The 41,932-nt window shown below is 60.1% G+C and carries 38 protein-coding genes; 32 read left to right on the top strand and 6 right to left on the bottom strand.

Annotation, left to right across the window (positions count from 1 at the left end; all coding sequences use genetic code 11):
• Positions 1-177 precede the first annotated feature (177 nt).
• Positions 178-1,635: a transposase gene (locus tag Q0I65_RS07490; protein ID WP_296061877.1), complete on the bottom strand. Its 1,458-nt coding sequence runs from the start codon at positions 1,633-1,635 to the stop codon at positions 178-180.
• Positions 1,636-2,065: 430 nt separating this feature from the next.
• Here Q0I65_RS07490 and Q0I65_RS07485 point away from each other — a divergent pair, with 430 nt between their 5' ends.
• A complete protein-coding gene (locus Q0I65_RS07485) occupies positions 2,066-3,103 on the top strand; it encodes an ATP-binding protein (protein WP_296061874.1) in 1,038 nt (345 codons plus the stop codon).
• A 101-nt stretch (positions 3,104-3,204) separates the two neighbouring features.
• Positions 3,205-5,295, top strand: a complete 2,091-nt coding sequence (locus Q0I65_RS07480; RefSeq protein ID WP_296061871.1) for a DUF6541 family protein — start codon at positions 3,205-3,207, stop codon at positions 5,293-5,295.
• Between the two features lie 121 nt (positions 5,296-5,416).
• On the opposite strand, the gene Q0I65_RS07475 is transcribed toward Q0I65_RS07480, so the two are convergent.
• Positions 5,417-6,610 (bottom strand): glycosyltransferase family 4 protein, encoded by a 1,194-nt coding sequence (locus tag Q0I65_RS07475; protein ID WP_296061868.1) that lies wholly within the window; start codon positions 6,608-6,610, stop codon positions 5,417-5,419.
• A 154-nt stretch (positions 6,611-6,764) separates the two neighbouring features.
• Here Q0I65_RS07475 and Q0I65_RS07470 point away from each other — a divergent pair, with 154 nt between their 5' ends.
• The 10 genes from Q0I65_RS07470 (at position 6,765) to Q0I65_RS07425 (ending at position 17,220) form a co-directional block, all read left to right on the top strand.
• Positions 6,765-7,460, top strand: coding sequence for a glycosyltransferase family 2 protein (locus Q0I65_RS07470; RefSeq protein ID WP_296061865.1), 696 nt, complete (start codon positions 6,765-6,767; stop codon positions 7,458-7,460).
• Entirely contained in the window at positions 7,461-7,868 is a 408-nt protein-coding gene (locus Q0I65_RS07465) for a DUF2304 domain-containing protein (protein WP_296061863.1), read from the top strand.
• A gap of 1 nt (position 7,869) precedes the next feature.
• Positions 7,870-8,661: a LicD family protein gene (locus tag Q0I65_RS07460; protein ID WP_296061861.1), complete on the top strand. Its 792-nt coding sequence runs from the start codon at positions 7,870-7,872 to the stop codon at positions 8,659-8,661.
• Entirely contained in the window at positions 8,658-10,031 is a 1,374-nt protein-coding gene (locus Q0I65_RS07455; protein WP_296061859.1) for a polysaccharide biosynthesis protein, read from the top strand. Before Q0I65_RS07460 ends, Q0I65_RS07455 begins: the two co-directional genes overlap by 4 nt.
• Positions 10,031-11,158, top strand: a complete 1,128-nt coding sequence (locus Q0I65_RS07450; RefSeq protein ID WP_296061856.1) for a glycosyltransferase — start codon at positions 10,031-10,033, stop codon at positions 11,156-11,158. The genes Q0I65_RS07455 and Q0I65_RS07450 overlap by 1 nt, the downstream gene beginning before the upstream one ends.
• Positions 11,159-11,197: 39 nt before the next feature.
• A complete protein-coding gene (locus tag Q0I65_RS07445) occupies positions 11,198-12,040 on the top strand; it encodes a LicD family protein (RefSeq protein WP_296061854.1) in 843 nt (280 codons plus the stop codon).
• Between the two features lie 98 nt (positions 12,041-12,138).
• Positions 12,139-13,920 carry a phosphotransferase gene (locus Q0I65_RS07440; RefSeq protein ID WP_296061851.1) on the top strand — a complete coding sequence of 594 codons (1,782 nt, stop codon included), beginning with the start codon at positions 12,139-12,141 and terminating at the stop codon, positions 13,918-13,920.
• A 66-nt stretch (positions 13,921-13,986) separates the two neighbouring features.
• Entirely contained in the window at positions 13,987-15,228 is a 1,242-nt protein-coding gene (eutH, locus tag Q0I65_RS07435) for an ethanolamine utilization protein EutH (RefSeq protein ID WP_296061849.1), read from the top strand.
• A 103-nt stretch (positions 15,229-15,331) separates the two neighbouring features.
• On the top strand, positions 15,332-16,264 hold the full coding sequence (locus Q0I65_RS07430) for a phosphotransferase (protein WP_296061846.1): 933 nt from the start codon (positions 15,332-15,334) through the stop codon (positions 16,262-16,264).
• Entirely contained in the window at positions 16,261-17,220 is a 960-nt protein-coding gene (locus Q0I65_RS07425; protein WP_296061843.1) for a DMT family transporter, read from the top strand. The genes Q0I65_RS07430 and Q0I65_RS07425 overlap by 4 nt, the downstream gene beginning before the upstream one ends.
• Positions 17,221-17,364: 144 nt before the next feature.
• On the opposite strand, the gene Q0I65_RS07420 is transcribed toward Q0I65_RS07425, so the two are convergent.
• Positions 17,365-18,318, bottom strand: a complete 954-nt coding sequence (locus Q0I65_RS07420; protein WP_296061840.1) for a LysR family transcriptional regulator — start codon at positions 18,316-18,318, stop codon at positions 17,365-17,367.
• Between the two features lie 197 nt (positions 18,319-18,515).
• Here Q0I65_RS07420 and Q0I65_RS07415 point away from each other — a divergent pair, with 197 nt between their 5' ends.
• The 6 genes from Q0I65_RS07415 (at position 18,516) to Q0I65_RS07390 (ending at position 25,311) form a co-directional block, all read left to right on the top strand.
• Positions 18,516-20,912, top strand: a complete 2,397-nt coding sequence (locus tag Q0I65_RS07415; protein ID WP_296061838.1) for a molybdopterin-dependent oxidoreductase — start codon at positions 18,516-18,518, stop codon at positions 20,910-20,912.
• A gap of 9 nt (positions 20,913-20,921) precedes the next feature.
• Positions 20,922-21,320: a 4Fe-4S dicluster domain-containing protein gene (locus Q0I65_RS07410; RefSeq protein ID WP_158049938.1), complete on the top strand. Its 399-nt coding sequence runs from the start codon at positions 20,922-20,924 to the stop codon at positions 21,318-21,320.
• 170 nt (positions 21,321-21,490) lie between these two features.
• Positions 21,491-22,756: a glycosyltransferase family 4 protein gene (locus Q0I65_RS07405; RefSeq protein WP_296061833.1), complete on the top strand. Its 1,266-nt coding sequence runs from the start codon at positions 21,491-21,493 to the stop codon at positions 22,754-22,756.
• Positions 22,757-22,891: 135 nt separating this feature from the next.
• Positions 22,892-24,127 (top strand): DegT/DnrJ/EryC1/StrS family aminotransferase, encoded by a 1,236-nt coding sequence (locus Q0I65_RS07400; RefSeq protein WP_296061830.1) that lies wholly within the window; start codon positions 22,892-22,894, stop codon positions 24,125-24,127.
• The gene (locus Q0I65_RS07395; RefSeq protein WP_296061827.1) at positions 24,128-24,745 is read left to right on the top strand and encodes a sugar transferase; all 618 of its coding nucleotides are present in this window, start codon (positions 24,128-24,130) and stop codon (positions 24,743-24,745) included.
• Between the two features lie 155 nt (positions 24,746-24,900).
• A complete protein-coding gene (locus Q0I65_RS07390) occupies positions 24,901-25,311 on the top strand; it encodes a peptide deformylase (protein ID WP_296061825.1) in 411 nt (136 codons plus the stop codon).
• A gap of 23 nt (positions 25,312-25,334) precedes the next feature.
• Here Q0I65_RS07390 and Q0I65_RS07385 read toward each other — a convergent pair whose 3' ends face one another.
• From Q0I65_RS07385 to Q0I65_RS07375, 3 genes are read right to left on the bottom strand one after another with little or no spacing between them, the layout of a single operon-like run.
• Positions 25,335-26,012 carry a methionine ABC transporter permease gene (locus Q0I65_RS07385; RefSeq protein WP_296061823.1) on the bottom strand — a complete coding sequence of 226 codons (678 nt, stop codon included), beginning with the start codon at positions 26,010-26,012 and terminating at the stop codon, positions 25,335-25,337.
• A 3-nt stretch (positions 26,013-26,015) separates the two neighbouring features.
• Positions 26,016-26,765: an ATP-binding cassette domain-containing protein gene (locus tag Q0I65_RS07380; RefSeq protein ID WP_296061821.1), complete on the bottom strand. Its 750-nt coding sequence runs from the start codon at positions 26,763-26,765 to the stop codon at positions 26,016-26,018.
• Positions 26,766-26,794: 29 nt separating this feature from the next.
• Entirely contained in the window at positions 26,795-27,655 is an 861-nt protein-coding gene (locus tag Q0I65_RS07375; protein WP_296061818.1) for a MetQ/NlpA family ABC transporter substrate-binding protein, read from the bottom strand.
• Positions 27,656-27,988: 333 nt separating this feature from the next.
• Here Q0I65_RS07375 and Q0I65_RS07370 point away from each other — a divergent pair, with 333 nt between their 5' ends.
• The 14 genes from Q0I65_RS07370 to Q0I65_RS07305 all read left to right on the top strand — a co-directional run bounded on the left by Q0I65_RS07370 (position 27,989) and on the right by Q0I65_RS07305 (position 41,858).
• Complete coding sequence (locus tag Q0I65_RS07370; RefSeq protein ID WP_296061816.1) at positions 27,989-29,332, top strand: glutamine synthetase family protein; 1,344 nt, start codon at positions 27,989-27,991, stop codon at positions 29,330-29,332.
• A 32-nt stretch (positions 29,333-29,364) separates the two neighbouring features.
• Positions 29,365-30,042 (top strand): winged helix family transcriptional regulator, encoded by a 678-nt coding sequence (locus Q0I65_RS07365; RefSeq protein ID WP_296061813.1) that lies wholly within the window; start codon positions 29,365-29,367, stop codon positions 30,040-30,042.
• Positions 30,043-30,603: 561 nt separating this feature from the next.
• Positions 30,604-30,819: a hypothetical protein gene (locus Q0I65_RS07360; protein WP_296061810.1), complete on the top strand. Its 216-nt coding sequence runs from the start codon at positions 30,604-30,606 to the stop codon at positions 30,817-30,819.
• A 4-nt stretch (positions 30,820-30,823) separates the two neighbouring features.
• The gene (locus tag Q0I65_RS07355; RefSeq protein ID WP_366513237.1) at positions 30,824-31,252 is read left to right on the top strand and encodes a class B sortase; all 429 of its coding nucleotides are present in this window, start codon (positions 30,824-30,826) and stop codon (positions 31,250-31,252) included.
• Between the two features lie 277 nt (positions 31,253-31,529).
• Complete coding sequence (locus Q0I65_RS07350; protein ID WP_296061808.1) at positions 31,530-32,192, top strand: recombinase family protein; 663 nt, start codon at positions 31,530-31,532, stop codon at positions 32,190-32,192.
• Positions 32,193-32,897: 705 nt separating this feature from the next.
• Complete coding sequence (locus Q0I65_RS07345) at positions 32,898-33,362, top strand: hypothetical protein (protein WP_296061804.1); 465 nt, start codon at positions 32,898-32,900, stop codon at positions 33,360-33,362.
• Positions 33,337-34,320, top strand: a complete 984-nt coding sequence (locus tag Q0I65_RS07340; protein ID WP_296061802.1) for a Mov34/MPN/PAD-1 family protein — start codon at positions 33,337-33,339, stop codon at positions 34,318-34,320. The genes Q0I65_RS07345 and Q0I65_RS07340 overlap by 26 nt, the downstream gene beginning before the upstream one ends.
• A 341-nt stretch (positions 34,321-34,661) precedes the next feature.
• Positions 34,662-35,474: a ThiF family adenylyltransferase gene (locus Q0I65_RS07335; RefSeq protein WP_296061798.1), complete on the top strand. Its 813-nt coding sequence runs from the start codon at positions 34,662-34,664 to the stop codon at positions 35,472-35,474.
• Positions 35,467-35,709, top strand: a complete 243-nt coding sequence (locus tag Q0I65_RS07330; RefSeq protein WP_296061795.1) for a hypothetical protein — start codon at positions 35,467-35,469, stop codon at positions 35,707-35,709. The genes Q0I65_RS07335 and Q0I65_RS07330 overlap by 8 nt, the downstream gene beginning before the upstream one ends.
• A 1-nt stretch (position 35,710) precedes the next feature.
• Positions 35,711-39,139, top strand: a complete 3,429-nt coding sequence (locus Q0I65_RS07325) for an FtsK/SpoIIIE domain-containing protein (RefSeq protein WP_296061792.1) — start codon at positions 35,711-35,713, stop codon at positions 39,137-39,139.
• A gap of 21 nt (positions 39,140-39,160) precedes the next feature.
• Positions 39,161-39,433 (top strand): hypothetical protein, encoded by a 273-nt coding sequence (locus Q0I65_RS07320; RefSeq protein WP_296061790.1) that lies wholly within the window; start codon positions 39,161-39,163, stop codon positions 39,431-39,433.
• Between the two features lie 9 nt (positions 39,434-39,442).
• Positions 39,443-39,892 carry a hypothetical protein gene (locus tag Q0I65_RS07315; RefSeq protein WP_296061787.1) on the top strand — a complete coding sequence of 150 codons (450 nt, stop codon included), beginning with the start codon at positions 39,443-39,445 and terminating at the stop codon, positions 39,890-39,892.
• A gap of 17 nt (positions 39,893-39,909) precedes the next feature.
• A complete protein-coding gene (locus tag Q0I65_RS07310; RefSeq protein ID WP_296061785.1) occupies positions 39,910-40,431 on the top strand; it encodes a hypothetical protein in 522 nt (173 codons plus the stop codon).
• Entirely contained in the window at positions 40,428-41,858 is a 1,431-nt protein-coding gene (locus Q0I65_RS07305; protein WP_296061781.1) for a hypothetical protein, read from the top strand. Before Q0I65_RS07310 ends, Q0I65_RS07305 begins: the two co-directional genes overlap by 4 nt.
• Positions 41,859-41,932: the final 74 nt, after the last annotated feature.

Genomic DNA, 41,932 nt, shown 5'->3' with positions numbered 1-41,932 from the left:
GAACGCCCAGGACGCTTCGGCGGTACTTGAGCTTGAAGTCCTTCGACACAAGCGATGTGATGGTGAACCAATTCCGCTTGAGCGTGGCCTTGGTCGATGCGGTTTGAGCCATAGGGTCCTCAACGGTCGGGTGCATTGCGGGCGCCGAGGGTCGGGCCCTTGGCGCAACTCATCATTTTATAGCGCTTTGGACGGGGTCTTCCGCATGCGCATGAAAAGCCCAGATTGCCTGCGCGAGCGGTCGCGCGACTGCTCGCGAGCGGCGGGGCGGGGCTGCAGGCGAGATGCCGCGCGCGGGGGCGAGGGGACGCGGGAGCGTGGGCGGCGCGCATGCGCGCTCGCAAGTAGCTGCAGGTCGCAAGATGCCGCGGGCGTCGCACACTTGCGCGCAGCTCGCGTTGTGCCGATGCCGTGTGCGATGTGTCCGCAGCGCGCGTGCTCGCGTATACTCAAGGAGAAGGCGAGCGGAATGCCGCCTTCCCTTACGATACGCACAAGATTCGGAGTATAAACATTGACCTGTGCTACCGCTGCTGCAGGAGGTGGCGCTGCGAGTACTCGGCGGCCAGGGCGCAGGCGCTCGCCGACGCCGAGCTGCGCGAGTCCAGGATCGGCGTCGACCGGGACGAGGCCGGGTTCGAGTACGCGATGGGGCTGATCAGGTGCGACGTGGCCCGGGGGCTGTCGTCCCAGCAGATAGCGCTGGCCAGGGCCGGGCAGGTCGGCGCCTCGCCGTCGACCATATACCGGTGGATATCGCGCGGCTACGCCGGGATGTGCGACCTCGACCTGCGCAGGAAGTGCGGCTACAGCCCAGGTCGCGCTCGGCGCCGCCGAGGCCGACGGCGCACGGCGAGGCGCGCTCCTTCGCCGCCCTCGCGGGGCTTCCCGAGGAGGAGCGCGCCCGCGCCTGCGAGATGGACTGATGGCGCCGGCGGCGCGGCGCAGCTCCCCGGCCTCGGCGTCCCCGCCCTCGCCGGCCTCGCGCTTCGCCCTCAGCCTCGCGTTGATTCTGTCCGCCGCCTCGCGGATGGCGTCGGCGTCGACCGCGGAGGGGTCCTCGGGCGCGAGCGCCTCCTCCTCGTCGTTCATCTCGTCGATGGCCTCCAGGCGGGCGCGCACCTTGCGGCGCAGCGCGTCCTGGTACCTGTCGGTGGACTTCTTCCAGACGAACGTGAACTTGTTGGCGTCGGCCTCGATCTTGGTGCCGTCGAGGAAATAGGTGTCGAGCGTGATGTGGCCGGCGTCGGCCAGGACGGCGACGACCTCGGAGAACACGTCCTCGAACACGGGGCGGATGCGCTCAGAGCGGAAGCGGTTGACCGTGTTGTGGTCGAGGGGGCGCATGCCGGTGAGCCACATGAGGTTCACGTTCTCGCGGGTGGCCGCCGCGATCTTGCGGCTGGAGTAGATGCCGCTGGCGTAGCAGAACAGGACGACCTTGAGCATCATCGACGGGTCGTGGGCCGAGGCGCCGCCGCCGGGGTAGGCGGACTCCAGGACCGAGCGGTCCATGCCGTCCACGATCGAGTCCACCACGCGCACGAGCGCGCCCTCGGGGATGAGCTCCTCGACTGAGGGCGGGAAGAGCATGGGCTGGTGTTGCATGCAGGGCTTGAACTTCGGGGTCGCCATCTGTCCTCCTGACCCGGGAAACTGATGGCTATACTTTACCATATCACCATGTCAGAGGCCATTTTACGCTATCACGGCACAAGTGGTGAGGCTGTCTGGGGAACCTGAAAAAGGAAGGCCCGCCAAGACCTTTCCGATCTTGGCGGGCCATGCTGTAGCACTAGTTTTGATACAGCCCCTTTTGTTGCCAAATCATAGAAACGTGCAAATCGTAGTACCTTGAAAACTTAGAAACGTGCATAAAGAAGTCAACGAAAGTCAAAAAAGTCAACAGCGCTCAAAGAGTTCAAAGACACTCAAAGAAATCAAAGGATAGTGCGTTATGATGATCGAAGAGCCAATCTTCACATAGGGGGAATGCATGTCGGCGATAACTGCATACAATCAGGCAAATCCGTTCACTCCGATGTTCGGGAAGGTCCCTGCATATATGGCTGGTCGGGAACTCCTCATCGACGAAATGGTCAAAGCGTTTGAGCTCCCTGATTCCAATCCGAATCTTTGCTCGATTTTCGTTGGCGCCCGCGGCACCGGCAAAACGGCGCTCCTTACTTATCTCGGCTATCGCGCCCAACAAGAGGGGTGGATAGTCGCGGATACGACAGCGTCTCGTGGAATGCTCGATGACATTCTTCAGAGAATCGGTGATACGGCGTCTCATTTGCTTTCCACTGATTACTCGAGGAAGCTTACGGGTATTGGCGTGGCTTCGATCGCAAGCGTGTCGTGGGAGAACAATGTTGCTTCTGGGAACTGGCGAACGAAAATGAACGCGATATTCAGCCAGCTTGAGGAAACGGAGACGGGCGTCGTGATCACTGTCGATGAAATCGACGGCGACCTTCCAGAAGTGGTCGAGCTCGTGACTACCTACCAGCACTTCGTCCGCGAAGGGAAGAAAGTTGCGTTGCTGATGGCTGGCCTGCCCTACAAGGTTTCCGCCTTGCTTTCTGGAAAGTCCACCTCGTTTTTAAGACGTGCTGCAAGGCATGACCTGGGAGCAATTCCCGATTACGAGGTGTATGAGGCGTTTCGCTTGACCATAGAAGATGCTGGCAAAGCTATCGACAATGATGCGCTGGATTTAGCGTGTGAAGCAATAGGGGGTTTCCCGTTCATGTTCCAGCTGGTCGGCTACCGCTCTTGGAATGCTTCTCGTCGAGATGAGACGATAACGGTGGACCACGTTCAAAATGGCATACAGGTCGCGCGGATGGAGTTCGAGGACAGAGTCTTGAGCGCCACCTGCTCCGAGTTGTCCAAGGGAGACATGGCTTTTCTAAAGGCAATGAATCGAGAGGGACAAACTCTTCGGGATGAGATAGTGAAACGTACGGGAAAGAAATCAAGTTGGGTGTCGACCTACAAAAAGCGTTTGCTCGAAGCAGGTGTTATCGACGAGCCTGTGGCGGGCAAATTCGTGTTCGCATTGCCTGGGGCGGCGGAGTATCTGCAAGAGAAACGATAGTATAATAACCTAGTTTGGCATGCGGGCGTCCGATGCGGCGCCCTCGTTGGCTTGAATTCGTGATTTCTCATCGCGTTGTGCGATGCTTAGGAAGGTAAGGTATGTGGGGTTTGTTCTTCGCCGCTGCGTTTGCGGGGGCTGTGTTCTTGTTCGTTCCGGGAGCGCTCGTGCTTGCGGGCCTTCGCATGCACGTGGCGTCGGCTGTTGCCTTCGCGCCGCTTCTGGGCATTCCGGCGACGATCGCCCTTTGTCTGGCGTACGCCGCCCTGGGCATCAACACCAACTGGGCGACGATCTTCTTCCCCCAGCTCGCGGTGGGTCTTATCATCTGCATCGTCGGTCGTGTGCGCGCACGCGATCTGCCTCGCCGTCGCTTCGGTGAGTGCAGCCGCGAGGCATGCCGCTTCGACCTGTGCGCGCTTGCGCTCTACCTTTTGGCGGGCGTCGTCGTGTCGGTGGGCATGTTCACCACGTTTCTGGGCGACCCCTCGAACTACATGCAGGAATACGACAATGTGAGCCATCTGGGCTCGATTCGCTGCTTCGTCGAGACGGGGAACTGGTCTCCTTTCAGCACGTCGCTCTATGCGGGCGCGGCCGACGCGGCGATCAACCCGCTTCCCGGCGGCGGCTTCTACCCGACGGCCTGGTACAACGTCGCGGCCTTCCCGGTGAGCCTTCTCGGCATTCCCATTCCGCTTTCGGAAAATGCCGCGAACTTCGTGTTCGTGGCGTTGGCTCTGCCTGCAAGCATGTTCGCGTTCATGCGCATCGTCTTCCAGGAGCGTCGCGACATCGTGTGCTGGGGCGCCGCCTGCGCGCCTATGTTCTCGGCCTTCCCCTGGATGCTGCTCGCCTGGGGCCCGCTGTTCCCGAACACGTCTGCCTACTGCCTGCTGCCGCTCGTAGCGGCGTTGTTCGTGGCGATTCTGCGCACGGGCATCTCGCGCCGTGAGCGCATCTGCGCGGGGGTGCTGTTTGTCATCGGCGTCATCGCCTTGGCGCTCGCGCAGCCGAACGCCGTGTTCGTTGTGGCCGTGTGGCTCATTCCCTTCTGCATCTACCGAGCGGCGATTGCGGCCGACCTTCTCCGTCGCGAAGGTGCGGCGAAATGGCGGCTGCGCATCCTGTTCGCGGCGGTCGCGGCCGTCCTTATCTGCGTCATCTGGTGGGTGGTATACCATCTGCCCTTCCTGAGCGCGGTGGTGGAACACTCGTGGGGTGCCGCGCAGTACCCGCTTGAGGCGGTGCTCCATACGCTCATGCTCGGGTTCATGGACGACGGCGTGCAGCTCGTGCTCATGATGTTCGTGCTCGTGGGCATGTTCTGGACGTTTAAAGAGCGTCGCTGGCTGTGGCTTTCCGCCTCGTACGTGCTCGCCTGCGGGATGTTCATCGTCGGCGTGTCGACCTCGGGCCGTTTGCAGCACCTGCTGACCGGCTTTTGGTACACCGACTACTACCGCGTGGCGGCGATGGCGGCCATCTTCGGTATCCCCCTTGCGGCGATGGGCGTTGCCCTCGTTGCGCGCACGATTGCGCGGCTTGTTTCCCGCTCGCGCGACAAGGCGCCTGCGTGGGCAACGCCCATCTCGTGCGCTCTCTGCGCGTTTGTGCTGGTATGGGGGACGTTTTTCCTTGATGACCCGACCACCGACATCAACCCGTCGAGTGAGGTTCCCAACATGGGCCGCGGGGCGATGACACTGGTCTGGCAGCGGCTTTCGTGGCAGAACAACGTGGACTACATCTACACGACCGCGGAAAAGGAGTTCGTCGCCGAGGTCGAGCAGGTGCTTCCCGAAGGCGCCGTCGTCATAAACAACCCCAACGACGGCAGCTGCTTCTGCTACGTGGTCGACGGCATGCGCACGTACTACCGCTACCTGCGCACCTATGGCGGGAGCGGAGAGACCGCGGACAGCGCGCTTATCCGCAGCCGCCTTGACAGCATCTCCTACGACGATCGGGTGAAAGAAGCCGTCGAAAACGTCGGGGCTGAGTACCTGCTTTTGCTTGACCAGGGAAGATGGTACAACCCCTCCGATCCCGACAGCAACTTCTTCTTCACCTACGACGACAACAGCCTGTGGTGCGGCATCGATTACGTGCGCGACTCCACGCCCGGGTTCGAGGTGGTGCTCGCGCGCGACGACATGCGCCTGTACCGCATCACCGCGATCGACGACTAGGGGAAAGCGAGCGCTTGAAGGCGCTCGGGCGCGAGGCTCCGTGCCTGCGGGGAAGCAGGATCGCAGGGCTGCCGAGTTCGAGGGGCCTTGTCGCGCGTGGGCGCGAATCCTTCTAGGAACCTTACTTCTCGTTCGCTTTGCGGCACGCGGCGAGCGCTCGCTCGGCGGTGCGCCTCCAGCTGTATTCTGCCCGCACGCGCCTCGCGACGTTTGCTCCCTGATCGGCGAGCCGTTGTGGGCTGCGCGCCGCCTCGCGCAGTGCTGCCTCGACCGTTTCTGCGCTCGCATCGGGAATGATGGTGCCGAAGCGCTCGTCGCTTACGAGCTCGTCGGTGCCGCCGACGGGGGTGACGATTGCGGGGGTGGCGCACGCCGCAGCCTCGAGCAGGGTTGTGGCGAAGCCTTCCGATCGGGAGGGCAGCGCCATCACGTCGGCCTGCGACAGGAGCGCAGCCAAATCTTGCCTTCCCAGCCGCCCAACCAGATGGATGCTCCCGCACCCGATTCGCTCGATGTCGCCCTGCTTGGGACCTGCGCCTGCGATGATAAGATGCACGGCTCGCCCGATCGCGTCCGGGTGCTCGGCGATCGCCGTTGTGGCCTGGGCAAGCTCAACCACGCCCTTTTCGGGAACGAGGCGCCCTGCGAAGGCGACCATGAGGGCATCTGCGGGAATGTCCAGCTCGGCACAGAAGTCCCGCGCGCTCGCTTGCGCAACATACGCATCGGCATCAATCGAGTTGGGCAGCTCGCCCGCCGACTTGATCCCGAAATGCCCGAGCCATGCGCTTGCCTTCCTCGACACGGCGTATGCGACGAACGGGTAGCGCAGATCTCGCTTCGTGAGCGCATGCTCGACCGCCTGCACCACCGGGTCGATAAGGGCGCTACCCATCGTAAGATGCGCCGACCCGTGCTCGATGAGCAGCGGCACCGCGCCTGCGCGCGTCGCGAAGTCGAGCGCGCGCTCGGTCAGCGTGTAGAAGCGCGTGTTCGCGATCACGTAATCGAAGTGCTCGTCTTCAAGATGCTTCCACAACCGCTTCGCTTCCTCGTCATTCTTCACGAGGGGAAACCGACCTCCCAAAAGCGGCTTGCACGGGAAGCGGACGACGTTCACGCCGTCCTCGCGCTCGCGCGCGGCGAGGCCGTGGGTATTGCAAGTTGCAACCGTTACCTCGGCTCCCATCTCGTATAATGCGCGCGCAAGGCTTTCGGTGTAGGTTTCCACGCCTCCCATGCTCGGCCGGTAAAGCGCCGAGAACAGACAGATGCGCAAGCTTTGCGCCGTGCGATTTTCAGCGGTGGTCGCCACAATTTCCTCCTGAAGGCTCTCTCTTCGTTCGCCCTTATTATAGGTTGAGTCCGTGAACGATATCGAAAAGAGGTAAAATAAAGAATCGTGTGTCAAATTTCACGCAGCTCACCGCGCTCGCTCGAGGGGCTGCACGGTATCAGGTTGGAAGGTTATGAACAAACGAGTGCTCGCCGTTATACCTGCGTATAACGAAGAGGAGAACATCGTATCGACGATCGAGGATCTGCGGAAGAACGCGCCCGACGTCGATTACGTCATCGTGAACGACGGCTCGAAGGACGGCACCGCTGCCATCTGCCGCGAGCGGGGCTATCATCTGATCTCGCTGCCGGTGAACCTCGGTCTTGCCGGGGCGTTCCAGACCGGCATGAAGTACGCGTACGCGCACGGCTACGATTACGCCATTCAGTTCGACGCCGACGGTCAGCATTCCGCAGCCTACATCGACGACATGGTCGAGGTTGCGGAGGAAACCGGCGCAAACGTGGTCGTGGGGTCGCGCTTCGCCGACTGCAAGAAGCCCTTTTCCGCGCGCATGGCGGGCTCGGCGCTCATCACGGCGATGATTTTCGTGACCACGCGCAAGCGCATCCAGGACCCCACCTCGGGCATGCGCCTGTTCGACTCGAAGATGATTCCGCTGTTCGCCAACGAGCTCGACTTCGGCCCCGAGCCCGACACCATCTCGCTTCTCATGCGCCATGGCTACAAGGTGGAGGAGATGCAGGTGGAGATGCGCGAGCGCACCGCCGGCGAGAGCTACCTCAACTTCACGAAATCGGTGTCCTACATGCTGCGCATCAGCCTGTCCATTCTCATCGTGCAATGGTTCAGGAGGAGAAAGTAAATGACCCTCTTATTCAGAATCACGCTCATCGTCTGTGCGCTGCTCGTCTTCATCTACGTTCTGCGCAAGATCCGCCACTCCGAGCTGAAGATCGCCGACAGCACGTTCTGGTTCATCTTCGCGCTCGTCATCCTGCTTTTGGCGGTGTTCCCGCACATCGCGTTCTTCTTCTCGAACATCTTCGGCATCGAATCGCCGTCGAACTGCGTGTTCCTCGCCATCATCGCCATCCTGCTCGTGCGCGAGTTCTTCACCACCGTCGAGCTCTCGCAGTTGCGCAACAAGGTTGCGGCGCTCGCGCAGGCCGAGGCGCTCGCCGAGCTGGACGCTGTCGAGAACGCGGATGCGGAAGCGGGCGAGGCCGCGAGCAAGCCTGCGGACGCGAACGTAGGCGCAGGTGAGGACTAACATGGAGCGCCTCTCCGTCGACGACATGAAGGCGATCGAGCTCGACATCATGGACGAGATCGACCGCGTGTGCGCCGCGCATGGCGTGGAGTACTTCTTAGGCTACGGCACGCTTCTCGGTGCCGTGCGCCACGGGGGCTTCATCCCGTGGGACGACGACATGGACATCATCATGATGCGCGACCAGTACGAACTGCTCATGGACCACTTTAACGAGTGGCGCACCTCCGAGCGCTTCAAGCTCGTGTCCTATCGCGACAAATCGTCGATCTACCAGTTTGCGAAGATCGTCGACACGACCACGGTTATCTACGAGAACTTCGTGGGGAAGAAGGCCGCCACGGGCGTGTGGGTGGACATCTTCCCCCTGGAAAACTACGATTCAACGCGCGCGGGCCTTGTGAAGAAGCACTCGCGTGTGGGGCTCTGGCGCAGCTTCGCCGTGGCCGACCCGACGGTGGGCTCGAGCGCCGCCGTTCGCCTGGCGAAGAAGATTGTGTGCCCGTTTGCGAAGCATGCCGACCTCTATAAGCTCGCGGCGAAGCTCGACGGCATCGCGCGCGAGGTGAACGAGGGCGCTTCCGACCGCGTCATCGATATCCTCGGCGAGGGAAATCTGAGCAAGACGTACCCAAAGAGCCTGTTCAAGCCCGTGCGCATGAAGTTCGAGGACCGCGAGTTCACAGCTCCCGCCGGGGCTGAGGAGCTCCTTACCATCGAGTACGGCGACTGGCGCACGCCGCCCGCCGAGTCCGATCGCGCCGTGCACGTGATGGAAGCCTATCGCCTATGAGCGATGCGAAAACGCCTCGGGAAGCCGCTTCGCAGGCCGAGGATGCGCTTGAAGCTGGCGCGGCGGTAGAAACTGAGGTGCCTGAGAAGCTTTCCGTGAAGGCGAACATGATCTGGAACTCCATCGGTTCTATGACTTACCTCGCCTGCCAGTGGTTCACCACCATCTTCGTGGTGCGCCTGTCGTCGGGCTACGACGATGCGGGCCTGCTCTCGCTCGCCATGTCGGTCGTGGGCATCTTCGGCACCTTCGCCAACTACAAGATGGGGACCTACCAAATCTCCGACATCCGCCGTGAGAACACGGTGGGCGAGTACATGGGATTCCGCTGCTTCACGCTTGCGGGCGCGTTCGTCGCCTGCATGATATATGCGGCCCTCACCTGCGCTCCCGAGGCGCTCATCACGGTGGCGCTCTTCTATGCCTTCAAGGGCGTGGGGCTTGTGATCGACATCCTCCACGGCGTCGACCAGATCAACCGCCGCATGGACTACATCGGCAAGTCGTTCATCCTGCAGGGCACCTCGACCCTCGTGGCGTTTGTGGTGGTCTACTGGGCAACGCGCAACCTCGATGCGGCGATCATCGCCATGCTCGCCGCCGCGGCGGTCGTGCTCTTCGCCTTCGATCTGCCGCATTGCCAGCGATTCGAGCCCGTGCGCATCTCGCTTTCCTGCAAGAAGGCGCTTTTCTTCCTGAAGACCTCGCTTCCCGCCGTGGTTGCCTCGGTGGCGGCGAGCGCCATCTTCGCGATCCCCAAGCAGTACCTGGCGCTCACCGTGGGTTCGGCGGCGCTCGGCATCTACTCGTCGGTCGCCGCGCCCGCGCTCGTCATTCAGATGGGCGCGCAGTATCTCTACGGGCCGCTGCTCGACATCTTCCCGAAGCTGTTCTTCGAGGGGAACGCGCGCGGTTTCGTGGCGCTTTTGGGGAAGACGGTCGCGGGCATCGTGGGCGTGACCGTGGCCTGCGCAATCGTGCTCGAGTTCATCGGCGCCTGGGCGCTCGCGCTTTTGTTCGGCGAGAGCATCGTGCCCTACGTTTACCTGTTGCAGCCGATCATCATCTCGACCGCCGCCACCGCGTTTCTATGGTTCTTCGGCGATCTGCTCATTACGCTGCGCCATTTCTGGGCGAACTTCGCGGGCAACGTCGTCGCGTTTCTCGCCGTCATCCCGCTCACGTTTTTCTGCGTGGATAGGTGGGACATGAACGGCGTGAGCTTCGCGGGCGCGGGCGCGTGCCTTGCCGGTGTGGCGATCTTGCTGTTCTTCCTGGTGAAAGTCGTGAAGAAGGGGCCCGATCACATCATCGGGGCCGAGGGCGAAGCTGCACGGGACGGCGCGGTCGATGCTAAGGAGGCTTGCTGATGCGTGTGCTGCAGGTGATCGGCGTGATGGATCGCGGCGGGGCCGAGACCATGGTGATGAACCTCTATCGCGCGATGGATCGCGATCGCATCCAGTTCGACTTTCTCGTGCACGAGCAGCGTGAAGGCGACTACGATGCCGAAATCGAGCGGCTTGGCGGGCGTTTCTTCCGCGTTCCGCGCTTCACGGGGTTGAACGCGGGTGCCTATCGGCGCAGCGTTCGCGCGCTTTTTGCCGAGCATCCGGAATGGCGCGTGGTGCATGGGCATATCGGCTCGTGCGCGCCCGTTTATCTTTCGGAGGCGAAGCGGGTGGGAGCTTTCACGATCGCGCACAGCCATGCGCAGAACTACGTGGGTGGCCTGGCGGGACTTGCCTTCAACGTTGCCGCACATCCCGTGCGCCGCGTGGCCGACTACTTCATGGCATGCTCGCGCGAGGCGGGGCTCGATCGCTTCGGGGGCGCGATTGTGGAAGGCGAGCGCTTCGCTATCGTGCCGAACGGCATCGATATGACGCGCTATGCGTGTGACGAAGCTGCGCATGAGCAGGCGAAGGCGGAGCTGGGACTTTCCGGCCGCCCTGTCGTGTGCCATACGGGCCGTCTGATTCCCGTGAAGAACCACGAGTTTCTGCTGCAGGTGTTTTCCCAGGTGGTGCGCGAGTTCCCCGATGCAGCGCTTTTGTGCGCCGGGCGCGGCGAGCTCGAGGAAACCTTGAAGGAGCGTGCGCGTGAACTGGGGCTCGAAGATGCGGTGCGCTTCCTCGGCGTAGTGGACGACGTGCCGCGGCTTCTGCGCGCGGCGGACGCGTTCGTGTTTCCCTCGGTGAACGAGGGGCTTGCCCTCTCGGCGGTCGAGGCGCAGGCGTCGGGGCTGCCGGCCATCGTCTCGACGGGCGTGCCCGAGCTCGCAGTGGTGAGCGACCGCACGAGCCGCATGCCGCTTTCCGCAGGTGCCGAGGCATGGGCTGGCGAATGCGTGCGGATGCTTCATGCTGCGGTGGACTCTGCGCGCAGCGACGCGTGCGAGCAGGTTCGCGCGCACGGGTTCGACATCGCCGACACCTCGGCACGCCTTGCGGCGTTTTATGAGGCAGCGGCGGCGGGTCAGCGTGCGCAATGGTAGGTTGCAAGGATTATTCGGGCAGATAGGCTAGGAAACGCAATGCAATACGACGATAGGGACCTAAGGAAACTCCAGCTGCTCGAGCTGCGCATCTTGAAGGAAATCGACCGCGTCTGCCGCGAGCTGGGCATCACGTACTTCCTCGATTCGGGCTCGGTGCTCGGGGCGCTGCGCCATGGGGGCTTCATTCCGTGGGACGACGACATCGATTTGGGAATGCCGCGCGCGGACTACGACCGCTTCGTCGCCGAGGCGCCGGCGCTTTTGGGCGAGGAATACGTCGTGTCGACTCCCGAGACGAACCCGTATCAGGCGGCGCTGTTCGGCAAGGTATGGCTGCGTGGCACGCGCTTCGCGACGGAGGAAACCATTGAAGCAGGCTTTGACCAGGGAATCTTTGTCGACCTTCTGCCCTATGACGCCCTCTCGTCCGACCCGGCGACGGCGGCAAAGCAGCGTCGCGACTGCCGCTTCTGGCAAAGCGTGTCGTATCTTTCCCATGCGAAGAGCATCGTCGTGCCCCACAAGGGAGCACTCGGCGCAATCGAGCGTGCGGCTTGCGGCGCAGCGCACCTCGCAGCTCGCGGCCTTTATTCCCCCGAAAAGATTGTCTCGCGCTTCAATAAAGCTGCCACCTGCGGAAACGACCCTTCAATTGCCTCCGACGACCTCGTTGTCATGGCGTATGCGACCTATGAGCCCTATGTGCGCTCGATGATGCTGCCGACTTCGACTGTCACCTTCGAAGGATGCGAGTTCCCTGCGCCCGCCGATCCCGAGGCCTTCCTGCGCCAGCTCTACGGCGAGTGGCGAAAGCTTCCCCCGGTGGAGGCGCGACGCAACCATGCGCCCGTCGAGCTCGATTTCGGGCCATACGCCTAAGCTTTTGACCTGCATTTGTTCAATTATTGATTAAAACTTTACAAAACTGAACACCTTCCGCTAGAATACTTCTCGTTTCATTTACTGGGGAGTATGCAATGACATTGACGAAAAGCACATTCAAGGTGCTCAACGCGCTGCGCGACGAAGCCGTCCATACGCAGCGCCACATCGCGACGGCAACAGGCTTGTCGCTTGGGACGGTGAACACGGCATATCGCGCGCTCGTCGACGCGGGTCTGGTGGACAGCTTCTCCGTGACGCCTGCCGGCTTCGAGGCGCTTTCGCCCTACAAGGTCGACAACGCCATCATCATGGCGGCGGGCCTCTCCTCTCGCTTCGCCCCGCTTTCCTACGAGAAGCCCAAAGGCGTGCTCACCGTGCGCGGCGAGGTGCTCATCGAGCGGCAGATTCGCCAGCTTCAAGAGGCGGGCATCACTGACATCACCGTCGTCGTGGGGTATATGAAGGAAGCCTTCTTCTACCTTGAGGACAAGTTCGGCGTGACCATTCGCGTTAACACGGAATATTCCGTGCGCAACAACAATTCCACCCTCATGCTCGTGCGCGAGAAGCTGGGGAACACCTACGTCTGCTCGTCGGACGACTATTTCACCGAAAACGTCTTCGAGCCGTACGTGTTCGAGGCCTATTACCCGGGCGTGTTCTTCGCGGGCGAGACGAACGAGTATCTGCTCGACACCGCGCGCGACGGGCGTATCACGGGCGTGACCATCGGCGGCCGCGACAAGTACGGCATGCTCGGGCACGTGTACTTCGACCGTGCGTTCTCCGAGACCTTCGTGAGGATTCTCGTCGACGAGTACGATCGGCCCGAAACCGCGGGGAAGCTCTGGGAGGACATCTATCGCGCGCACCTCGACGAACTGCGCATGGTCATGCGGCCCTACGAGTCGGGCGTGATCTACGAGTTCGACTCCATTGCCGACCTGAAGGAGTTCGACCACGACTTCATCGAGAATGTCGACTCCGCGATTCTCGACAACATCTGCCGCGTGCTCGACTGCTCGCGAGGCGATGTCGAGGGCATCGTGCCCATCAAGGAGGGGCTCACGAACCTGTCGTTTCGCTTCGCGGTGCGCGGCGAGTCGTATGTCTATCGCCACCCAGGTGTGGGCACCGATGAGATCATCAATCGTGCAAGCGAGGCGTTTTCGCAGGCCATCGCGAAGAAGCTTGGCATCGACGACACCTTCATCTACGAGGATCCCGTCGAAGGTTGGAAGATCTCGCGCTTCATCGACGGCTGCGTTCCCTTCGACTACCACAACGAGGACCATGTGCGCCATGCGATGGAGCTGGGCCGCCGCCTGCATAACAGCGGCGCGAAAAGCGAGTGGTCCTTCGACGCGTATCGCGACGCGGTTGCAATCGTGGAGCTTCTCGGCAGGAAGAGCTACCCGTCGTTTCCCGATCGCGAGGAGCTCGGGCGCAACGCCGGGGTGCTCGATGCGTTCGTGCGTGCGGACCGCGTCGAGCCGTGCTTGTGCCACAACGACTTCTACAGCCCGAACTTCCTCGTGTGCGGCGATGAGATGTATCTCATCGATTGGGAGTATTCAGCGATGTCGGATTACGCTTCCGACCTGGGAACGTTCATCTGTTGTTCCGATTATTCGGTCGACGAGGCGCGCCATGTGATCGAGCTTTACTTCGGGCGGACCCCGACCGATGCCGAGATGCGCCACTGCCTAGCGTATGTCGCGCTCGCCGCGTACTACTGGTTCGTTTGGGCGCTCTACAAGGAGTCGACGGGCGACCCGGTGGGCGAGTGGCTCTACCTGTGGTATCGCACGGCGAAGGCATATTCGGCGTTGGCGCTTAAGCTGTACGGCGCGACGCCGGGGCAGGTCGCCTAAGGAGCGCCTGCATCGCTTAGTTTTACCCGCTCGAAGGGCGGGTTTTGATCGGTTGAAAGGAAGCCTGTGGAACTCATCGGGACTATCGTGGTTTATATCATCATGGCGTGTGCGATCGCCGGGTGCCTGGCGAGCGTCATCAAGCCCGAAAGCGAGCTTGGGCAGCAGTTCGTTGCTGGCATCGACTCGATCGGCCCGATCTTCTTGCCGACCGCGGGCATTATGGCGTCGGCACCGTATCTTACCGCGTTCGTAAGCGCGGTCTTCGGGTCGGCGTATTCCGCTGTTGGGGCCGACCCCGCTATGGCTGCGACCACGTTCATCGCCGTCGACATGGGCGGCTATCAGCTCGCCGATGCGCTCGCCGAGACGCGCGAAAGCTGGATCATGGCCATGATTACGGGATACATGGCGGGAGCGACCATCGTGTTCTCCATTCCCGTGGCGCTGAAGATGCTCGAGAAGCGCGACCGCAAGTACCTGGCGCTCGGCGTGATGAGCGGCCTTCTCGCTATTCCCATCGGCGTGTTCGTGGCTTCGGCAATCATCGCGGTGTCGCACCCGATAGTGCGCGAGGTTATCTCCACCAATGCCGACGCCACCTATCAGCTGGCGCTTTCATGGGGGCAGATCGGCGTGAACCTCATCCCGCTCATCATCGTCTGCGTAGCGCTTGCGGCGGGCCTTAAGTTCAAGCCCGATGCCATGATTAAGGGATTCATCGTGTTCGGCCGCGTGATGGAGAGCGCGCTTAAAATCGTGTTCGTGCTCGTGGTCGTTGAGTACTTCACGGGCGTGTGGTCGACGCTGTTCGGAAGCTTCGGGTTCGACCCGATCATCGCCGACGAAGGGAGCACCTTCCGCGCGCTCGAGGTTGCGGGTGCCATCGGCATGATGCTCTGCGGCGCCTTCCCGATGGTGTACCTCATCAGGCGCTACCTGGCAAAGCCGCTCGCCAAGATCGGCGGCGCGGTGGGGCTTTCCTCCGACGCGACGGCGGGTTTGCTCGCGGCTTCGGCCAACGTGCTCGCGCTCTTCTCGATGGTGAAGGACTTGCGCGCGAAGGACAAGGTCATTTGCATTGCATTCGCCGTGTGCTGTGCGTTTTTGTTCGGCGACCACCTGTCGTTTACGGCGAACTTTCAGCCGAACCTGATCGTGGTGGTGCTCGCGGGCAAGCTGGCCGCCGGCATCTGCGCGATCGGGTTCGCGAACCTGCTCGCCGTGAAGAAGGCCGAGCAGCTCGAGCGCGAAGCGGGCGAGGACGTGCTCTACGACGCGGAACACGCGCTTGGGGGAGCCGAGTAACGCCAGGTGAGCGTTGTGCGTAACGGATATGCTGGACGGGTTCGTTCGTCCAGTGAAAGATAGCAGGTAAGTAACCTACTGAGTCTGGGGAGAACAAGTGGGTATGGAACAAGAACAGGGCACACTGCCCGCGTGCGCATACACGCACATCTCATCGGTGTTGGAAGTTTCGCGCGACGAGATTGCCGACATCTGGCCCCTCAAACAGGGTCTGACAAACGAGTCGTGGCATTTCACCACACCAGAGGGTGAATACGTGTATCGACAGCCGGGTGTGGGAACCGAAGACCTCGTCGACCGTAAGGCCGAGGCCGAGGCGCTGAAGCTCGCGCGCTCGATTGGGCTTGACGGTACCTTCATCTACGAGGACGTCGAGCAGGGCTGGAAGCTTTCCCGCTTTCTCGTGGACTGCCGCGAGCTCGATGCGCACGACGCCGAGCAGGTCGCTTGCGCGATGCGCATGGCGCGCACGCTTCACGAAAGTGGCGCGCACCTTGCCCGCACATTCGACTTCTACGAAGAGGGGAAGCGCTACGACGCGCTTTTGCGCGAGCTGGGACCGATTACGGTGCCCGGTTATGACGAGCTCGCCGCAAAGGCGGATCGCGTCGCCGCCTTCGCGCACGCCGATGGTGCGCCCGTGTGCATCACGCACAACGACTTCTTCAACCTGAATATTCTCATTGACCGATCCGACCGCATGCACCTTATCGACTGGGAGTATGCCGGCATGTCCGATTACGCGCACGATTTCGGCACCTTCACCGTGTGCTGCGAGCTTTCCGAATCCGAGGCCGATGCGGCGCTTGCGGCTTACTTCGGACGCATCCCCACGTTTGCCGAGCGCTGCCACAACTTCGCCTTTGTGGCGCTCGCCGGTTGGTGCTGGTATCTGTGGTCGCTCTACAAGGAGGCCGTTGGCGGGAGCGCGGGCGAGTGGAAGGAAATCTATCACAGCTATGCGCTGCGCTATTTCGACCGTGTGATCTCGGGTTATGAAGGAATCGCTCAAAAAGAGGAGAGGGGAAACGCATGAGGTTCGGTATTGCAAGTGGCTTTCTGTGGGGTTTGGACACCGTCATCTTGGGAATAGCCCTCACGATGGGGGCGTTCATCGGCACGCCAGAGGCCATCGCCTTTGCGGCGATCGCGAGCGCGTTCATGCACGATGCGGCATGTGCCATCTGGCTGTTCCTCTACATGGGCGTGCGCCGGCGCCTTGGCGACACGCTTCGGGCTCTAAAGACCCGCAGCGGCAAGGTGGTCATGCTCGGCGCGCTTTTGGGTGGACCTTTGGGCATGACGGGCTACCTGATCGCCATCAACAACATCGGCGCAGGCTATACTGCGATCATCTCCGCGTTTTACCCTGCGTTCGGTGCCTTCATGGCGTTTGTCCTGTTGAAAGAGCGCATGAAGCCGCGCCAGCTCGTTGCGCTCGCCTGCGCGCTCGCGGGCGTCATGGTGATGGGGTACGCTACTTCGGGTGATTCGTCGGTCGGAAACGCGGCGCTTGGCTTGGTCGGCGCGGTCGTGTGCGTCGTCGGTTGGGGCAGCGAGGCAGTGCTGTGTGCTTGGGGCATGCGCGATGATGCGGTTGACAACGAGACGGCGCTGCAGATTCGCGAGACGACGTCTGCTGTCGTGTACGCCGTGGTGGTGCTGCCGGCGTTCGGCGCGTGGGCGTTCACGGCGAGCGCGCTGCTGTCGATTTCCACTGCCGTTGTGGTGCTTTCCGGTCTCGCGGGTGCGGCATCGTATCTGTTCTACTACAAGGGCATTGCGACCATCGGCGCGGCGCGCTGCATGGCGCTCAACATCACGTACTCCGCCTGGGCTGTCGTGTTCGGACTCGTGCTTCTGGGAAGCGTGCCGACTGTCGTGCAGATCGTGTGCTGCCTGGTCATCATGGCGGGGACGGTGCTTGCGGCATGCGACTGGGACGAGCTTTTCGGTCGCAAGAAGACCCCTCTGCCCGAGGATGCGTCGTAAGGGACGGGCGAGCTTGCGTGGCCTGGCGCTCGGGGCTTTCGGGTGCGCGGTTGCGCGGCTCGAGGCCTTCGGTGCCCGACCCTCTCGACTCTTTGGCCCCGACTCCCTGGTTCGCCACCAACCAACCCGCCCAATCCGCTTCCTCTACACGGGGTATTGCGCCAGGTAGTCGGCTTGATTCTTCTTAAGATACCGATCGAGCAATCTCACGGCGTGTCGTACGCGTGGCTTTTGGCGAATATGCTTGGGGTAAAGAAATCCCACGTAGCTCATCGATTCCGGGGTCGAGAGGGGAACGAAGGCGAGGCCGTCTGTTGGCATGGCTGCGTCTTTGAGCGCTAGGCGATAGCTGAACGAGTCAAAAAAAGCCACAGCGTCATCGCGCGAATGGACGAAGCGGATGAGCATGCGCGGACTTGCGACGCTCATTCTCACCTTCTGCAGCGGATAATCGCGAAACAGCCACTCGATCTGCTGCGCCGCTTCTCGTGAAGCGTCTGTCGCGCAAGGTGCGCTCGCCACCTCGCGCCGACGAAGGGACTCTCTTCGGGCGTACGATGACGTCGCATGGCACACGATTCCCAATTGCGTGCGAAGGACGGGGTCGAACGCAAGCTCGGTGCTCGCGATGAGATCGAGCGCGCTGTTGGCGTGAAGGTCGACAAACCCGAGGTCGGTGCCGTCCGAGAGGCATGTGCGCGAGACGATTTTCTCGAAAGGCTCCTCGATATACGAGCACTGCGCGAGTAGGTCGACGTACGCCTGCGTCGCCGAGGCTATTTGCGCCGAGTAATGCGTGACGTGGATATTGAAGGGGTCCTCTTCTCGTTTATGCTCCTCGTCGGGGTTGTAGAGCGCATCGAGAAACTCCCCGTAGTCTGCAGTTACCTTCTGCGCAAACGCGAGAAAGCTTTTCCCCGTTGGCGTTAACGTGACGCCTTTGCGGCTTCGTTCGAGAAGTTTTGTCGATAGCTCGCGCTCAAGCGAGGTGATCGCCTTGTTCAGTCCCTGCTGAGACACAGCGAGTCGCTTTGCGGCGCCGTAGAAAGATTCCGCCCGGGCGACCTCTTCAAAGTATCGTATCGTCTCGATGTTCATGCTCGCTCGCTCCTATACGCAACCAATCGTTGTCTAAAAGACAATTATAGGCTTCTTTCGGTTGCTGCAATTCCTTTTCATAATGAACTCAGGGTGAATGAGGGCCGTCCATTCCGCCCGCCGCAGGCTGCATGCATTTTGCGTCGGGTATTTGGGCGGGACATCGCCAAGCAGGAGAAAACGAGAGGAGCCTAATCATGACGCAAGGGGAGTCGTTTGTCTACACCTGTTGTCCTGGGTGGGGCGATCATGAGTTCTGCGCAATCAAGACGATCGTCAAAGACGGCAAGATCGTGCGTACCGAGAAGCCGAGCTACACCGGCGCGGAGGCGAACGAGGGCTACATCTGCCAGAAGGGCATCATGTCGTGCCGCCAGCCGTACAATCCGAAGCGCTTGCTGCATCCGTTGAAGCGCGCGGGCGAGCGCGGCGAGGGCAAGTGGGAGGAAATCAGCTGGGACCAGGCGCTCGATGAGATCGCCGCGAAGCTTCTGCAGCTGCGCGACGATTATGGCCCCGAGTCTCTCGCCATGTGGGACGTGGTGGCGTCGGTGCCGCCTTCGCAGGGACTCGCCGCCGTGTTGAGCTCGCGGTTCATGGGGCTTTGGGGCGCGACCGACCCCATTCAGGGGTACGGCCTCGACAACGGGCCGTTCTATGCGGCGTTCTTCGACATGGGCGACTTCTACAAGTACATGACGACCGATCCCGCGAACTTCGATACGTCGGATTACATCATCGTGTGGGGCGCCAACCCCATCGAAAACCAGCAGCGCATCGCAAAGCACCTGGTGGAGGCGCGTTCGAACGGTGCGAAGATCGTCGACATCGGGCTTCTGTTCGACGGCACGGCGGGCTTTGCCGACGAGTTTATCCCTGTGAAGCCAGGCTCCGATCCGGCGCTTTCCCTTACCATGGCGAACCTCATCATTCAGGAGAAGCGCTACAACGAGAACTTCCTGCTGTCCTACACGGTGGCGCCGTTCCTCGTGCGCGACGATACGGGCGAATTCCTTCGCGACGCGGACGGCAACTACCTGGTGTGGGACGTCGATGCGGCTGCGGCGATGCCCATGACCCCTGGTGAACAAGCGTCGCCCGTGGCGCATATGGAACTCGACGGCGCGCATGAGGTCGACGGCGTGGCGTGCAAGACGGCGTTCGCGTGCCTGCGCGAGCATGTGGCAAGCTATACGCCCGAATGGCAGGAGGGTGTTACGGGCGTCGCCCCCGAAGTGGTCAGGCGCCTTACTGACGAGTACGTTGCAGCCCCGAATGCCTATATCTTCGGCGCGCTGGGACTTCGCTACCAGAACCAGGGTGAGAGCTACCGCTCGTTCTATCTGCTCGGCATGTTGACAGGCAACTTGGGCCGTCCCGGCGCCGGCGTCACGAGCGAGATGCTGCCGGCAGGATTCCCGATGATTTTCAACGACACGCCCATCACCATGCCGCTTGGCCGCGAGGGCTACAAGGCGAAGATGCTGCGTCAAAACGAGTTCATCAACCAGGTGAAAAGCCAGAAGCCGTACCCGATCAAAGCGTTTTGGGTGATCGCGGGCAACCCGGTGCACAACTGCCCGAACCGCGGTCTGTGGATCGACGAGATCTTCCCGCAGATGGAGCTCATCGTCGACGTGGACATCTGGATGACCGACACAGGCCAGTATGCCGACTACGTGCTGCCCGACTGCATGCCGTTCGAGCGCTATGAGCTGGTGGCATCGGCGGCGTACAACCACATCGTCTTGCAGGAGCCGGCAATCGAGCCGCAGGGCGAGGCGCGCGACCCCACGTTCCTCTACAGCGAGCTTGCGAAGCGCGTGGGCTTGGGCGAGTACTTCGACAAGACGGCGGAGGAATGGATCGAGGTGCGCATCCAGTCGAAGTGGCCGATGATCGCGGGTATCCAGCCGCCGCTCACCTACGAGCGCTTGAAGAAGGAGAAGCTTGTGCGCGCGGCAACGCCCCCGGTGAACTGGGACCCGTTCATGGGTCTGCAGTTCAACACGCCTTCCAAGCGCCTTGAATTCTACTGCGAGCGACTGCTTCCCGTCGGGGCGCAGATGGCCGCGTATCGCGAGCCGCTTGAGGCCCCCACGCCGATGAGCTTGGGGAACGGAACCGCGAAGGGGAGGTATCACTTCTTCAGTGGCCGCCAGCGCTTCTTCATGCAATCGATGTTCACCGACGACCCGGTCATGGCCGACCTGTCGGGTGGGTATCCGACGGGCCGCATGAACCCGGCGGACGCGCAGGTGGAAGGCATCAAAGACGGCGACAAGGTGGAAATCTACAACGAGCGCGGGCATGTGACCATCGAGATGAAGCTCGACCAGCAGATTCCCCCGGGAACCGTGCAGTGTTGGTTCGGTTGGCGCCACGACGCGTTCGAGGACGGTATGTACTCCGAGCTCATCCCGGCGCTCGGCAGCGACTATACGCTCAACGATGTGTCCAAACATTGGGACAGCTGCGTGCGGGCGATCGGTGGTTTCCAGCCTGGGTTCGGCACTGGCGGCATCGGCGGCATGGCGGGTGCCTGGGATACGATTTGGGATTGCGCATGTGACGTGCGCAAGGTTGAGGAATAGGGGAGCGACATGGATGAGAAGACGATTCTGGTGAACCTGCAGCGATGCACGGGATGCTGGACCTGCTCCCTTGCTTGCAAGGTGGGAAACGGTCTCCCCGACGAGAAATTCTGGCTGACGGTGCGCACGGAAGGCAGCGGCGAGGGCATCGATCGGCCCGCGGGTGTGTGGCCTGACCTGCACATGAGCTGGATTCCCATCTGGTCGAAGAGCTGCGTGCGCTGTGGCGGGCGGCTGGCGGAGGGCGAGCTTCCCTACTGCGTGAACGCGTGCCCGAACGGGGCGCTTTCCGTTGGCGATGCCGCGGCAGGGGAATGCGAGGCGCTTCGGCAGCGGGGTTTCCGCATCTTCAAGCTTCCCGCCTGGGAAAACGCCGCCGATAATGTGGTGTACGCGTCGAAGGGGTAGCGAGGGTTAGGGCGAGGCCCAAAACCTGAGGCCGGGGGCTCCCCGAACGGCCAGGCATTGCCGTTCGGGGAGCCCTATCCAGGACCGCCGCGCATCTTCCTTTCGGAATCCGCCCGCTTTCGCGAGTTCGAGGCCGGGCGCCCCCATCGGTGCTGCTATACTTCCGAACCATGGATACACTATCGAACACACACCACGCGCCTGCCCGCAAGCAGCGCATCGCCGTCGTCACCATGGGCGTGAAGCTCGGCGACGAAACGCGCGGCTACACGCGCTTTCGCTTCCTGTCGGAGCTGCTCGTGCGCGAGGGCTTCGACGTGACGCTGTTTACCTCGTCGTTCCAGCATTGGGAGAAGGCCCAGCGCGACATCGAGAAGGCGTGCTATCGCGACCTCCCGTACCGCGTCGTCTTCATCCCCGAGCCCGGCTACAAGAAGAACCTCGACCTCGCGCGCATCATGAGCCATCGTAAGGCTGCGAAGAATCTGCGCCGCATGTTCTCGGAGCGCTTCGCCGCCGATGCCCGTGCGTTCGACCTTATCTACGCCGAGATTCCGCCCAACGACGTTGCCCGCGTGTGCGCGGAGACGGCGCACGAGCACGGCATTCCCTTCGTCGCCGACGTGAACGACCTGTGGCCCGAGGCTATGCGCATGGTCGTGAACGTGCCGGTCGTGAGCGACATCGCTTTCCGCCCGTTCGCGCGCGACGCGCATCGCGTCTACGAGCTGCTCTCGGGCGCGGTGGGAACCTCCGACGAGTACGCCGCGCGCCCCGCCGCCGATCGCGAGGAGCCTTACGAGCGCGTGACGGTGTACGTGGGGAACAACCTCGCCGCGTTTAACGAGGGCGTGCGCGAGAACGCGGACACGGTCGTGAAACCGGCGGGCGAGTTCTGGGTGACCTATGCGGGCACGCTCGGCGCAAGCTACGACCTTTCGACCCTCGTTCAAGCTGCAAAGCTCGCGGAGCCGCAGGTAAGCGGCTTGCGCGTGAAGATTCTGGGCGATGGCCCCGACCGCGATAAGCTCACCGAGCTCGCGAGCTCGATTGACGCGCCCGTCGATTTCCTCGGTTACACCCCCTACGAGCGCATGGCAGCCTGGCTCGCTGCGTCCGATATCACGGTCAACTCGCTTGTGCATGGCGCTGCCCAGAGCATCGTCACGAAAATCGGCGATTACCTGGCCGCGGGCATTCCCATGATCAACACGGGGGAGAGCCCCGAATTTTGCGCGAAGGTGGAGGCGGACGGCTTCGGCGTGAACGTCGCCCCAGGAAACGCGAGCGAGCTCACCCAGGCAATCGTGAAGCTCGCCGCGCACGCCTCGTCGCGCAAGATCATGGGGGCGAAGGCGCGCGATGTCGCATGCCGCCAGTTCGATCAGGCTCATTCTTACCAGGCGATAGTGGAATTGATACGCAATTTGCTCTAAGCGCACATCAAGCGGGCAGGTTCGTTGCACAATTAAGTGCTTGAAGTAACCTGGGCGCACGTGCGCTCAATCTGTTGGCCCATGACCGCGCGCGGCAGAGCGGCGGCGTGCGCGAAGGGGTGACGAAAGGACGGCATGCTCGTGAACGTGAAGCGCAACATTCCCTTTTCCCCTCCCGATATTTCTCAAGCTGAAATCGACGAGGTGGCCGATGCGCTCCGAAGCGGCTGGATCACCACCGGGCCGAAGACCAAGCAGTTCGAGCGCGATTTGGCGGAATTCAGCCACACGACGCGCTTTGCCTGCTTCAACTCCGCGACGGCGGCGCTCGAATGCGCTCTGCGCGCGCTCGGCATCGGGCCAGGTGACGAGGTCATCACGAGCGCTTACACCTACACCGCCTCGGCGAGCCCTATTGTGCACGTGGGCGCAACCCCCGTGCTCTGCGATGTAGCGCCTGGCTCTTTCGAGATCGACTACGACCAGGTGGCGGACCTCGTCACCGAGAAGACTCGCGCTGTCATTCCCGTCGATGTGGCGGGCGTCATGTGCGACTACGACCGCCTGCGGGCAGCGCTTGAGAGCGTGAGCGGCAAGTGGCGGCCGCGCACTCCCCGCGAGGAACTTTTCGATCGCGTGCCCATCGTTGCCGACGGCGCGCACTCGCTCGGTGCGGTGCGCCATGGCCTTCATTCGGGACAGGCGGCCGATTTCACATCGTTCTCCTTTCACGCGGTGAAGAACCTCACCACGGCAGAGGGCGGCGCGCTCACCTGGCGCGATATCCCCGGGCTCGACTCGGAAGAGCTCTATCGCGACCTTATGCTGATGTCGCTTCACGGCCAAACGAAAGACGCGCTCGCGAAAACGCGCGTCGGCGCATGGGAATACGACGTGGCATTCTGCGGCTGGAAGTGCAACATGACCGACCTGCAGGCGGCACTCGGTTTGGCCCAGCTGCGCCGCTACCCAGGTCTTCTCGCGCGCCGTCGCGAGCTCGTCGAGCGCTACGAGCGCGGGCTGGCGGACCTGCCGTTTGCCCTCATCAAGCATTACGGGGATGACTTCGCGTCGTCGGGGCACCTCATGCTCGCGCGCATCGAGGGCGCCTCGCAGGAGTTCCGCAACGCGTTCATCAACGAGATGGGGGAGGAAGGCGTCGCCTGCAACGTGCATTACAAGCCGTTGCCCCTGCTCACTGCCTACAAAGATCTTGGCTTCGACATCGCCGACTTCCCGAACGCGCTCGCGCAGTTCTCAAACGAGGTCACGCTGCCCCTGCACACAAAGCTCTCCGATGACGACGTGGACTACGTGATCGCAATGTGCCACGAGGTGTTCGCAAGGCTTTCCGCTAAGGGCGTGCGCTAGATGTACCTGCGCTTCGGAAAACGCGTCTGCGACACCGTCATCGGCTTGATCGCGCTACCGTTTGTGCTGATCATCGTGGCGATTTGCGCACCGCTCATTTACCTTGAGGACAAGGGCCCCATCTTCTACAACGCGCCGCGCGTGGGCAAGGACGGCCGCGACTTCACGATGTACAAGCTGCGCTCGATGAAGGTGAACGCGCCTGACCTGGTGATGGAGGACGGGTCGACCTACAACGGGGCCGATGACCCGCGCATGACGCGCATCGGGGCCTTCATGCGCAAGGCCTCGATCGATGAGATGCCTCAGTTCTTGAACGTGCTCAAAGGCGACATGAGTGTTGTGGGTCCGCGCCCCGACTTGCGGCGCGAAACCGAGCTCTACGAGGGTGATGACGGGGAGAAACTGCTGGTCAAACCTGGCATCACGGGTTATGCCGCCGTCTATGGGCGCAACTCGCTGCCCTGGCGCGACCGCTTGAAGCTTGATGTGTACTACGTGCGCCATGTGTCCTTCGCGCTCGATGTGAAGGTGTTCTTCCGCACGTTCTACGTCATCTTCAAGCAGGACGGCGTCTATGTGGAGCCCGAAGACGGGGGCGTGAAGGAAGCTAACTAGACGCCAACCGAGGAAGCTACCAGCAAACCCCTGGCTAAGGTCGGTGCTCGCAGGGATTGGCCAAGTTGCAGGTATGATGTGCCTTCCTTCTCGAGCGCCCCAGCTGCCTCTGAGCTTTTGCTTTTTGCGTTTCGACCATTCGAAAGGAATTCCTGATGATTCGCTCTATCGTGAAGATGCCTGTGCTGCTTTCGGCTCCGAGTGTCGATGCCACGCCGCTCGATGCTGCCGTCGGGCAGGATTTGCTCGACACGCTTGCGGCGCATGCGCACGAATGCGTGGGGCTTGCGGCGAACATGATCGGCGTGCGCAAGCGCATCATCGTGGCAGCGTGCGCGGGCGGCGCGGTGCTCATGTACAACCCGGAAATCATCGAGGCGTCGGGCGAGTATCAAACCGAGGAGAGCTGCCTGTCGCTTGAGGGCACACGCCCCTGCACGCGTTTCAAGCGTATTAAGGTCGCCTATCTCGACGCGTCGTTCGCACCGCGCGAGAAGTCGTTTTCGGGCTTCGAGGCGCAAATCGTTCAGCATGAGATCGACCACTGCAACGGGGTCGTAATCTAAGGGCGCGCCCCGTTCCCGCTCTTCTACCTGCGGCGCTTGTCGATCTTGCGCGCGGTCACGTCGCCGATCGCCTGGAACACGATGACGAGCACGACACACAAAAGCACGGCGAAGATCATGACGTCGGTCTGGAAGCGCTGGTAGCCGTAGCGGATGGCGATATCGCCCAAGCCGCCGGCGCCCACGGTGCCTGCCATGGCGGAATACCCGAACAGCGTGACGAACGTGATGGCCGCGCCGCGCACGAGCGAGGGCAGCGTCTCTTTCAAATACACCTTCCACACGATTTGCCAGGTGGAAGCGCCGAAGCTCTGAGCTGCCTCGACGAGCCCGCTGTCGGTCTCCTCAAGGCTCTGCTCGACCATGCGTGCGGCGAAGGGCGCGGCCGTCACCACGAGGGGCACGACGGCTCCCGGCACGCCGAGCGAGGTTCCTACGATAAAACGCGTGAACGGGATGAGCGCGACGAGCAGAATAATGAAAGGCACCGAACGGCCGATGTTGACGATCCACCCGACGATGGTCGAGACGACGCGGTTAGGGCGCAACCCGTTCGGGCTGGTCACCACCAAAAGGATGCCAAGGGGGATGCCGATGACGTACGCCAAGATGGTGGCCACGCACGTCATGACGAGCGTGTCGATGGTGCCCTGCAAAAACAAGTTGCCGTACTGGGCGAAAAAGGCGGAGAAATCGAACATGGCCTACTTCACCTCCAGGCTGTCGAAGGAAACGAGCTCGCGGGCGGCCTCGCTTTGCGGGTTCTCGAGCACTTGGCGCGTCGGGCCTTCCTCCACGATGGCGCCCTCGTCGATCACGGCGACGCGGTCGCAGATGTGGCGCGCCACGGCAAGGGAGTGGGTGATCACCACGAGCGTTACGCCGAGCTCCTTGTTGATCTTCGCGAGCAGGTTCAAAACCGACACCGTCGTGCGCGTGTCGAGCGCGCTCGTGGCTTCGTCGCAGAGCATGATGCGCGGGTTGTTTGCGAGGGCGCGCGCAATCGCCACGCGCTGCTGCTGGCCGCCGGAAAGCTCGCTCGGATAGCGCTGCGCCTTGTCGGCGAGCTCGACCACTTCGAGCAGCTCGAGGGCGCGCTTCTTGGCGGCATCCTTCTTCTCGCCGCGAATGGTGAGCGGGAACATCACGTTGTCGAGCACGGTGCGCTGCTGGAACAGGCTGAAGCTTTGGAAGATCATGCCGATTCCCTCGCGCAGACGCCGCAGGTCACGGCCCTGGTAGTTCGTCACATCGACGCCATCGATGAGAATGCGCCCCGACGTGGGACGCTCGAGCAGGTTGATGCAGCGCACGAGCGTTGACTTGCCTGCGCCCGACTGGCCGATGATGCCGAAGATCTCCCCCTCGCCAATGGTAAGGCTCACATCATGCAGGGCACGATGTGAGCCTTCGCGAGCGAGGTAGACCTTTTCCAGATGGTCTAGCTCTATCATTCGCTTTCTAACTCCTTTGTGGGCGTCCCTTAGAACACGGGGACGACAGCGCCGGCGTAGGTGTCGTTGATGTAGGTGCGAACCTCGTCGGACGTGAGTGCTTTCACAAGAGCCTTGATTTTATCAGAATCTTGGTTGCCATCCTTCACGACGAGGACATTCGCATAAGCTTCAGCGGCGAGCGAGGTGGCGGACTCGGTTGCGAGCGCGTCGGTGGTCTTGAAGCCCGCGGGAATGGCGTAGTTGCCGTTGATGCAGGCGATGTCGACATCGGCGACGATGTTGGGAACCGTTGCAGCCTCGACTTCCTTGAGCTGGAGGTTCTTCGGGTTGGAGACGATGTCGTTGGTAGTGGCGTTGATACCCGCGTCGTCCTTCAGCGTGATGAGGCCGGCATCCTGGAGCAGCAGCAGCGCGCGCGCCTCGTTGGTGGCGTCGTTGGGAACGGCGACGGTCGCGCCGTCAGCCAGGGCGTCGAGGCTCTTGGTCTTGCCCGGGTACAGGCCGAACGGCTCGTAGTGGACATCGGCGACGCTCACGAGATGCGTGCCCTTCTCCTCGTTGAAGTTGTTGAGGTAGGTGATGTGCTGGAAGTAGTTGGCGTCGACCTCGCCTTCCTCGGTCACCGTGTTGGGCTGCACGTAGTCGGTGAACTCCTTCACCTCGAGGGTGTAACCTTCCTTCTCGAGCAGCGGCTTCACGGCGTCGTTTAAGATCTCCGCATGCGGCGAGGGGGTTGCCGCGACCGTGATGGTCTTGTCGTCGGAGCTTGCCGACTTGTCGGAGCTTGCACCCTGCGCGCCGCAGCCTGCCAGGCCGAACGCGAGCACCGCGCCGAGGGCGAGCGTTGCGACGAGCGCCGCTTTCTTCTTCTTGAAGTTGATTGCCATTGATGATGTCCTTTCCTGGGACGCGTTGCCTCGGGGGAACGCGTTCGCTTCCATTCGACGTTCTCCATAGTATCGCGAGCGTGGGGTAAGTGGTAGTTCGAAAAACAAATGCCTGGCTATCGTAATTTGCGATATATCGAAAACGCCGCTCTGCCCGAGAGAGAATTAGCCGATGGTGAAGGGGAGGGGCCGAAGCTTCGCGAAACTGTTAACCCCATCGAAACATGACCCGATATAATTGGAAGGTATTCCAAGGCGCGGCCTGCGGTGCAGCTGCGTTTGCGCGGTGCGGGGCACACCGCCGAGAACGATCGAACGCAAGGAGCATATGCCATGTCATCCAATCCGGAACAAGATTTCGTGCTCAAGACCATCAAGAGCCGCGATGTCCACTTCGTCCGCTTCTGGTTTACCGACGTGCTCGGCAACATGAAGTCGTTCGCCGTTATCCCGAGCGAGCTCGAGAACGCCTTCGAGGACGGCATGGGCTTCGATGGCAGCTGCGTCGAGGGCTTTTGCCGCACGCGCGAAAGCGACATGCTCGCCTTCCCCGACGCCTCGACCTTCCAGGTGCTCCCGTGGCGCCCGGAGAGCAACGCGGTGGGGCGCATGTTCTGCGACATCCGCACGCCTGACGGCAAGCCCTTCGAGGGCGACCCGCGCCAGGTGCTCGCGCGCGAGGTCCAGCGCGCGCTCGACATGGGCTACGTGCTCAACGTAGGGCCCGAGCTTGAGTTCTTCTACTTTAAGGACCAGCATTCGACCGAGGTGCTCGACCACGGCGGGTATTTCGACCTGACGAGCCTCGATTACGCCTCCGACCTGCGACGCGACACGGTGCTCACCCTGGAGAAGATGGGCATCCCGGTGGAATATTCCCATCACGAGAACGGCCCTTCCCAGCACGAGATCGACCTGCGCTTCACCGACGCGCTTTCTATGGCCGACGCCGTGATGACCTACAAGCTGGTCGTGAAGGAAATCGCCATGAAGCACGGCGTGTACGCGTCGTTCATGCCCAAGCCCCTGGCCGATGCCCCTGGGTCGGGCATGCACGTGCATCAGAGCCTGTTCGATCTCGATGGCAACAACGCCTTCTTCGATCCGAACGATCCGCTCGGCTACAACCTTTCCGACCTGGCGAAACACTACATCGCCGGCCTTTTGAAGTACGCACCCGAGTTCTGCTGCATCACCAACCAGTACGTGAACTCCTACAAGCGCCTGGTTTCCGGCGGGGAAGCGCCTACCTACATTTCCTGGGGCGCCCGCAACCGCTCGACGCTCGTGCGCATCCCGGCGTATCGCCCGAACCGCGAGGTGGCGTGCCGCGTGGAGCTGCGCAACCCCGACCCGGCGGCGAACCCGTATCTGGCGTTCGCCTGCATGCTCGCCGCGGGCCTTGCCGGTATCGAGGAGGAGCTGCCCCTGCAAGATCCGACCGAGGGGCTCGACCTGTTCGAGCTTTCGCGTCAGGACCTGCGCAAGCAGGGCGTCCGCACGCTGCCCGAGAGCCTCGGCGAGGCGGTGGAGCTCTTCGCCGAGTCCGAGCTCATGAAAAAGACGCTCGGCGAGCACATCCACGGCTACCTGGTGGAGACGAAGCGAGCCGAGTGGAACGAATACCAGGGCACCGTTTCCGAATGGGAACGCAACCGCTACCTTGAGGTCCTCTAGATGCGCGCCCTGCATGCGGGAAAGGTTGAGCCATGATGCAGAGGAAGACGGTTCTTTTCATCGCCGATAGTCTCGACAACGCCCATAAGTTCCAGTCCGTGCTCTCGGGGCTCGATGTCGACGTGGTGGCAGGTTCGTCTGCGCAGTTCAAGAAGCTGCTCGCCCAGCATCCATCGCATGACCTGGTGATTTACGAGGCGCGCGGCGATGCGCTCGACACGGTGGCGCAGGCCGAGTCGCTTTTGGTGGAGGACGGTTCCACGTCGATGCTCGTCATCGTGAACGAGGCGCAGCTGTCCGAGTTTCGCCTGCCCGTGCAGATCAAGGCGGACTTCGTGGTGCACGGCGCGTCCGCCGAGGAGTGCGCCGCCCGCATTCGCCAGCTTTTGTGGCCCGGCAACGAGAGCTCTACCTCCGATTACATCTCGGTCGACAACATGACGATCAACTTGGCGACCTATCAGGTGAAGGTGAACGGCGAGCCGCTCGACTTCACGTACCTGGAATACGCGCTGCTCGCGTTTCTGGTGACGCATCCGGGCCGCACGTACTCGCGCGATGCGCTCCTGCGCCGTGTGTGGGGCTTCGATTACTACGGCGGCAGCCGCACGGTCGATGTCCACGTGAGGCGCGTGCGCGCGAAGCTCGGCCCTGAGCTGGCGCAACGTCTGGAAACCGTGCGCGGCGTCGGCTACCTCTGGAGCGCATAGGCGCTTGCGCCCCAGAGGCGGGAAAGCCTAGCGGCGCTTGCTGGCTTATATGCGGTGCGCTGAGGTGCCTTGGGGATTATCTGAGGAGCGCCGAGGCGTTTTCGAAAAAGTTCACTTCGAAAGGGAGATTCTGGCACAAAAACCGAGGTATCCCACGGAGAAAGGTCCAACTCGGGAGGTTGCTTCAATCTAGCGACTCGCCTTCAACAAGAAATCCCAGGTCGCGAGATCTTTCAAATTGAAATTGCCTTCCAGCTCTGATTTCTTCCGTGGGATGCCTCGGTTTTTGTGCCAGAAATGCCCCCTCGACGTGTAATAAAATCGCGAAAGGGTCTCTTCCTGAGGGATAGCTCTCGATTCGTGCCATGTCGCCTCCGCTATCCTTCAGGATTGACGCCAAAGCTTGGCTATTTCGTCCGAGTTGGACTTTTGGGTGGTAGCGCGCAGAGATGTGGTGTAAGAGGCGGGGCATGCCCCGCCTCTGCCCTCTTTTGAAAGGGCAGGGACGCCGCCTAGAATTCGTCGTTGGAGTAATGAAGGTGACGAATGAAAGGAAGAGCGATGTCCCAAGAGGAGAGTGTACTGCACCTCGGCCGCGACGAGGTGCGCGAGATGGCGAGGTTTTGGCAGGAGGGCGGCGACGCGCGCGAGTTCGCGTGCATGGTGCTGGGGAGCGTGATGAACGCGCTGATGGACTCCGAGGCCCAGCAGATGTGCGGCGCAGGCCGCAACGAGCGCAGCGACGGCAGGCGCCCCCAACCGCTACCTATACGATGACGCGCTGGGGCAGGGCGCCTACGGCACCCCCTACCTGGATTGGGATTGCTCGCCCGATTCCCCCTTCTCGATCGTCTACGGGCACCATATGGACGACGGCAGCGTGTTCGCCGACTTCGCGCGCTTCTCCGACCGCGGCTACGCGGAGGCACATCGGACCATCCTCGTCCGCACCCGCGCCGACGGAGGGGCCCACGAGCTGCGCGTCGTCGCCGTGGACGTGGTGGACGCGGACGACGAGAGGGTCCGCGTCTCCTTCGAAAGCGACGAGGAGCGGGCCGCCTTCCTCGGCGAGCGGATATCGCGCAGCGACCTGGTGCTCGAGGAGGCCGACCTTGCGGGTGCCAAGGTCTGGGCTTTCGCGACGTGCAGCTACCAGACGCCCAACTCGCGGACGGTGGTCTACGCGATCGAAGGAGGTGAGAAGGGATGAAGGCGCTTCTCTTCGTATTCGGGATGTTCCTCATGTGCAACGCGATCCTCGCATGGTGCTGCCTGAAGGTGGGGTCGATGAGCGATGACGTGCGATGAGTTCTGCCCGCAGATCTGGACGGGGTCTTTTGCGGAGAATATTCGCTGCATCGCGAACGGATGCCATCGAGTCAGAAAACTGCGAACGTTGCGGCGGATCCCAGCCCCGGCATTTCGCGGAAATCCGCGCCCGATTTCCGAGGGGATCGCGCCGGACCGCTGCGGAAAGGAGCCAGAACATGGAAGGAAGGGTTTACGGATACGCCCGCGTGTCGGCGAAGGATCAGAATCTCGACAGGCAGATAGTCGCCCTGTCCGGATTCCCGGTCGACAGGAAGGCCATATTCGCCGACAAGGCTAGCGGGAAGGATTTCGAGCGACCGGCGTACAGAAGGCTCGTCTCCAAGATCAAGCCTGGCGACGTTGTGGTGGTCAAGAGCATTGACAGGCTCGGGAGGAACTACGAGGAGATCCTGAACGAGTGGCGCTTCATAACGAAGGTCAAGAAAGCCGCTATCGTGGTGATCGACATGCCGCTGCTCGACACGAGGGAGACGAAGGACAACCTGACAGGAGTTTTCATTGCAGACATTGTCCTTCAGCTGTTGAGCTACGTCGCCCAGGTCGAGCGCGACAACATCAAGCAGCGCCAGGCCGAGGGCATAGCCGCGGCGAAAGCGCGGGGTGTCCGCTTCGGGAGGCCTCCGAAGAGGCGCCCAAAAAACTACGCTGCTACCAAATCCGCCTTCCTTTCCGGATCACTAACAAGAAAAGAAGCGGCGGCGAGGCTTCGGATAGGTACGACCACTTTTTCAAAATGGTTGAAAGAGGACGATATGGTCAATTCCGACGGTGCTGTTGACATTGATTTCAAGCCACCATCGGAACAAAAACGCACATGAATGGCTTTATGAGACCATTGCGATAGCCATAAAAGTAGACGTTTGCGGCCACTCATAATATCGAGATTATTAGCCCTAGATGAAACATAAAGTCCCAGCTATGCACTATTGGGCTGAATCATACTACTTCCCTCCGCAAACGTCTACGTTTGCGGAGGGAAGTAGTATGAAAGGAGTGGCGACGTTGACTCTGGAACAGATAATCAATCGACTCTCGCGCAGTGAGCTTGAGAGACTTAAGAAATGCGCCGAATACGGAATGTACGACGAGCTTCTTCAACTGTTGAAGGCGTATGGCTATGACGAAAATGATAGCCCTGCCTCCATCGGGCAAAAAGTCAAGAAACTCATAAGATAACGACCGAAAAGCCTGGGTGGCTGCCAGTCGCCTTTGCTGTAGCAGTCATGCAAATAGGTAAGCCAAAGTACTTTTGACTTCTGTTTAACACTATCGGGGCAGTCTCCGCTCCGAGACGACAACAGGCTTAACCCCAAGGAGAAAAAATGATAGGTGCCCCTTTAGTTCGCTTTGCATCGGATGCCGATGCAGCTGCGGCAAAACGAAAAGAGATAGCTGAACGCCTGCGCAAGGGAGAAGAGGTCCGTGTCACGAACTCGGGCCAGGTTGTTGAGCCGACGGACCCCGAAGCTGTCGAGGGCAAGACTCTCAAAGCCCCTGAAGGCAAACTAGCTTAGGGGCGACAAATGAGTGGATTCTATTGGTATCAAAGGAACCCGCAGCTTTTTGAGGCGGAAAAGCTTGCCATGCGTGAGAATTTTCCCAACTTCACGTTGGAGAAGCTTGATGATGGAAGGATTTGCTGGGTAGGTGATTTGAACCCACGCGGGAGCTCTGGCGGGGTTTGGACTCTTATGGTCGTGTACGATCATAACCACCCTCACAACAACACTTACGGAGGCTCCCTTAGGGTCTACTCGGTCAAGCCGGACTTGAACGATCTTTACAAGGCTGCGGGGTCATTGCCTCACGTGCTGCGCGATGCGAACGGTGATTTGTACATGTGCACCGCTAGGCCCGAAGATGTCGATTCAGGAAACGTCGCGACCTCTGCCGCGAAAGCGCTCGGATGGGCTGCCAAGTGGATTTTCATTGTCGAAGAGTGGCTCGAAGGAGATCTTGGAGATGAAGTCTTCGAGCATACTTACTAACTTTGGCGGCCGTTTGGCATCTAGCAAGCGCAAACCAAAAGTCATCTTTTCCGCCCGTGCCTACGCGGCGCTGCTTTCGGAGGTCCTAGATGAGGTTCGGACCGAAACGGGCGGCGTGCTGCTCGGCTATTGGGACGATGGCGTTTGGCAGGTGGTCGAAAGCGTCGATCCGGGTCCGTCCTCTCGTTTCGAGACCGCGTATTTCGAATACGACCAGGACTACGTCAACCACCTCATAAACAAGGTGTCGAGAATATACGACAAGCAACTTGACCTCATAGGGCTGTGGCATCGTCATCCCGGCTCGTTCGACAGGTTTTCGGCAACGGATGATGAGACAAATTTGAAGTACGCATCCTTGAGCAAGCATGGTGCCGTTTCTGCATTGGTGAACATAGACCCCCATTTCAGGCTGACGGTCTATCAAGTTACGGCGCAGCCTCTGCGCTACGAAAAGATTCCCTACGAGGTGCTTGATCGCGACCTCGACCAAACTCAAGCACCGTATGCGAACGCCGCCAACAGGATGCTTCAAATCGAGAGGGCTCTCATCAGTTCTCTGGCTTCATGTGAGACTGACAATCGTATCGACCAGATTCATGCGAGTTCCGTTCGCGAGGCCCTGGAGGCCTTCCTGGCGAAGCGCTCTATGGCGGATATGGCCAATGTTGAAGTCGGGACGGTCGAAACATGGATGGACGAGGATTTCGTCTTGGTTCTTTCTGCTCTGGATGACGACGTGAGAGAACTCGAGAACAGGGGCGTTGGAACAACGCTCCAGCCGAATGGCTGCGGACAGCTTTCTTTGGTAGCGGAAGACGGATACGGGGATTCATTGAGACTCATAGAGGGCTTCCGTCCTCTAGATGACGGGCGAATACTCTTCGCGGTCGAAGGGCAAACCTATTTCTACAACCCTGGATTGCTCTCTCTGGCATGCAAGGAGGCTTCGCTATGATTCTCTCCCAGGATGCTAGACGGCAAATCAACAAGGCTCTAGTACCCAGCGAGATACTCGAGAAGGGCTGCACAGAAGAGCTGCGGGCGACCTTTCACCCCTCGTCGGGTATCCTCAATATATTCCCTTGTGACGTTCCCCTTGTCGGAGAGGCTTTTCTCAAGGGGTGTTGCGACTATCCGGAATGCAGACAAGGCGACGGTGCGACTTACGACTTTCGCATCGTCGTAGATGAGAACGACGAAAGATCCGTCTTATTCCGGGGCACGAGGTACGAGGCGCACGCGTACGATTTAGTTCAGAGTGTGTTCTCGAGAAACAGCGGCTTGATAGAGTCAAATATGATGGCGAGCAAAGCCGTCGCCATCTTCGGCTGCGGATCGGTAGGCAGCCTGGTTGCCTTGACGCTCGCACGTGTCGGAGTGGGCCACTTCCTGCTTGTCGACAACGACGTTCTCGAGTATCACAACATCTGCAGGCATCAGTGCGGCATCCATGAAGTCGGGGAATTCAAGGTCGATGCTCTTAGAGCCCGCATCCTGGACATCAACCCCACGGCCCGAGTGGAAGTCTGCGCGACGCTAGCAGAATACGTCCAAAAAGAATCCTGGGATCGATGGGTTGGCGAGAAGCGAGCCCTGTGCGTCGGGTGTGCCGACAATCGCGAGGCCGACGTGTACGTAAGCGACCTGTGCCTGTACTATTCAGCGCCCTTCCTCAGCATCGGCTTCTGGGAGAGGGCGTTCGCCGGAGAGATTTTCTACTGGCTTCCCGATTCCAAAATGGCATGCTACAAGTGCGCTCTAGGCGACGGGTCGTTCGACGGCAGGAACTCCGCCAGCAGAAGGCTCTACACGACCCAAGAGAACCTCGAAGACGTTCATTTCGAGCCGGGAATTGCCGCCGATATCGACTTTGTCACGAATATTGGAATAAAGGTCGCCATAGACATCCTCAACATTGGCAATGACGGCTTCACGCAGAGGCTGCTGCCCGAGCTCCAGCAGTATACGCTCGTCTGTAACACGAACAACCCTGCTATAGGCGGGGAGATGGCAGAGATATTCAGCTATCCATTGCAAGTGACCACATCCTTGAAAGTCAGCCCCCTGCCTGGCTGCGATTGCTGCGGGGAAGGTGGCGGACATGAGTGACTCGCGTGTATGCCAGGAACTGCATATCCTCTGCGTCGATGCAGGCTGTGCGCTTGCCGACCTGAGGGCCAAGTGGGAGCCCATACTGGCAGACGCTCCCAGCGATCCGAAAATTAAAGAATTCGATGAAAGGTACATGAGACCGTTGAAGCTCGACGGCCTCAAGCTGCTCAAATCCTTGGTAGAACTCGAGGAAGCACTGAGCGATCCCTGTATGCGCAAGGTGGTTTTATAGCATGGCGGGGTTCAGTTTCAAGAATACTCCAGAGCTGATCAGCTCGATTAATACGCTTGTCGCGCGATGCGAGGCGCAAAGCAACGAAACGTTTGCCTACTACGGCGGCATGCGTGCCGAGGTGGAGCAATCCGTGGAGGAAAGCCGGCGGAGCATCGCGTCCAATCTGGCCGAACGCCAGCGCAAGCGGGATGCCGGACTGGAGCAGATGCTTGCCAAATGCAGAGAATACGCGCGGTATATCAAGGACCTCAACGATAGCGCCCGCAGCAGTTCGAAGGCGTATCAGAAAGCATGCGCCGAAGCCGAATGTTTGGACATACAACAGCCGCAGTATTCGATAGAAACGCTCGACCGCTGCCAAGAGAAACTCCATGAGCTGTCCGAGCAAGCAAAACTCTCTTACGGCCAGATCGCGAACACCGGAGGGATCAGCGGCCTGATCGGCGCTGTCAGCGGAGAGTCGAAAAGAAACCACACTACTCTGATCGACGCCTACAAAAGCAGCAAAGACGTTCTTCGACGTGCGGAAACCCTCGTTGCCGGCATCAAGAGGGCAGAGGCCGAATCGGACAAGGTTTCTGCAGACATGCAAATCGAGGATGCGGTGGCGGAGGGAACCGAGCTGCTGATTCAAATCGAGCGGAAAGAGGGGGCCGACATAGAGGCCAGCCAGGCGCTTCTGCGCAGGCAGCTTAACGAGCTGATCCCCTCCGCCACGATCGCTGCTTTGGCTGAGCTTTCGGAGCTGGCAGCGCCCGCAGAGGGCAACATCCCCCTCGGTCTTTGCCAGCAACTGTATCTGGGCAGCTACTCTTACGCAATCCAGGGCTGGCCTTTCTCGGCGGCGCTATTGGGTATAGAGCAAGTCGTCGAAGACCAGTTTGGCCCTTGGTACGGGTCAGGGCGCATCCGCGTTCCTGCGTTGCTGGATAGAGCAGAAGCGTCCAGCGTCATTCTGTGCGGAAGCACCGAGGCAACGAGCCCGGCTCTCAACTGGCTGGCCGTCTCCGAACTCGAAGCCAATCAGGCCCCCGGCCAGACCTTCATCTTCATCAACCCTAGCGGTGACAGGAAGGTCTTCGAGCCGTTCCTCGCGGGAGTAAAGGAATGCCATGAGGTGTTCGGGGAGAGGGTGATAACAGACAGGGATTCCGCATCCGACGCTCTCGCGAGAGCGGTCAACGTTATCGACGACAGGAACCAAAGGCTGCTTATCGGATACAGGGATGTCTTCGAGTTCAACGAAGATGACAATACAGCGGAACTGCCCCTTATAACCTTATGCATGTCTGCAAATCTCAAGGATGTCGACAGGCGTGACGCAGAAGCGATAAAGAGCATAATTCGAAACGGGTCGTTCTGCGGTGTCAACATCCTGCTGGCACTTGATGTAGAAGCTTCAAGCATAGACGAGGCCACTGAGTTTCTGACGGACTGCAGCGATGCCGTAATCGGATGGCCGAGCAAGAGCGAATATACAATCGACATCGGCAAAGGCGTCGAAATCAGATACGAGCCTGTTGACCACACGAGGCTGGCATCTGATCTTTCCCGCGTGAAGGAGCAGGTGAAGAACAGGCTCTCGCAAAGCGTGGATATCGAATCGGTCTCCCCCGCAACTTCCTGGCACGAAGGAAGCACGTTGCGGGGGCTGGCTATACCGATAGGCAAATCTCCCGATGGAACTCTCGTTTCATTGGAGTTCGGACCCGAAGTGAGCAATGGCATATCCCATTTCGGCCTAATGATAGGCGCCACGGGCTCGGGAAAATCATCCCTCCTGCATTCCCTCATCATCTCCTCCTTGCTGAAGTATGGCCCTGACGAGCTCCAGCTCTACCTGCTCGACTTCAAAAGCGGAGTCGAGTTCGAGCTTTACTCGAAATACAAAATCCCTCAGCTAAAGCTCCTGGCCCTCGACGCCATGCAGGCATTCGGCCTAAGCGTGCTGAGGGAGCTCATGCAGCAAATGGACGAGAGGAACCGACTGTTCAAGGGCGCGGGGGTTGGCAATATCGAGGAATACCGCACGACCACGGGTTACGCCATGCCTCGGATACTCGTGCTGATGGATGAGTTTCAGACCCTCTTCAACGAGGATCACGACAGGCGTGCCGCAAGGGAGTCATCGGTTCTCCTGGCGGACTTCATATCCCTAGCGAGGAACTGCGGAATACACTTCCTCCTGTCGACGCAGACCCTCGGCAGAATCCGCACAGGCAATTTCAGCGTAAACCAATCAACGCTGGACGAAATGCATGTAAGGATAGGCCTGCAGTGCTCGGCGGACGAGACGGAAAAGCTGTTCGGGGGCATCTTCGGCAAGCAGGCATACGACCTAATGGGTTCCCAGAAGGGCAGCGGCGTGCTGACCGAAAACGACCTCAAGCTGCCACCATGCGCATTCCGAGCAGTCTTTTGCGACAAGGAGAAGCGAGCCGAGCTTCTGAAAACGATCGAGGACCGATATTCGGCAATCAACCCAATCGAGGGCACGCGGGTCTTCAGAAGCGACACCGTTCCAGACATCAGGGATGGGATGGGCCGTCGTATCAGTTCGTCTGCAGATGCGGCAAAGGGCATCCCTATCTTCCTGGGAGAGCCGATAAGGATCGGCTCCCCGGTAGTCCTCGACGTCAACAGGCGTATGCGCTCGACCCTGCTTATTGCAGGCGGAGACGCGGGAATGCTTGACTCGCTTGTAGCCAATTACATGTTCTCCGCCTTTTTCGCGAAAGACCGTCAAGGCTCTGAAGGCGAAGCCTTGTATCGCGCGCATCCGACCGTGTACCTATGCGAAGGTCGTGCCATTTCGGGGGATTCGGGCAGCGAGCTCCTGTCCAGGGTCTGTGCTGGCCGGCACGAGGACGTCAGAGTTGCGAAGAGCAATATGGACGCCCTCCGCTTCCTCGACGAGTTATACAGAATAATGATCGAGAGGCAAAGCAGCGAGGGTGGCTCGTATCAAACGATTCATTTCGTAATAAGCGAGTACCAATGGATGGACGCATTCCTCGCGATTTACGAGAGACGCGACAGTCAATATGACGAGGAGCTTGGCGGAAAGCGGGTTGAGGATGATCCCGATGCAATGCTCGATGAATTATTGAGTAGCCTATCACGTCCGGCTTCTGGAGGGGATGTAAGAAGAATCGAAAAGCTCGAGCGTCTCATCCAACGCGGGTACGCGTACGGGATCAACGTCGTTGTGGGAACAACGGATTTCGCATCCCTGCGAGAAAGGCTGTACGACCTCGTGCCGAACATGCAGAGCCGAATCGTTTTCTCCCTGAGCGAGGATGACGCCGAGAGGATAGTGCGCGGTGCGCTGGGTCAGATGGAAACGCTCAGGCCGAACATGGCGATTATCACCGACGGGCGCAGCGAGCCCGAGATATTCAAGCCTTATCGGATTTCGACGATCTAGGAAAGAAGGAGTGGGTGCAAGATGACAAATTACGCATCAGTCGAAGCGATGACGAGGATGATTACGAGCATCACCAAAACCATCCAAGCTGAACAGGTGGTAGTCGAATCGCTTAGGAAAGATTACCAGGCAGTCGGGCTGGAATGGAACGACTCCCAATACGAGAAGCTGGGCCCGGTGATTGACGATGCCGTGAGGGAGCTGAGCGGGAACCAGACAAAGCTCAGCGAATGCATAACCAGGCTGCAGCTGCTCAGGACGAAGCTTGAAGAGTATCTGAGCACGACGCTGTGATAAACGGCCATGGCGGAATCAGGAAACAGGGCGGCAGAGCTGCTCGAGCTGGGCAAAGCCATGTCTGATTACGGGCAAATCCTTGATCAGGCCGTCTCCAACGCGCATCGAATAATCGAAGAAGTCGATGCGAGCGTCACGAAGGCTATACAGGATGCCGCAGATGGCGCAGGAGGTTGGGGGCTCGATCGGGAATCTGAAGATTACCAGGCACAACGAAGAGCCATGACAAAGTTGTTGAGGCAGCTAGAAGCGGCGGCGGGAAGGTATCGGGAGGCGAGAGACAACCTTCTGTCGATTACGTCAAACGGCGCCGGTTCGGAAGACTGTTTCGCTGCACGCGCGTCGCTTGAGAGACTGGCTGGAGCGTTGGAGGCGTATTACGGAGTGAGGCTTCTTGAAGATGCCGCTACGGAGGAGACGTCTTCTCAAAAGGTTAAGACGAAAAGGCGATTGTAGAGAAAGATTCAGGAAAGATGTCAATCAGGATCGGCGAAGATGGAAGCATTATTTCCTCGGAGGGGGAAATACAACAGGGGCAGAACCCACTAATTGGAGAAGATGGGAGCATCAGGCTCAACGAACAGCCTACTCCCGGTAGGCGCGCGTCGTACGGCGGGGCGAGGAGGCCTCCCTCCTCGCCGTTGATGAATTCCACCAATAGCCAACGAGCGGGTTCATCTTCGGAAGCGAGCGAAAATGCCTCGTTGGCGGACCATGCCGCATCGCGTGGAAGCTCTCGGCCGATGAGCACAATCGAATACGAGCTTCAAGTTAAGAAAGCCGAATTGGGCAGATGTATTCGCCCCGCTCCTATCGTTGTTTGCGTGATTTTCATCCTGCTGTCAATACTGATGTCTTCTTTCGTGCCGGCAATCGTTTCCGCATGCGCGGCAGTATTCATCGTCATGGATTTCGTAAGAAGGAGTCAGGTTGCCGAAGAGGTGCAGCGACTTGAAGGCGAGCTAGAAAAAGCGCAGAGCGGAGGTGTGCAATGAGCGAGTTTGACGCTATGTCCATCAAGCAACTCATGGATGCTGCAGAAGAGTGTCTGGAGGAGAAATCTGACGCCTACAACCCAGCAAAAGCCGCCGACCTGTTTAAGAGGGCTGCTAGACTCGGCAGCATGACCTCACTAGAGAAGCTTGGCGACTGCTACTTCTACGGCAGGGGAAGAGATGAGGACGACAAAGCCGCCCTCGAGGCTTATGCACAAGCATATGAAGCTACTGGTAGCAGCTACAGCGCATACCAGCTCGGGCGCATGTATACGTTCGGATGGGGCGTTGAATCTAACTCTAGCAAGGCGAGAGATTTTTTGGAAAAGTCCTGGGCGAATGGCTATGCGGCTGCGGCTGGAATTCTCGGTGACATCTGTCTAGAAAGCGCTCGCGAGACGAAAGATGCTAAGAGTACTGAAGGGGCTCTGAAATGGTATCAGAGAGGGTCAATCAAAAACGATCCTTATAGCACGTATCGCATGGCTCTTGTTTTCTCGATGGGCGATTACGGAGTGCCTGAGGACAAGAAGAGGGCCTACGATCTCTTGATGAAGGCATCTGATTATCCTCGGGCACTCGGATATCTAGTGGCCAACAACGGGTTGAACATGTGTAGCAACGATCAATTCTCCGAATTTGTGAAAAAAGCTGTCGATATGGCGGAGTCTATGGGTGATGGACGTCTGTTCCGCTGTCTCGGAAGGGCTTATGAGGGGAAAACTCGATTGGGAGAGGCTCCCGAGAAGTCCATCGCATACTACGAGAAGGCTTTAGCGGCGGGCGACGGCTTTGCTGGATACATTGCGGGAAGCAACTATCTGTACGGATGGTATGGATATCCAGAAGATGCCGAGAAAGCGGAGCAAATGTTGACCAAAGGCTCAGATCTCGGGTGCGAACAAGCAATGTCTACCTTGGGGGATCTCCACAAGAAAAGAGCGGAGGAAGTTTGGCCTCCCAATCCCGAGGAAATGCGGGCCGCTTTCGAGTGGTATGAGAAAGCATACCTAAACGGTGGAACGACTTGGGATGCAATGCATGCTGGCGAAGCAGCATTAAAGACGAAAGACGATTCGCTCAATGAACGAGCTGCCGCTTGTCTAAAGAGTGCCATGGAGGATGACATCTATTGGTCATACATTCCGCTGGTGAGGCTTTCACTGGCTGAGGGGACTTCGACTTACAATCCGAATCTTGCGCGCCAGTCACTAGAAAAGGCTCGAAACGAGAAGATCGTCGAATACGAAACCGGCGAAGTCGACTATTTGACGGGGCTTATGTTTGAAAAAGGGCTCGGTTTACCAGCTGCAGCGAACCAGGCGGTCGAGTTCTATCTGAAGGCATCGGATAAGGGAAGTGAAGAGGCAAAAGATGCTCTCAAAAGATTTAAGAAGGGCATTTTCGGATGGAAGCTTATTAAGTAGAAAGACCAGCTAAATGATGTCAAGGGCTTTCCGAGACATTTTTAGATAGAACTTTGACAATCGAATATGGGATA

The sequence above is a fragment of the uncultured Ellagibacter sp. genome, from assembly GCF_934643285.1.
Lineage (GTDB): Bacteria > Actinomycetota > Coriobacteriia > Coriobacteriales > Eggerthellaceae > Ellagibacter.
Note: the sequence above shows the minus strand (reverse complement) of the source record. Positions and strands in the feature narration are given on the sequence as shown.

What these genes read in the sequence shown, in the direction of transcription:
- Q0I65_RS07490 (WP_296061877.1), bottom strand. Translation starts at nt 1,635, where the DNA reads ATGGCGACCCCGAAGTTCAAGCCCTGCATGCAACACCAGCCCATGCTC.
- Q0I65_RS07485 (WP_296061874.1), top strand. Translation starts at nt 2,066, where the DNA reads ATGGCTGGTCGGGAACTCCTCATCGACGAAATGGTCAAAGCGTTTGAG.
- Q0I65_RS07480 (WP_296061871.1), top strand. Translation starts at nt 3,205, where the DNA reads ATGTGGGGTTTGTTCTTCGCCGCTGCGTTTGCGGGGGCTGTGTTCTTG.
- Q0I65_RS07470 (WP_296061865.1), top strand. Translation starts at nt 6,765, where the DNA reads ATGAACAAACGAGTGCTCGCCGTTATACCTGCGTATAACGAAGAGGAG.
- Q0I65_RS07465 (WP_296061863.1), top strand. Translation starts at nt 7,461, where the DNA reads ATGACCCTCTTATTCAGAATCACGCTCATCGTCTGTGCGCTGCTCGTC.
- Q0I65_RS07460 (WP_296061861.1), top strand. Translation starts at nt 7,870, where the DNA reads ATGGAGCGCCTCTCCGTCGACGACATGAAGGCGATCGAGCTCGACATC.
- Q0I65_RS07455 (WP_296061859.1), top strand. Translation starts at nt 8,658, where the DNA reads ATGAGCGATGCGAAAACGCCTCGGGAAGCCGCTTCGCAGGCCGAGGAT.
- Q0I65_RS07450 (WP_296061856.1), top strand. Translation starts at nt 10,031, where the DNA reads ATGCGTGTGCTGCAGGTGATCGGCGTGATGGATCGCGGCGGGGCCGAG.
- Q0I65_RS07445 (WP_296061854.1), top strand. Translation starts at nt 11,198, where the DNA reads ATGCAATACGACGATAGGGACCTAAGGAAACTCCAGCTGCTCGAGCTG.
- Q0I65_RS07440 (WP_296061851.1), top strand. Translation starts at nt 12,139, where the DNA reads ATGACATTGACGAAAAGCACATTCAAGGTGCTCAACGCGCTGCGCGAC.
- Q0I65_RS07430 (WP_296061846.1), top strand. Translation starts at nt 15,332, where the DNA reads ATGGAACAAGAACAGGGCACACTGCCCGCGTGCGCATACACGCACATC.
- Q0I65_RS07425 (WP_296061843.1), top strand. Translation starts at nt 16,261, where the DNA reads ATGAGGTTCGGTATTGCAAGTGGCTTTCTGTGGGGTTTGGACACCGTC.
- Q0I65_RS07420 (WP_296061840.1), bottom strand. Translation starts at nt 18,318, where the DNA reads ATGAACATCGAGACGATACGATACTTTGAAGAGGTCGCCCGGGCGGAA.
- Q0I65_RS07415 (WP_296061838.1), top strand. Translation starts at nt 18,516, where the DNA reads ATGACGCAAGGGGAGTCGTTTGTCTACACCTGTTGTCCTGGGTGGGGC.
- Q0I65_RS07410 (WP_158049938.1), top strand. Translation starts at nt 20,922, where the DNA reads ATGGATGAGAAGACGATTCTGGTGAACCTGCAGCGATGCACGGGATGC.
- Q0I65_RS07405 (WP_296061833.1), top strand. Translation starts at nt 21,491, where the DNA reads ATGGATACACTATCGAACACACACCACGCGCCTGCCCGCAAGCAGCGC.
- Q0I65_RS07400 (WP_296061830.1), top strand. Translation starts at nt 22,892, where the DNA reads ATGCTCGTGAACGTGAAGCGCAACATTCCCTTTTCCCCTCCCGATATT.
- Q0I65_RS07395 (WP_296061827.1), top strand. Translation starts at nt 24,128, where the DNA reads ATGTACCTGCGCTTCGGAAAACGCGTCTGCGACACCGTCATCGGCTTG.
- Q0I65_RS07390 (WP_296061825.1), top strand. Translation starts at nt 24,901, where the DNA reads ATGATTCGCTCTATCGTGAAGATGCCTGTGCTGCTTTCGGCTCCGAGT.
- Q0I65_RS07385 (WP_296061823.1), bottom strand. Translation starts at nt 26,012, where the DNA reads ATGTTCGATTTCTCCGCCTTTTTCGCCCAGTACGGCAACTTGTTTTTG.
- Q0I65_RS07380 (WP_296061821.1), bottom strand. Translation starts at nt 26,765, where the DNA reads ATGATAGAGCTAGACCATCTGGAAAAGGTCTACCTCGCTCGCGAAGGC.
- Q0I65_RS07375 (WP_296061818.1), bottom strand. Translation starts at nt 27,655, where the DNA reads ATGGCAATCAACTTCAAGAAGAAGAAAGCGGCGCTCGTCGCAACGCTC.
- Q0I65_RS07370 (WP_296061816.1), top strand. Translation starts at nt 27,989, where the DNA reads ATGTCATCCAATCCGGAACAAGATTTCGTGCTCAAGACCATCAAGAGC.
- Q0I65_RS07365 (WP_296061813.1), top strand. Translation starts at nt 29,365, where the DNA reads ATGATGCAGAGGAAGACGGTTCTTTTCATCGCCGATAGTCTCGACAAC.
- Q0I65_RS07360 (WP_296061810.1), top strand. Translation starts at nt 30,604, where the DNA reads ATGTCCCAAGAGGAGAGTGTACTGCACCTCGGCCGCGACGAGGTGCGC.
- Q0I65_RS07350 (WP_296061808.1), top strand. Translation starts at nt 31,530, where the DNA reads ATGGAAGGAAGGGTTTACGGATACGCCCGCGTGTCGGCGAAGGATCAG.
- Q0I65_RS07345 (WP_296061804.1), top strand. Translation starts at nt 32,898, where the DNA reads ATGAGTGGATTCTATTGGTATCAAAGGAACCCGCAGCTTTTTGAGGCG.
- Q0I65_RS07340 (WP_296061802.1), top strand. Translation starts at nt 33,337, where the DNA reads ATGAAGTCTTCGAGCATACTTACTAACTTTGGCGGCCGTTTGGCATCT.
- Q0I65_RS07335 (WP_296061798.1), top strand. Translation starts at nt 34,662, where the DNA reads ATGATGGCGAGCAAAGCCGTCGCCATCTTCGGCTGCGGATCGGTAGGC.
- Q0I65_RS07330 (WP_296061795.1), top strand. Translation starts at nt 35,467, where the DNA reads ATGAGTGACTCGCGTGTATGCCAGGAACTGCATATCCTCTGCGTCGAT.
- Q0I65_RS07325 (WP_296061792.1), top strand. Translation starts at nt 35,711, where the DNA reads ATGGCGGGGTTCAGTTTCAAGAATACTCCAGAGCTGATCAGCTCGATT.
- Q0I65_RS07320 (WP_296061790.1), top strand. Translation starts at nt 39,161, where the DNA reads ATGACAAATTACGCATCAGTCGAAGCGATGACGAGGATGATTACGAGC.
- Q0I65_RS07315 (WP_296061787.1), top strand. Translation starts at nt 39,443, where the DNA reads ATGGCGGAATCAGGAAACAGGGCGGCAGAGCTGCTCGAGCTGGGCAAA.
- Q0I65_RS07310 (WP_296061785.1), top strand. Translation starts at nt 39,910, where the DNA reads ATGTCAATCAGGATCGGCGAAGATGGAAGCATTATTTCCTCGGAGGGG.
- Q0I65_RS07305 (WP_296061781.1), top strand. Translation starts at nt 40,428, where the DNA reads ATGAGCGAGTTTGACGCTATGTCCATCAAGCAACTCATGGATGCTGCA.